The following is a 57,671-nucleotide window of genomic DNA, read 5'->3' on the forward strand; positions in this document are numbered from 1 at the left end:
GGTGCCGCCAACGTCGACACCCAAACGATAGGTCATGTGTTTCACCTTGTTCGAAGACTATGCGCCAGCGAATAGGCCGCAAGTCGGGGGAATATGAAAACGACTGGCGCACAAACATCCGCCAGGCGGAGGCTGGTCCCGCCTATCGGATAAGTTGGCGCCGCCGCCACGCTCAGGCCTCGGCGGTTTCGACCGGCTTGGGAAAGGCGGGTGCGCGGGCGACCATGGACGGCAGGGTGCGCTCCATGACCGTGGCAAGCCACTGGTTTGCGTCGACAAGCTTGCCAAGATCCATGCCGGTCGCAACGCCTGCGCGGTGGAGCATGTAGACCACGTCCTCGCTGGCGACGTTACCGGCCGCGCCGGGGGCGAAGGGGCAGCCGCCAAGGCCGCCGAGGGCGGCATCGACGACGCGTGCGCCCGCTTCCACCGCCGCCCAGACATTGGCGATGCCGGTGCCGCGGGTGTTGTGGAAATGGACGCGCACAGGGGTAGGGCCGATCGCTTCGCTGACGGCGCGCACGAGGCGGGAGACGTGGGCCGGATCGGCGACGCCGATGGTGTCGGCCAGCGCGATCTCGACCGGGTTGGCCTCTGCCAGCTTGCGGGCCATTTCGACGACGTGCTCCTCGGCGATCTCGCCCTCGAAGGGGCAGCCGAAGGCCGCGCCGATGGTGGCCTGGCCGCGCAGGCCCGCATCCTGGGCCATGGCGATGAGGCCTTTGGCGGCGTCGACCGATTCGAGGCTGGTCTGGCCCTGGTTGGCGATGGCGAAGCGGTCCGAGGCGACGCAGACGGCACCGAGTTCGTGGATGCGTCCCGTGGCGATGGCGCGCTCGCCGCCCTTCGCGTTCATGACGAGGCCTGTGTAGAGAACGCCTTCGACCTCGGGCAATCCCGCGCAGACCTCGGCCGCATCGGCCATCTGGGGCACGCGGCGCGGGTTCACGAAGCTGGTCACCTCGATGCGGCGGGCACCGGCGTCGATGGCGCGGCGCACCAGTTCGAGCTTGTCCTGGGTCGAGATCAATGTCTTTTCGTTCTGCAGGCCGTCGCGCGGGCCTACTTCCATGAATTCGATCGACTTTACCGTCACGCGGTTCGGGCCTTTCCTTGGCTCAGGACCGGGGAGGGCCTGGAGCGCATTGCATGTGCGGAGCGGTGGGTGGGGCGGGCGAAGGCTGGTGGCTGCCTTTCGTGCCTTCCGCTGGAGGTGTTTTCAAAACTGTACACGAAATGGATTTCGCGGTCCAGATGCCAGTGCCTGTCGCGCGCATTACCTTGCTGTAAATTGCGTCATTAGGGCTAGGTGCGATGTTTTGCGAATGATGCTTGAATATTTTTGTGTACAAACATGTAAATCGCAGTCACCTTGATGCCGCCAAGAGCCGAAACCGGCCGGGCGCTCGATGAAATGTTTGCAAAGTAAGACAATTCGAGGTTCAGGGGAAATCATCAGATGCAGCACAAGAAGGTAATTCTTCTCGCAGGTGTCGCGCTTGGCGTTGTGGGCGCCAACCCGGTCGCGGCGCAGTCCACCTCTTCGGGAGCGGAACTGGTCGGCAATCAGATCACCGTTACCGCGCGACGCCAGAACGAGAGCCTGAGCGACGTGCCCGCCTCGGTCACGGTGCTGACCGGCGCGGACCTGGAAGCCAAGGGAATCGTGACGACCGAGCAGGCGATTGCGGCAACGCCGGGCGTTACGATCGTCTCCAACGCCGCGCAGGTCGGCGATGCGCAGATCAATATCCGCGGCGTCAACGGCGCGCGTGATGCGGAGAACAACGTCGCGCTGGTCGTTGACGGCATTCTCAAGACCAACACGGCGGCGGTCAACCAGTACCAGGGCGCGCTCCAGCAGTTCGAGATCCTCAAGGGACCGCAGGGCGCCTACTACGGACGCGGCGCAACCGCGGGCGTGATCGTGATGACAACGAAGAAGCCCTCGGACCGTCTCGAGGCCGAAGGGCGTGCCTATTGGGCGACGCAGGACAGCAAGCTTCTGGAAGGATCGATCTCGGGGCCGCTTGGGAACAACACCGGTTTTGTCCTCTTCGGCCAGTACCGCGCGACCGACGGCTTCTACACCAACACCGGACCCGATCCGCGCACGCGCGGCAAGACCATCGACCAGTACGAAGGCTGGGGGCTGGGCGGACGTCTCGTTTCCGAGCCGACGGACCGGCTGAGCCTTGATGCCAAGTTTCGCTACAACAAGATCGAGGCCGCGGCGCTCAACTACAACGCGGCTTTCGAGATGCCCGACTTTGCCAGCGCGCTGGGCATCCCGGAATACTACCAGAACGTGAACACCGCGCGTTTCGAGTGGCAGCGCAACGTCCCCTCGATAGACACCCTGCGCACGATCGAGGCCTCGCTCAAGGCGGACTACGCCTTCGATGGAGCGAAGCTGACGACCTGGGTGTCCTTCTCGGACATCGACGAGACATTTTATGCGGACACGACCGCTGCCTCGTTCGGGCGCTTCAACGGCCAGGCCGCGTGCATCGCCTCGACTGCGGCGCTTTACGATGCGGGTGTGGTGTTGGCACCTCCGCTCTATCTGGCGCCGACGCCCGGCGGCTCGACGCTTGGCGCCTATAGCCCGACCGCCTGCGACGGTATTCAGGTGACCTTGCGCGACCAGCGCGACATCAGCGCGGAGATCCGGCTTGCTTCGGACACCGGTGGGCCGCTGCAATGGTCGGTCGGGGCCTATTACCTCCACATCAACCGCCACTATGCGACCGCGCTCAACGAGGATGACGGTGGGCCGGTCAATTCCAACCTCTACAATGCGCCCGGCACACCCAACCAGACCTCGCAGCTCTTCAACGACCGCTTCAAGACCAATGTCTACGCCGGTTTTGGGTCGCTGGAGTGGAGCCCGACGCAGGCACTCACCTTGTCGGGTGCGCTGCGTTTCGACCGCGAGGAGCGCACCGTCACTCCGCTCGTGCCCGATGTCCTCGATCCCATCACCGGGACCTCGATCAATCCGGGCTATGAGGTGGGCACGCTGGAATTCCAGAAACGGGCCTACGAGCAGCTCCAGCCCAAGGTCACCTTGCGCTACGAGTTCACGCCCGACATCAATGTCTATCTGGACTATGGTGTGGGCTTCAAGGCGGGCGGCTTCAACAGCCAGGGCAGCGCCGCGCTGATCGACACCTATTACAATGATCTTCTCGGCTCGAACCTCGCCATTGACGATGATTACAAGAAGGAGGTGAGCCACGCGCTGGAGGCGGGCTTCAAGATCGGCCTGGCCAATGGCGATGTGCAGATCAACGGTGCAGTCTACCGCAACATCGTCGAGGACATGCAGTTCTTCGAGTTCTACACCGGCACCTTCGGGATCTTGCGCGTCGTCTCCAACATCGACAAGGTGCGCCTGATGGGGGCGGAACTGGGCGTGGTGTGGAAAGTCGCTCCGGGCTTCACGCTCGATGCAGGCGGCAACGTCCTCGACAGCAAGATCATCACCAATTCGGTGCGGCCCGATACCGAAGGGAACAAGTCGCCCTACTCGGCCGACTATACGCTGAACGTCGGGGCCTCGGTGATCCAGCCGGTCAGCGACCGCGTCGACTTCACCTTCCGTGCAGACTACCGCCTGACCGGGCCGACCTGGTTCCATGTCGTGCAGGATCAGCAGCGCCGCACGATCTTCGACGTGTTCTACCCCGGGCTAGGCACGGCGGACTATTCGCAGACCCGGCGCGATGCCTATGGCATCGTGAACCTGCGCGCCGGGCTGAAGGGCGAAGGCTGGCACCTGACAGGCTTCGTCAACAACTTCTTCAAGAAGCGCTACCTGGAAGAGGTGATCCCTGCGCCCGAGTTCGGCGGTGCGTTCCTGACGCCCGGCGCGCTGCGCCAGATCGGCGTGGAAGCGGGCTTCAGCTTCTGACAGGGCGCGGTTGGGCGGGCGGCGCGCGCACTTTACGCGTTGCGCTGCCCACCCACCCGGCGCTAGGGAGCCTGACTGTTTACCCAGAGGAATGCCGGGCGCACGCTCCGGGAGTTGAACATGGCCAAGACATCAGAGCAGGTATATCGCCAGATCCGTGCAGGTATTCTGGCGGGCGATTTCGAGCCGGGCATGTTCGTGCCCGAGGACGAGTTCGCGAGCTACTGTGGCACCTCGCGCACGCCTGTGCGCGAGGCGATTGCGCGGCTTGTCTCCGAAACGCTGCTGCAGCGCTCCGGCACGCGGCGGGTGTTCGTGCCGCTGTGGTCCGATGGCGAGGTGGAGGAACTCTTCACTCTGCGCGCCAAGCTCGAGGCGCACTGCGCCGAGCGCGCGGCCGAACTGATCACGCCTGAGGAGATCGCGGAACTGCGCACCCACGCCGACTTCATCGATGCGGCGCTGGGCGGCGAGGCCGACATCCCGGGCTTCGTCGAAGGCAACCGGCGTTTCCACGCGACCTTGCTGGCGGCGGCGCGCTCCGAGCCGCTGAACCAGATGATGCGGATCATCGTCAACCAGGTGATCATCCACCGCACGGCCGAGCGCTACACTGTCTCGGACCTTGAACAGAGCCAGCGTGACCACCGCGACCTGATTGCGGCCTTCACCGCGCACGATGTCGCCTGGGCGGGCGCCATCGCGCGCAACCATATCCGCCGCGCCGCCCATGCCTATCGCTTGCGCGCGAACGAGGCCGCGACACGCGGCGCGCCGTGCGCCGAGGACATGGACTAGGGCGCCGCGCGGGCCTGGTCGGGATCGACGCGAAGCGCAAGCAGCGCGGCGAGAGCCAGCGTTCCCGCAGCAAAGGCCATCGTCCAGATCGGCGCCTGGGGGAAGAAGGCCTTCATCACCGTCCCCATGACCGTCGCGACGAGCAGTTGGGGCAGGACAACGAAGACGTTGAAGAGACCCATGTAGACGCCGAGCTTGGCTTGCGGCAGGTGGCTGGCGAGGATGGCGTAAGGCATCGCCAGGATCGAGGCCCAGGCGATACCGATGCCGATCTCGCAGGCGATCAGCCAGGTGGGATCGCGCACCACGAGGAAGCCTGCAAAGCCCAGCGCGCCTGCGAGCAGGCACAGCGCGTGGGTGCGCACCTTGCCCAGCCGGGCGGAGAGGAGCGGGAGCAGCAGCAGCGCGGCAAAGGCCGCCACGCCGTTGTAGACCGCGAAGAGCACGCCGACCCAGTTGCCCGCCTCCTGGTAGGCCGGATCGAGCGGCGAGGCGGCGCCGAAATGGGTGCTCGCCACGACCGGTGTCGTGTGGATCCACATGATGAAGAGCGCCGACCAGCTGAAGAACTGGACAAGGGCCAGGCGCTTCATCAGGGGCGGCATTCCGGCAAAGTCACCCACGATCCCTGTGAGCATCGAGCTTTCCTTGCCCTGCCGTGCGCGCCGGGCCGCGAGGTTTACCGCGAGGCCATAGGCGGCAAGCAGCGCGGCGAGGAGGTAGACTTCCTTTTCGAGGCTCCAGTGCCAGACGGCGAGAGCCAGCGCGGCGCCAAGGCCGATCCAGGCCAGCCCCGTTGTGGGCTTGCGTGCCGCAAGCGCGCCCAGGGTTGCGGACTGCGTGACAACGTCTTCGCTACCCGCAAAGGCGCGCATGTCCTCGGGTGCATATTCGCGGGTGGACAGGACGGTCCACAGCACGGCGATGACGAGCAGGGCCGCGCCGGCCTGGAAGCTGATCCGCACCGTCTCGGGGATCGCGCCGTCTGCGGCGACATTCGCAACGCCCAGGTGATCGAGGAGGTAGGGGAAGAGCGAGCCCACAACCGCGCCTGCACCGATGAAGGCGGTCTGCACGCCATAGCCCGCTGTGTGCTGGTCGCGGCGCAGCATATCGCCGACGAAGGCCCGGAACGGCTCCATCGAGACATTGAGACTGGCATCCAGTGTCCAGAGCAGGAGGGCCGCCATCAGGAGGCTCGTGCTGCCGGGCATGGCCAGCAGCGAGGCGGCTGCCAGAAGTGCGCCTGCCAGGAAATAGGGCCGCCGCCGCCCGAGCCTGCCGAGCCAGGTGCGGTCCGAAAGGTGGCCGATGACGGGCTGGACGAGGAGGCCCGTCAGCGGCGCGGCCACCCAGAGTGCGGGCAGGTCATCGATGGACGAACCCAGCGATTGGAAGACCCGACTCATGTTCGCGTTCTGCAGCGCGAAACCGACCTGAATGCCGAAGAAACCGACGCTGATGTTGCACAGGCCCAGCCAGCCCTGCCGGGGCTTTTCCGAGAGTGTGGTGGCCTCTCCGGGCAATTCGGCCTCGCCGCCTGTAGCCATCCGGCCGTCCTTTCCCATCTTGTCTGCCGATGGTCTGCCACCGTGCGCTTCAGGCCCATGGCCTTTGCACGAGCCGGGGCCTGCGGCAATCACGCATACGAATACGCGGCCCACTTCTGGGTCCGTTTCGAAGCTAACCGGGCATCGTGCTTTCACGAACGATAAGCCGTGTGCCGATCAGCGGGGAGGGCGGCGCGCGCTCCTCGATCCGGGCGAGCAGGGCATCGATCAGCCGCTCGCCTGCCGCGCGCATGTCCTGGGCGATGGTGGTGAGGCCGGGCGAGGCCATGGCGGCGGCGGGCAGATCGTCGAAGCCGATCACGGCCACGTCCTCGGGGATGCGCTTTCCCGCAGCGCGCAAGGCCGCCATGGCGCCCAGCGCAATAAGGTCGCTGGCCGCAAAGACCGCGTCGAACTGGGTGCCCGCATCAAGGATGTCCTGCATGGCCGCGCGGCCAAGGTCTTCGTGGCTGATCGTGTCGCGCCGGAGGGCTTCGTCGGGGGCGATACCGGCCGCATCGAGCGCTCGCACAGTCCGCCATAGCGGTCTGCGAACTCGGGGTAGTGCTCATCCGCCTGGCCGAGGAAGGCAATGCGGCGATGCCCCTGGTCCAGCAGGTGCTCGCCTGCCATTCGGCCCGCCTGCACGTTGTCCGAACCGATCGCGGCGCCAAAGGCCGGATCGTCGACCGCCCCCCACCGCACGAAATGCGTGCCATGCTCGACTAGGTCGCGCAGGCGGCTGCGGTAGAGTGTGTAGTCGCCATAACCCAGCAGGATCAGCCCGTCGGCGCGGTGGCTGTCGAGATAGCGCACGTGCCAGTCGTCCTCCATGCGCTGGAAGGAGATGAGCAGGTCGAGCCCGCGCTTGGCGCTGTGCCGCGTGATCGCGCCGAGCATGGCGAGAAAGAAGGGGTTGATCTTGGAATCGCCCGGGGTGTCTTCCTCGAAGAAGAGCAGCGCGATGGTGTTGGTCCGTTTCGAGCGCAGCGAGGAAGCATTCTTGTCGACCGAGTAGTTGAGTTCGCGTGCGATGGTTTCGATGCGCTTTCGGGTCGCTTCGCTGATCGATGGGCTGCCGCGGAGCGCCCGGCTGACGGTCGGCTGCGAGACGCCCGCCCTATAGGCGATGTCAAAGCTCGTCGGCCGGTTGGAAGGCTTGCGCCCCATGTAGTTCTCCCTCTCCCCTGGCGCTCTCATGCTGCGCACAATCGCGGCGTTCGGTCGGGCCTTGTGGCGCGGATTTCCGGGCGATCACGCAGTCTTGCGTATGTTGCCCGGGTGCCACGGCGCGAGGCCCCGTTCGCTCTACGTATACGTATGCCATATTATGCGTAACCAATCCCGCGTCTATGCCGAAGGCAGGAAATGAGTCGCGCCGTCTTCGAAGCGCACTCGCCCTTGGGAGCGGACGCCGCAATCGGTCTTCAGAACCGTCACGCGGTAGTGGGAGGTAACAGGGAATGCATTTTCGTACGTATACTGCGAGCAAGGTCGCGATTTCACGGGGCGCACTGGTCGCCGCGATGCTGGCCGTCATGCCCGGCACGGCGCTGGCGCAGGAGGCCGCCGAGCCGCTCACCGAGGAAGGCGCGATCATCGTCACCGGCTACCGCGCCAGCCTGGCCAGCGCGGTGGGCGAGAAGCGCGAGGCCGAGCAGATCGTGGAATCGATCTCGGCCGAGGACATCGGCAAGCTGCCCGACGCTTCCATCGCGGAATCGATCGCGCGCCTGCCGGGCCTGACTTCGCAGCGCGTCAACGGGCGCTCGAACGCAATCTCCATTCGCGGCTTTGCGCCGGACTTCTCGACCACGCTTCTCAACGGGCGCGAACAGACCTCGACCGGCGACAACCGCGCGGTCGAGTATGACCAGTACCCGTCCGAGATCGTCAACGCGGTCAATGTCTACAAGACACCGATGGCCAGCCTCATCGGCCAGGGTCTCTCCGGCACGGTCGACATGCGCACGGTCCGCCCGCTCGATGGCACCAAGCGCATCGTCAGCGTCGGCGCGCGCGGGACCTACACCGATCAGGGCAAGCTTAATGCAGGGTCCTCGGACACCGGGTTTCGCATGAACGCGCTCTATGTCGACCAGTTTGCGAACGACACCCTGGGCATCGCGCTTGGCGCCAGCTATCTGGATGAGCCCTATCAGGTCGAGGAATTCAACGCCTGGGGCTACGCCGATGGGCCGGACGGCAACCGCGTGATCGGGGGCTCGAAGTCCTATGTCACCTCGACCAAGCTCAAGCGCCTCGGGCTCAACGGCACGCTGCAATGGCGCCCGTCTCCCAACTTCACCTCGACACTCGATGCGTTCTATTCCGACTTCAAGGACGACCAGTTCAAGCGCGGGATCGAGCTGCCGCTGTTCTGGTCGGGGGCCTCGCTTCAGGACGACTACAGCGCCTCGGACGGTCTCATCACGCAAGGGGCCTTCGACGATGTGAAGGGTGTGCTGCGTAACGACGCGTTCCAGCGCCACGCCAAGCTCTACTCGTTCGGGTGGAACAACACCTGGAAGGGCGACGATGGCTGGAACGCCGTTGCCGACGTCAGCTACTCGCGCACCGACCGCAACGAACTCGTGGTCGAAACCTACTCGGGCACGGGCCGCGCGGGTGAGGGCGCGACCGACACCATCGGCTTTTCCAGTTCCTCGGGCGGGACGGTGTTTACCCACCTGCTCGACTATGCCGACTACGATCTGATCCAGCTGACCAGCCCGCAAGGCTGGGGCGGCACGCAGATCGGGCCGGACGGGACGACCATCACCGGCGGGCAGGACGGCTACTACAACGACCGCAAGATCCGGGACGAGCTGTGGCAGCTGCGCCTCGAAGTCGCCAAGGAGATTGATCGCGGGCCGCTGCGTTCGGTCCAGGCCGGGCTCAACTACACCACCCGCTCCAAGCGGCTGGTGCCCGAGGAGTATTTCCTGGGCCTTGCCGCCAACACCGATGGCACGGTCTCGGTCCCGATCCCCGAGGACGCGCGCCTGGGCGCAACCGACCTCGACTATCTGGGGCTGGGCTCGATGGTCAGCTACGATCCGGTCGCGCTGGTCGATGCCGGGCTCTACAACCTTGTGGCCAACCCCTACGGCGATGTCGTGGTCAAGGCCTACGCGATCCGCGAGAAGATCATGACCGCCTATACCCAGGCGAACATCGATGCGGAGATCGGCTCGGCGCATCTGACCGGCAACGTGGGTGTGCAGGCCAACTGGGTCGACCAGAACTCGAAGGGGGCGACGGCGGTGTACCTGGGAACCAACGCCAATGGTTCGCCCGACATTGGCGCTTCGGAGCGCAACGAGAGCACCGACTACCTTGATGTGCTCCCCAGCCTCAACCTCTCGCTGCGTTTCCCGAGCGATTTCGTGATCCGCTTTGCCGCCGCGCGCGAGATCATCCGCCCGCGCCTTGACGATATGCGCGCCTCGCTCAGCTGGGGCTACACCGTCACGGGTGACGTGGCGCAGGTGACCGGCTCTTCGGGCAACCCCGATCTTCGCCCCTGGCGCGCCAACGCCATCGACCTCACCTTCGAGAAGTACTTCGCGAGCAAGGGCTACATCGCCGCGCAGTTCTACTGGAAGGATCTCAAGAGCTACGTCTACAATCTGGACGTGACGGTGCCCACCTCGGCGCTGGCGTTGCCGAGCCCGGGCGATGGCATCACGATTGCGCCCTATGCCCAGCTCAATGTTCCGGTGAACGGGGAGGGCGGCAAGCTCTACGGCGTGGAAGTGGCGACGACACTTCCCTTCGAAACTTTCGTCGAGGCGCTGGAAGGCTTCGGTGTGACGGGTTCTGTTGCCTATACCAAAACGAAGATCTCGCCGGTGCCGGGCGGCGCTTCGGAGGACCTGCCGGGCTATTCCAAGTGGGTGGCCAACGGCACGGCCTACTTCGAGAAGGCAGGCTTCAGCGCACGCGGTTCGGTGCGCTATCGTTCGACCTTCGTGGGCGAGGTTTCCGGCTTCGGTGCGGCGCGCGTGCGGCGCCGTGCGGCCTCGGAGTTCATCGTCGACGGGCAGCTGGGCTACGAATTCCAGCCGGGCAGCGCACTGGAGGGGCTCTCGCTCTACCTCCAGGGGCAGAACCTGACCGACGAGCCCTTCATCACCGCCAATCCCGGCGATGCGCGCCAGGTGATTGATTACCAGAGCTATGGACGCCGGTTCCTCGCCGGGTTCACCTACAAGTTCTGACCGCTTCGGCAGCAAGGCCCGGACTGGCTCCTCCCGGACCGGACCTTGCGGCCACACCTCGGGGGTGGGACTGTCCGATTGAACGTCCCGGCCGGGCCCACCCCTGACCCGCTTTTACCCCCGCGATCTCTTTCGAGGAGGCCACGATGATCCGAGCCACGACGCTGGCCCTTGCGGCTTCAAGCCTGGCACTGCTGTCCAGCGCTGGGCATTCACGGGACGCGGAGCCGTCCGACGCGCTGGCCGCCCTGCGCGCGCGTGCGCCCGAACAGGAGGTGATCTACTTTCTCCTGCCTGACCGCTTCGAGAACGGCGATCCCGCTAATGATCGGGGAGGGTACGCAGGGGACAGGCTCGCGACGGGCTTCGATCCGGCTGACAAGGGCTTCTATCATGGCGGCGACCTGGCGGGACTGACTTCGCGGCTGGACTATATCCAGGGCCTGGGCGCCACCGCGATCTGGGTCGGCCCGGTCTTTCGCAACAAGCCGGTGCAAGGCGCGTCGGGCCAGGAGAGCGCCGGCTACCACGGCTACTGGATCACCGATTTCACGACACTCGACCCGCACCTTGGCACCGAGGCCGAGTTCGCCGCCTTCGTAAAAGCGGCCCATGCGCGCGGCCTCAAGGTCTACATGGACATCATCGTCAACCACACAGCCGACGTGATCACCTATACCGATGGCGAAGAGAACGGCTATGCCTACCGCAGCAAGGCCCAATATCCCTTCTCGACCCGAGGCGGGGTTCAGGGGGCGCCGATCAACCCGGGCTTTGCGGGCGACCACGATCGCGCACCTGCCAACTGGGCGAAGCTGACCGATCCCGGTTTTGCCTATGCCCCGCGCGTGCCGGAGGGCGAACGCGCGGCGAAGACCCCGAAGTGGCTTAACGACCCGATCTACTACCACAACCGGGGCGACACCGACTGGACCGGGGAGAGCGCGCAGTACGGCGATTTCATCGGCCTTGATGACCTGGCGACCGAACATCCGCGCGTTGTCGAGGGGATGATCGAGATCTACGGCGCCTGGATAGATCGCTATGGCATAGACGGCTTCCGGATCGATACCGCGCGTCATGTAAATCCCGAGTTCTGGCAGGCTTTCGTACCTGCAATGGAAAAGCGGGCGCGAAAGGCGGGCATTGCCAACTTCCACATCTTCGGCGAAGTCGCGACCGAGCGTTACGACCCGGCGTTGCTCGCGTCCTGGACCCATGCGGCCGATTTTCCCGCCGTGCTCGATTTCGGCCTGATGTACGCGGTGATCCATGCTCTTTCGGCAGGTGGCGGCCAGGCTGACCTCGCCCGGATGCCGATGGACGATACGCTCTATGCGGGTGGAGTCGAAGCGGCCAAGCGGCTGCCTACGTTCCTGGGCAACCACGATGCGGGCCGGATCGCCATGCTTCTGGAGAAGGCCAACCCCGGCATCTCGCGCGAAGAGCTTCTTGCGCGGGTGACGCTCGCCCACGCGCTGCTGCTGAGCTTGCGCGGCGTCCCCACGATCTATGCAGGCGACGAGCAGGGCTTTGTCGGCACCGGCGGTGACAAGGAGGCGCGCCAGGACATGTTCGCCTCGCAGGTCGCCGCCTTCAACACGCAGGACCTGCTGGGCACCGACGCGACAAGCGCTGAGGCCAATTTCGATACCACGCATCCGCTCTATCGCTTCATATCGCAGATGGCGCAGCTGCGTGCGCACACGCCAGCTCTGCAGAGCGGCGCGACACGGCTGCGCGCGGCGTCCGAAACCGCCCCCGGGCTCTTTGCGGTCTCGCGCTTCGATCCGCGCGATGGCCATGAAATTGTTATGGTTTTCAATACTTCGGGGCAGGCGTTAGAGGCTGTGGTGGCAGTCGATCCAAACTCAGTGCAGTTCCGCGAGATTGCGGGCCACGGCTGCGTTACAAAATCGATTGCAGCGGGAAGTCTCGCCATCACGCTGGCCCCCTTCGGCTTCGCCCTGTGCGAGGCTCGGCGTTAGTTTCTGGCGGACTTCGGCGCACAGTGACATGCGAAAAGGGATACTGCGCAGCATGACGAGCCCTGTGGCAAATCAAACCGACCGCGAAGCTGGTGCCTGGTGGCACGGTGCGACGATCTACCAGATCTATCCGCGCAGCTTCCTGGACAGCAACGGCGATGGCGTGGGAGACCTCGCGGGCATCACGCAGCGCCTCGACCACGTGGCGCGCCTGGGTGTCGAGGGGATCTGGATCTCCCCGTTCTACACCTCGCCCATGGCGGACTTCGGCTATGACATCGCCGACTATTGCGACGTCGATCCGATCTTCGGGACGCTCGCGGATTTCGATGCCCTGGTCGCGCGCGCCACAGAACTGGGCCTCAAGGTCATCGTCGACCAGGTCTACGCGCATACCTCCGATGCGCATCCCTGGTTTGTCGAGAGCCGGGCCTCGCGCCGCAATTCGCATGCCGATTGGTACGTCTGGGCAGACCCCAAGCCCGACGGCTCCCCGCCCAACAACTGGCAGTCCGTGTTCGGCGGTCCGGCCTGGTGCTGGGACGCGCGTCGCGGGCAGTACTACCTTCACAATTTCCTGAAGGAGCAGCCCCAGCTCAACGTCCATAATCCCAAGGTGCAGGAAGCGCTGCTGGATGTGGCGCGCTTCTGGCTGGAGCGGGGCGTCGCGGGCTTTCGCATCGATGCGCTCAACTTCACGATGCACGACCCGCTGCTGCGCGACAATCCGCCTGCGCCCGATACCGGCGAGGTGCGCACACGGCCCTTCGATTTCCAGCTTCAGGCCTACAACCAGTCGCACCCCGATATCCCGCAGTTCATCGAGCGGTTGCAGGCGCTGATTGCCAGCTATCCGGGCACTTTCTCGCTCGCCGAAGTGGGCGGGCGCAACGCACTGGCCGAGATGCACGAATTCACGCGCGGACCCGACCGGCTCGACAGCGCCTATGGCTTCGACTTCCTCTACGCACCGGCGCTTACCCCGGCGCTTGTCCAGCAGGCGCTTGAGGCCTGGGACGGGCCCGAGGTCGGCGGCTGGCCGAGCTGGGCCTTTGAGAACCACGATGCGCCGCGCGCCCTCTCGCGCTGGTGTGCCGATGAAGACGCGCGCCCCGCGTTCGCCCGCCTGAAGGCGATGCTGTTCTTCGCGCTGCGCGGCAATCTCATCCTCTACCAGGGCGAGGAACTCGGGCTGCTCCAGGATGAGGTCCCCTTCGACTTGCTGCAGGACCCGGAGGCCATCGCCAACTGGCCGCTGACCCTGTCGCGCGATGGGGTGCGCACGCCGCTGCCCTGGCTCGGGGACGATGTGCATGGGGGCTTCACACAAGGGGGATACCCGTGGTTGCCCCTGAGCGGCCAGAACCTCGCGCGGGCCGTTGATGGGCAAGAGGCCGATCCGGCCTCGCAGCTCAACCTGACCGTGCACGTGCAGCAGATCCGCAAGGCCTCGCCCGCATTGCGCGAAGGGGGCTGCGCCGTGCTGCTCGCCGATGCGCACCGGCTGGTCCTTCGCCGCAGCCACATGAGCCAGAGCGTGCTCGCGGTGTTCAACTTCAGCGAAGCCGCGCAGCCTTGGCCGGAGGATCTGACCGCTGCCGGCAATCTGCTTGCACATACCAATTTCGACGCCGCCCTATGGACAGGCGAGGGGCGCCTTGACGAACTGCCCCCGCACGCGGCGATCTGGATCGAAGAGGGAGAGAGATAACGATGAAACCGCTGCGCCTTCTGGCCGCCGCCGGACTGGTTCTTGCCACCTGCCATGGGATACGCGCAGGAGCGGCTGAGCCCAAGGAAGTTTCGGCCAGTTCGCCCGATGGAAGCCTGGTCCTTCGGGTGACGACCGACAACGATGCCCGGCCGGAATGGTCGCTCTCGCGCAAGGGTAAGCTCCTTGTCGCGCCCAGTCGGCTGGGCTTCGTCCTGGCCGACGGTCTTCCCATGGTGCGGGGTTTCTCGATCACGGGCAGCGAGCGGGCACAGGGCGAAGAGACCTGGGAGCAGCCCTGGGGCGAGCGCCGCTTCGTGCATGACCGTCACAACGAGGTGCTGGTGCGCTTCGTGCAGTCCGAAGAGGACGGCGCGCGGCGGATGAACGTCCGTTTCCGCCTCTTCGATGACGGCATCGGTTTTCGCTATGAACTGCCCGAGCAGCCCGCGCTCAAGACCATGCGCATCGCCGAGGAAGCGACCGGCTTCACCATCGCGCCCAAGGGCGAGGCCTGGTGGATCGCGGGTGGGGAATGGAACCGCTACGAGCAGGTCTACCAGCACACCGCCATCGACGCGGTGTCCACGGCGCACACGCCGATCACGATGAAGCTGGAGGACGGCACGCACCTCTCGTTTCACGAGGCGGCCCTCGTCGATTACGCGGGCTATCGCCTACGCCGGGCCGATGGCCAGAGCTACCGGACCGAACTTGCCCCGTCCGCCAATGGCCCCGCCGTCGTGCGCGATCTTCCCTTCGCAACGCCCTGGCGTACGATCCGCATTGCCGAGGATGCGGCGGGCCTTGTCGAGAACGACCTGGAACTCAACCTCAATGAGCCCAACAGGCTGGGCGATGTCAGCTGGTTCGAGCCGGGACGGTACATCGGCATCTGGTGGGGCATGATCCGGGGCGACTGGACCTGGGGCGAAGGCCCGCGCCATGGCGCCACCACCGCCCGCACCCGGGCCTATATCGATTTTGCCGCCGAGAATGGATTCCGGGGCGTCCTTGTCGAGGGATGGGACAAGGGCTGGAACGGCAATTGGTTGGGGCATGGACAGGACTTCAGCTTCACCAGGGCCGTGCCGGACTTCGATATCGACGCGGTGACATCCTATGCCCGCAGCAAGGGCGTGCGTCTCATCGGGCACCATGAGACAGGCGGGAACATCGCCAACTACGAAGCCCAGCTCGACGATGCGATGGCGCTTTACGAGCGGCTGGGCGTCGATGTCGTGAAGACCGGATACGTGACCGACGCAGGCGGGATCATCGCCGACACCGACCGTTATGGCGAAGCGTCCGGCGCGGTGCGCACCGCCTGGCACGACGGCCAACGCATGGCGAACCACTACCTCGACGTGGTGAAGGTCGCGGCACAGCACCACGTGGCCGTCAACACGCACGAGCCGATCAAGGACACCGGCCTTCGCCGCACCTGGCCCAACTGGGTCTCGCGCGAGGGCGCACGCGGCATGGAATACAACGCCTGGGGTGCCTATGCGAACGGGCCGGATCACGAGCCGACGCTGGTCTACACCCGTATGCTGTCCGGTCCGATGGACTTCACCCCCGGCATTCTAAGCCTCACCGGCGCCGAGGGTGTGCCGCTCGCTTCCACGCTGGCCAAGCAACTTGGGCTCTACGTCACGCTCTATTCGCCTATCCAGATGGCGGCGGACTTCATCGAGGAACTGGAGAAGCACCCGCGCGAGATGGACTTCATCTCGAGCGTGCCGACCGACTGGTCGGAAAGCCATCTCCTCGCAGGCGAAGTGGGCGATTATGCGGTCCTTGCCCGCAAGGATCGCAAGAGCCCGCGCTGGTTCGTGGGCGGGGTCAACGATGCAACGCCGCGCACGGTGCGCGTGGATTTTGATTTTCTCGATCCGGGGCGGACGTATACGGCAACGATCTGGAAGGATGGCGAGGGCGCGTCCTATCTCGATGAAACGCGCCATTCCATTGCCTATGATACGAAGACCGTGAAGCAAGGGGACAGCCTCGACATGTGGATGGCTCCCGGCGGCGGTATGGCCGTGCGGCTGGAGCCAAGTTCCTGAAATCTGGTGCCGGGAAGGGGAAAGGGGGGCTCCTTTCTCCTTCGAGTGGGCGGGGCGTGCGGTTCATTTCCGGCACTCGGCCCGGCGCGGAACGGGACAGCCTCGATAAAAAATCGCCCGAAAACGAAATTGGGGCGCGCATTGTGGCGCGCTTTCGTCTATGGGGGCGCCGACTGTTTGCCCGATGTGCGGGCCAGCTTCCCGAATCCCCCTGACCGAGAGGCCGCTTTTTGGCGGCATGAACCGTTGATGCCTTCCAATTTTGAACACCTCCCCGAACCTCTTGCAGCCGCGCTGACCGGCCAGGGCTATGAAAAGCTGACCGCCGTGCAGGAGGCTGTCTGCGAAGGGGAAGCGGAAGGCCGCGACCTTCTCGTCTCGGCGCAGACGGGCTCGGGCAAGACGGTGGCGTTCGGCCTCGCCATGGCCGAGCAGATGCTTGCGGTCGAGGACCTGCCCTATGCGCGCACGCCGCTCGCACTGGTCATCGCCCCGACCCGCGAACTCGCCCTGCAGGTCAGCCGCGAACTGAGCTGGCTCTACGCCCCCACCAACGCGCGTATCGTGACGTGCGTGGGCGGCATGGACCCCGTGGCCGAGCGCAAGAAGCTGGAGAAGGGCGCCGCGATTGTCGTGGGCACCCCCGGCCGTCTGCGCGACCACCTTGAGCGTGGCAAGCTCGACCTCTCCGAGCTGCGCGTGGCTGTCCTCGACGAGGCCGACGAGATGCTCGACATGGGCTTTCGCGAAGACCTTGAGGAACTCCTCGACGCGACCCCGGCCGAGCGCCGCACGCTGCTCTTCTCGGCGACCATGCCGCGCGGCATCGAGCAGCTGGCACGCCAGTACCAGAACAACGCGCTGCGCATTTCGACCGTGGGCGAAAGCCGCGGCCACGGCGACATCGCCTACCAGGCGGTGACGGTGTCTCCCTCGGACGTCGAGAACGCGGCGATCAACATCCTGCGCTTCCACGAAGCCGAGACCGCGATCCTGTTCTGCGCGACGCGCGACAAGGTGAAGCACCTGCACGCGCAGTTGGTCGAGCGCGGCTTTTCCGCCGTGGCGCTTTCGGGCGAGCACTCGCAGAACGAGCGTAACAACGCGCTCCAGGCGCTGCGTGACAAGCGTGCTCGTGTGTGCGTTGCGACCGACGTCGCCGCGCGCGGTATCGACCTTCCCACGCTGACCCTCGTCGTCCACGTCGAGATCCCGCGTGATGCCGAGACGCTCCAGCACCGTTCGGGCCGTACCGGCCGTGCGGGCAAGAAGGGCACCGCCGTCCTGCTCGTGCCGCATTCACGCCGTCGCCGCGTTGAATACATGCTGCGCGATGCGAAGATCCCGGCCGAGTGGACCGAAGTTCCCGGCCCCGAGGTCATTCGTGCCAAGGACCGTGAGCGCATCATCGAGGCGCTGACCGCGCCGCGCGAGATCACCGAGGACGACCGCGAGATCGCCCGTGCGCTGATGGAGAAGGTTCCGGCCGAAGACCTCGCCGCGGCTCTCGTCGCTGCGCAGCGCGAAACGATGCCGCAGCCCGAGGAACTCCTCGGCAAGGTCGAGAAGCCGGGCCGTGGCAAGCGGGGCGAAGGCTTCGAGGACGCTGTGTGGTTCCGCATGAACATCGGCCGCAAGGACCAGGCCGAGCCGCGCTGGGTGCTCCCGGTCGTGTGCCGTCGTGGCCATGTGTCGAGCGATGTCATCGGCCAGATCCGCATTCTCGTGCATGAGACCTTCGTCGAAATCCCGGCCGCCATGGCCGACCGCTTCGCCCAGACCGTCGAGAAGACCGCCGGTTCGGAAGACGATGACTTCGAGAAGGCCATCCGCTTCGAGCGTTCGGCCGCGCCGCCGCCGGGACGCCCCGGTGGTTTCCGCGGTGGTCCGCGTGGCGGCAACGACGGTCCGCCGCGCAAGGCCCGTCCGTTCAACGGTGGCGGCAAGCCGCCGCGCCGCGACGGTCCGCGCCGCGAAGGCCCGCACCGCGGCGCCTCGAGCCACGGTGGCCACGGTGGCGGCCCGAAGGGCAAGAGCCGCCGGGGCTGATCGCCGCCGCGCGCACTTGAGGAAAAGAAGAGGGCTGGACCACGCGTCCGGCCCTTTTTCGTTGTCAAGCGTCGGACAGGTCTTTGTCCAGCGCTGGTAAACGTGCGTTCTCAGCGCCTTGATCCAGAACACTTTAGGCAAGCGGTGATGGTCAGCGAGTAGACACGTGCAGGAACAGGAAGGGTATTTCTTCAAGGGGTTATTACCCCTTGACCCCAAAATCGGCGACCTCACCTTTCGAAGCCACGGCAGCGTGCGAAAGGTGAGGTAGACAGTTTGGGGAGCCCGAGGGCGATGGCCCTCGGAATTTCTTCTTTTAATTATATATGCTTATTAGTGCCTGCGGCTGTGTACACCCGCATTGGGCCTATAGGCCTCACCCGTTCCCCATGACCTCGTCGAGCGCCTCGCTGGCTTCGAGCCAGGTCATCTCGGCTTCGTCCAGCGCTTCGGTCACTTCGGTGTGCTTCTGTCCGATGGCGCCGAGGCCCAGGCCCTTGAGGTCGCCCTTGGCGCTTGCGGGATCGACCAGCGCTGCGTCGAGGGCGGCGAGCCGGGTCTGGAGGCGCTTCATGGCGGTCTCGGCCTCGGTCACCTTGCGGCGCAGGGCCTTCAGCTCCTCGCGCGCGACTGCGCCTGACTTGCGGGCGGGCTTGGCTTCGTTTGCGCGCTGCGGTTCCTCGGCCTTGGGTTGGTTCCGTCCCAGGACGAAGTCGATATAGTCGTCCATCGAACCGTCGTAGGCCCGGGCCTCGCCCTTATCGACAAGCACGAGGCGGTCGGCGGCGAGTTCCACCATGTGGCGGTCGTGGCTGACGAGGATGACGGCGCCTTCATAGGCGTTGAGCGCCTGGACCAGCGCTTCGCGCGCGTCGACGTCGAGGTGGTTGGTCGGCTCGTCGAGGATGAGCATGTGCGGCGCATCGCGGGTAACCAGGGCGAGCGCCAGGCGCGCGCGTTCGCCGCCCGACATGGTGTGCGTGTCCGAGGTCGCCCGGTCGCCCGAGAAGCCGAAGCGGCCGAGCTGGTTGCGCACGGCCTGCGGTGGTTTGTTGGGCATGGCGCGGGTCATCAGCTCGAGCGGCGTTGACCCCTCGGGCAGTTCCTCGACCTGGTACTGGGTGAAGTAGCCGATGCGGATGCGCGGCGAGAAGTTGGTTTCGCCTTCCATCGGCTCGAGCTGGCGCGCGATCAGGCGCGCGAGCGTGGTCTTGCCGTTGCCGTTGCGGCCGAGCAGGGCAATGCGGTCATCGGGATCGATGCGCAGGTTGAGCCGGCGCAGGATCGGCTTGTCTTCTTCGTATCCGACGGCCGCCATGTCGAGCGTGACCAACGGCGGGCGCAGTTCGTCGGGACTCGGAAACTCGAAGCGCATCGAGGGATCTTCGGCGAGCGTCGCGATCGGCTGCATGCGGGCCAGCATCTTCGCGCGCGACTGGGCCTGCTTGGCGGTCGAGGCGCGCGCAGAGTTGCGCGCGACGTAATCCGCCAGCTTCTTGCGCTGGGCTTCCTGGCTCGCCTTGGCGGCTTCGGCCTGCGCCGCGCGTTCGGCGCGCAGGTGCTCGAAGCTGTCGTAGGTGCCGGGATAGAGCGTGAGCTTGCCGTTCTGCAAGTGGCAGATGTGGTCGACCACGCGGTTGAGGAGGCTGCGTTCGTGGCTGATGACGATCAGCGTGCCAGGGTAGCTGGAGAGGAAGCTTTCCAGCCAGAGCGTCGCTTCGATATCGAGGTGGTTCGAAGGCTCGTCGAGCAGCAGCACGTCGGGCTGGGAGAAGAGCAGCGCGGCCAGCGCGACGCGCATCTTCCACCCGCCCGAGAAGCTGTCCAGCGGTTGGCCCTGCATCTCCTCGTCGAAGCCGAGGCCGACGAGGATGCGCGCGGCGCGGGCGGGGGCCGAGTAGGCGTCGATCGCGATCAGGCGCTCGTGCACATCGCCCAGGCGATTGGGGTCGGTGCAGGTCTCGGCTTCCGCGAGCAGCTGTGTGCGTTCGGTGTCGCCGTCCAGCACCGCCTCGAACGGGGTCTTGGTGCCGCTGGGTGCTTCCTGCGCAATGTAGCCAAGGCGCGCGCGGCGCGGCAGGTCGACCGAACCGCCATCGGGTTCCAGCTCGCCGATCACGGTCTTGACGAGTGTCGACTTGCCCGCGCCGTTGCGGCCGATGAGGCCGACCTTGCCTCCGTTGGGGATGGTCGCACTGGCCTGGTCGAGGATGGTGCGGCCCCCAAGGCGCACGGTGATGTCGCGGATCGTCAGCATGGCGGGCCGCGTAGCAGGACCGGGCCGATTTCCCAAGCGGCAGATGGCCTGTCCCCGATGGAGTCGGGCGTGTTGCAGTGCAATCGGGCTGCAAAGACATTCGTCCAATTTGATCTGGCGCGGTTTTCTTGGGCGCGCGGTGGTGGCAGTCTTCCTGTCGGATTGCGGTGCGGAAACGACTCGGGGGTTCGTAAGGGGCATGAAGAAATCGGTCGGAGCCGCGCTGCTGGCGCTTGTCCTCGTGGCGCTCACTCTCTTTTGGTTCCTGGGGCGGGGTGATGACCGGGACGGCGTCCTCGAACTGCATGGGAATGTCGATGTGCGTCAGGTCTCGCTCGCGTTCGAGGAAGCTGGGCGCCTTACCGAGCTGACCGTCGAGGAGGGGGATACGGTGGCCGCCGGAGATGTCGTGGCACGGCTCGATACCGAGACTCTCGCCCTGCAGGCCCGCCAGGCCGAGGCGGAACTGGCGGCTCGCCGCGCGCAACTGGACCAACTGCGCAACGGCTCGCGCCCCGAGGAAATTGCCCAGGCACGTGAGGCGAGGCGCGCGGCGCAGGCCGACGCCGCCCGCACCCGTCAGGACCTTGCCCGTATGGAGCAGGCGCGTGCCGCGACCGACGGCCGGGCGGTCAGCACCCAGGATCTCGACGCGGCAAGGAGCGCGGCCGAAGCGGCGGCGGCGCGCGCCGGGGAAGCCGGACAGGCGCTGACACTTGCGCGCAAGGGGCCGCGCGCCGAGCAGGTGGCCACCGCCGCCGCGCAAGTCCAGGCCGCCGAAGTGCAGGCCGCGTTGCTGCGCCACCGCGTCGAGATGGGTGTGCTGCGTGCGCCCCATCGCGGGGTCGTCCGGGCGCGGTTGCTTGAGGAGGGGGACATGGCATCGCCCCAGCGGCCGGTGCTGGATCTGGCGCTCCTTTCGCCCAAGTGGGTGCGTGTCTACGTCGGTGAGGCGGACCTGGGGCGAGTTCATCCCGGCATGGCGGCGCAAGTGACCAGCGACAGTGCGCCCGACGCGCCGGTGAAGGGGCAGGTCGGCTATATTTCCTCGGTCGCCGAGTTCACGCCCAAGTCGGTCGAGACCGAAGAGCTGCGCACGGCGCTGGTCTACGAGGTGCGCGTGATTGTCTCGGACACCCGTGAGGCCTTGCGTCTTGGCCAGCCGGTCACGGTGCGTCTGGACATCGGTGGACAGAAGTGAGTCCAGCGCTGGACATCCGTGAGGTCGGAGAGGTGGAGCACGCGCCGCCGATCATCGTCGCGCGCGATCTGGTCAAGCGTTTCGAGGGGCCTGACGGCGCGCCCTTCGACGCCCTGAAAGGTGTGTCCTTCGAGGTCGCAGCGGGCCGGTTGACCGCGCTCGTCGGTCCCGATGGGGCTGGCAAGACAACGCTGATGCGCATGATCGCGGGGTTGCTGCGAGCCGATGGAGGCGCACTGCATGTGCTGGGGCATGACGCCGCGCAGGACGCACAGGAAATTCAGAGCCGCATCAGCTACATGCCCCAGCGCTTCGGGCTCTATGAAGATCTTAGCATTCAGGAAAACCTTGATCTCTACGCCGATCTTCACGGCGTGCCCGCGCACCTGCGACGCGAGCGGTTCGCCCGGCTCCTGGAGATGACCGACCTCGCGCGCTTTACTGCGCGCCCGGCAGGCAATCTTTCAGGTGGCATGAAGCAGAAGCTGGGCCTCGCCTGCACGCTGGTGCGTGTGCCCGATCTCTTGCTGCTCGACGAGCCGAGCGTGGGGGTCGATCCTCTCTCGCGCCGTGACTTGTGGGAGATCATCGAGCAGATGATTGCCGAAGAGGGCCTCAGCGTCCTCGTCAGCACGGCCTACATGGACGAGGCGGCGCGCTGCGAGCGGGTCCATGTCTTCAACAAGGGCGAACAGCTGGCCGAAGGCACGCCCGGTGCACTGCGCGCGCGGGTTGCCGGGCTCACGTACGTTGCCGCGCCGCGCGAGGGTGAGCCCGCCCGCGATCTTCAGGCGCGCCTGATCGATGCGCCGGGCCGGATTGTCGATGCCGTGCCGAGTGGTGGCGAAGTCCATTTCATCCGCCGAGCCGAATGCGCAGCGGACAGTCTCGGCGATCTGCTGGCCGGCTGCGAAGTGCGGGCCCGCGAGGAGGAACTGGAAGACGCCTTCATGCTCCTGTTGCGGGCGCACGAAGAGGGAGACGAGCCGACCGCGCCCGACCAGGGTGGGCCGGATCAGGGCGGGGAATCGGCGCTATCCAGCGCCGGACCGGAGCGGGAGCAGGACAGCGCGCCGATCATCGTTGTGCGCGACCTGGTGCGCCGTTTCGGCGACTTCACCGCGGTTGCCAGCACCAGTTTCGATGTTCGGCCAGGCGAGATATTCGGTCTCCTGGGTCCCAATGGCGCGGGCAAGACAACCACCTTCCGCATGCTCTGCGGGCTGCTTCCGGCGACCAGCGGGCATCTGGAGGTGGCGGGGGTGAACCTGCGCCAGGCGCGCGCGACGGCGCGGCGGCGCATCGGGTACGTGGCGCAGAAGTTCTCGCTCTATGCGAACCTCTCGGTGCGCGAGAACCTGGAGTTCTTCGGCGGCGCTTACGGCCTGCGTGGCCGGTCCCTGCGCGCGCGGGTACGCGCCATCGAGACCCGCTTCGATCTCGACCCCCAGGCGCAGAGCGGCACTCTTCCACACGGCTACAAGCAGCGCCTGGCGATGGCGGCAGGGCTCTTGCACGGTCCACGGATCCTGTTCCTCGACGAGCCGACCAGCGGCATCGACCCCCTGGCCCGGCGGGCGTTCTGGCGCACGATCACCCAGCTTTCGCAGGAGGGCGTGACGATCATCGTGACCACGCACTTCATGGAAGAAGCCGAGTACTGTGACCGCATTGCGATCCAGGACGCGGGCCGTCTGCTTGCGCTGGGGACTCCGCGCGAAGTGCGCGAGGAGGCGGGCCCGCGGGGGCAGGACATGAACAGCGCCTTCATCGCCATTGTCGAGACCGCGCGGGCGCAGGAGCGGAGCAGAGCCGCCGCGCCGGAGAGCGTGGCATGAGCGCGCCAGGATCGGGCTTTGTCCAGCGCCTGACTGCGCTGGTGCGCAAGGAAATGCGCCAGATGGTGCGGGACCGCTCGAACCTCCTCGTGGGGTTCCTGCTCCCGCTCGCGCTAATCCTGCTGTTCGGCTACGGCCTCTCCTTCGACGTGCGCAACGCGCCTGTCGCCGTCGTCATCGACACGCCGTCTGTGGCTGCACGCGAGGTGGTCTCGGGGCTGGAGGGCTCGCGGTACCTCGCGCCGCGACGGGTCACGAGCATGGCCGAGGCCGAGCACCTGCTGGGCGATGGCCGCGTGGATGCCATCGTCCATCTCCCGGTCGACTTCGCGCGCCGGTCTGCGGCGGGCAGCGGTCGCGTGCAGGTCGTCCTCAACGGTATCGATTCGGTGACGGCCAGCACGCTGGAAGCCTATCTTTCAGGATCCATCTCCAAGACACTGGAGCACCGTGGTGATCGCGGGGAGGTCGCGCTGTCCGGCGCCAGACAGGTGGAGATCGTGCAGCGCGTCTGGTTCAACGAGACCTCGAACAGCACCTGGTACCTGGTGCCCGGGCTCGTCGTTCTCATCATGACGCTGGTGGGGGCGTTCCTGACCTCGCTCCTGGTAGCGCGCGAGTGGGAGCGCGGCACGCTGGAATCGCTGTTCGTGACCCCGGTGCGACCCCTCGAGATCGTGCTCGCCAAGCTCGCGCCCTACATTCTTGTCGGACTTGTCGACCTCGCCATGTGCCTGGTGGCCGCGCGCGTCCTTTTCGATGTGCCGATCCGCGGCTCGCTGCTGGCGGTCCTCGTCTCCTCGACGATGTACCTCATCGTCTCGCTGCTCCTGGGGCTCTGGATTTCGGGGGCGACCCGCAACCAGTTCGCGGCGAGCCAGGTGGCGCTTCTCACCAGCTTCATGCCCGCGATGATGCTCTCAGGCTTCGTGTTCGACTTGCGCAATGTGCCGATCGGTGTCGAGATCGCCGCGCAGATCGTGCCCGCCACCCACTTCATGACGCTCATCAAGACGCTGTTTCTGGCCGGAACCGACTGGGCAATGGTCGCGCGCAGCTGCGCGATCCTGGGGGGCTATGCGCTTCTTCTCACTTTCCTGACGCGGCGCACCGTGCGCAAGCGGCTCGACTGAGGGCGCGGCCGATGGAAGCCCTGAGCGCCCTGATCTTCCCGATCCTCACGCTGATCCGCAAGGAGCTGCTGGCGATCTTCAAGGACCCGGCCAACCGCATCGTCCTGTTCGCACCGGCTTTCGTGCAGACCTTGCTGTTCGGCTATGCGGCCTCGTTCGATCTTACCAACGTGCCATATGCCGTGCTCGACCAGAGCCATAGCGCGGCTTCCAGCGAATTGCTGGCCCGGCTCGATGGGACGGGTGTGTTCCGGCGCGAGGCGACGCTCGCCAACGCCCACCAGATCGCGCCGGTGATCGACGAGCAGCGCGCGCTCATGGTCATCGCGATACCGGCGAACTTCGCCGAGAGCCTCGCCGCCGGGCGCCGGGCCCCGGTGCAACTGATCCTCGATGGGCGCAATTCGACGACGGCGGGGTCGGCCTCGGGCTATGTCGCCTCGGTGGTGGCCGCCTTCAACGCGGCGCGTGGGGGCGGACAGGGACTGGAACTGGTGCGCCGGGCCTGGTTCAACCCCAACCTGGAATCGCGCTGGCAGATCGTGCCCGCCATGGTCGCGACGCTGAGCATGCTCCAGACACTGCTCCTTGCCGCGCTCTCGGTCGCGCGTGAGCGCGAGCAGGGGACTTTCGATCAGCTCCTCGTCACCCCGCTTACCCCCTTGCAGATACTGGTCGGCAAGGCGGTGCCCTCGATTGTCGTCGGCATGCTGCAATCGACGATCGTGCTGCTGATCTCGCTGTTCTGGTTCGACATCCCGATGAGCGGATCGGTCTGGTTGCTCTACCTTGGTCTGCTGGGCTTTACCGGGGCTTCGGTCGGGATCGGCATGTCGCTGTCCTCGGTGGCGCTCAACATGCAGCAGGCGATGCTTTATACCTTTCTCATCATCATGCCGCTGACGCTGCTTTCGGGCCTCATCACGCCCGTGCGCAACATGCCCGAGGTGCTTCAGGTCGCGACCTACGCCAACCCCTTGCGCTTTGGCGTCGACCTTGTGCGGCGGGTCTATCTGGAGGGCGCAGGGATCACCGACATCTACCACGACTTCATCCCCATGTTCGTGATCGCGGCGCTGACACTGCCGCTTGCGGCATGGCTCTTTCGCCACCGTCTGGCCTGAACCTCGAACCTGCGAGTCGCTGCATGACCCACCATTCTTCGCGTGCACGAACGACGGCTCCGCCCCTGCTCCTCGCTCTCGCCCTCGCGCTGGGGGCCTGCACGGTGGGGCCGGACTATGCGGCGCCGTCGCTGGAGGCCCCGGCTGATTGGCACAGTTGGCGCTCGGGCGATGGTGCGCTGCACACCACTTCGACGGACGGTGCGGCGCTGCCCGCCGACTGGTGGACGCTCTGGGGCGATCCGGTGCTGAACGATCTGGAGGCGCGCGCCCTGGTGGCGAACCCGGATATTGCGAGCGCTGCGCTCCATTTTGCCGCGGCGCGGGTGCAGCGCGGCGGAGCGAAGGCGGCGGGTCTGCCCCAGGTCAACCTGTCGGGTTCGCTCACGCGCCAGCGGTTGAGTGAGAACGGTGCCTCGACCCGCCTGTTCGACGTGATCGGCAGTGAGGCCGAGCGCGACCAGATGGCGCGCTTCCTCGCCAATCCCTTCACGCTCTTCCAGGGCGGTTTCGACGCCGGGTGGGAGCCGGACCTGTGGGGCAAGGTGCGCCGTTCGCTGGAGATCGCCGATGCCCGCGTGGAAGGCCAGGCCGCCACGCTCGAGCAGACGCGCCTGGCAGTGGCGAGCGAGGTCGCGCGCAGCTATGTCGAACTGCGCAGCGTGCAGCGTCAACTGGCCTTGGCGCAAGAGGATCGGGACATCCTGACAGAGCGTGAGGAGATCGTCGGCGCGCGGGTTCGAGCCGGGCTCGACGGGCACGCGGCGCTCGAAAGCGAAACGATGGCGCGAGCCGGTACGCAGGCCACTCTTGCCCCGCTGCGCGCGCAGGAGGCTGCGCTCATCAACGCGCTGGCGGTCTTGACCGGAGAGCGCCCGGGGGGATTGCAGGACCTTCTCGATCCGCCTGCCGGTACGGGGGCGTCGATTGATCCGGATCTGGGGCTGGGGCTCCCGTCCGAGGTGGCGCTGGGGCGGCCCGATGTGCGCGCGGCGGGCGCGCAGCTCCATGCGGCCACGGCCGAGATCGGGGTTGCCGTGGCCGACCTCTATCCCAGCATTCGCCTGGGGGGAGGCTTCAGCCTGGAGTCCTATCGCAGCGAAAACCTGTTCGACTGGGGCAGTCGCACCTGGTCGGTGGGGCCGAGCCTCAACCTGCCGCTCTTCGATGGCGGGCGCCGCCGCCGAGTTGTCGCGCTGCGCCGGATCGAGCAGCGCGAGGCCGCAGTACGTTTCCAGCAGACGGTGCTGAGTGCCTGGCAGGAAATCGATGACGCGCTCAATGGCTATGCCGCCGAGCGCAGCCGCCGCGATGAACTGGCCGCGCGCCTTGCCGGCGCCGAGCGGCGGCGTGATCTGGTGCAGGCGAACTATGCGGCGGGCAACGTCAGCTACCTGCCGCTGCTTGATGCGCGCCGCGGTGTGCTGGGCGCACAGCGCGAGCTTGCCCAAAGCGAGGGCGATCTGCGCACCCGCTTCATTGCGGTCAACAAGGCGGTGGGCAACGTGCCGCCGGGCGATCCAGCAGGGGGAGAGGGCGCCCCTTAGAAGCCCTTCTTGCGGTAGATCTCGGTGCCACGACGATAGACAACGAGCTTCTCCAGCGTCACCGGGTGGTAGAACGCTTCGAGCACCTGGCCTGCGTTGTTGCGGGCATATACCTCGTAGCAGTCGCCCTCGACCTGCATCTTGAGAAGCGTCCAGCCTTCCTGCCAGATCTTCTTCTTGAGCTTTTCGATGGGCTTCCAATTGGCCTCGGGACCGGCCTTGCAGGCGACATCACCATCGGCGAGGGCCGGGGCGGAAAGGCCAAGGGCCGAGAGGGCGAGGCCCGCGCAGGCGAGCGAGGTGAACAGGCGGGTCATGCGATGAAGGCTCCCTTGCGGATGCGATGGCGTTTCCACGCGCGGGCGGCCCAGACGAGGACGAGCGGCGCGACATGGACGAGGGCGGGGGTGGAATTCCAGCCCAGCAGCAACCAGTGTGCAAGGGCCAGGAGAAGGGCAGGGTAGACGAGGCGCTGCAGCGTCTTCCAGCGGCGGCCGAGCCAGCGAACAGCCGTGTTGAAACTGATCGAGGCGGGGACCATCAGGAGAGCTAGCGCAAGCCAGCCTGTCCAGATGCCGGGGAGGCCAAGTTCGGAGACAATGCCCTCGGGCGTCATGTCGATGACGTAGAAGGCAAGGTGCAGCAGGCCGTAACTGAAAGCCGCTACGCCCAGGTTGCGGCGGATCAGCAGCCAGCCCTTGAGGAAGCGGTTTGTCCCGACCAGTTCGACAAGCGGGCCGGGCAGCATCGCCAGGACCATCAGGCGCACGGCAAGCTCCCCGCTGGGTGCCAGCAGGTCCGTCGGCCAGGCCGCGTTCGCGAGCAGGTCCCAGACCATGAGCAGGCCGGGAACGGCCAGCGCCAGGCTGACCAGGAGCGAGAGGCGCGCGCGCTTCATCGCTCTCAGACCTGCGCCCAGCGGCGCACGAGGTTGTGGTAGACGTGGATCAGCCGGTCGACGTCGGGATCATCGACGGCCCGGTCGCTCGACAGCGCCTGGATCGACTGGTCGAGATCGTAGAGCAGCGCTCGCTCGGCGGCGTCGGCTACCGCGCTTTGCAACCACAGGATCGCGCAGAGGCGCTGGCCCGAGGTGACGGGCGTGACCTGGTGCAGGCTGCTGGAAGGGTAGAGGACCATGTCACCGGCCGCGAGCTTCACGCCTTGCGCGCCGTACTCCTGCTCGATGACCAGTTCGCCGCCTTCGTAGCTGTCGGGATCGGAGAGGAAGATCGTGGCGGAGAGATCACTGCGCAGCGTCAGGCCGCGCGCGTTGTCGCGCATCAGAGCGGAATCGACATGGGTGCCGTAGTGCCCGCCGTCCTGGTAGGCGTTGAATACCGGGGGCCAGATCTTCTCGGCCAGCGAGGCCGAGACGAAGCGCGGGGTTTCGCCGAGACGCCGCAAGAGGATGTTGGAAAGCTCGTGGCCCACCGGGCACTCGCGGTCGACCTGGAGGTTCTGCTTGACCGCGATGGAGCGGGTGCCCGCGGTCTGGTTTCCGTCGATCCAGCGCGCCTCGTTGAGGCGCGCGCGCAGATCCGCGACCTCGTCGGGACCGAGCAGGTTCTCGATGACAATCAGCATGCGTCGTGGTGTCCGGGCAAGAAAGGATATGCAGCGCGGCGGAGGTGCTCGAGCACGCCCGCCGCGCCATGGCCTATCAGAAGCGGCCGGTCAGGGTAATCGTCCCGCGGCGTTCGTCCCCCTTGTAGAGGAAGGCACCCGAACGGTACGCGGCGGTATAGTAGTCCTCGTCGCCGATGTTCTGGACGTTGATGCGCGCGGAGAAGTTCGTGTTGAACTTGTACTCGGCGAAGGCGTCGAACACGGTCGAGGAGGGCACGCGGAAGGTGTAGCGGCCGATCTGCGCGTTGTAGCTTGCCGCCGCGTCGGGCTGGCCTGCGTACATCGCGCTCTTGTAGGTGCCGGTCACACCGAAGGCGAAGGCATCGGTCGCCTGGTAGCGTACCTGGCCCGTCACCTGGTTGTCCGCGAAGTTCGCCAGCGTCAGGCCGATGTTGGCATCGCTGTAGCTGTCGAGCACCTTGGCATCCATGATCGAGCCGCCGATCTGCGCCGAGAGGCGGTTGGTGATGTTGCCGACAAGGCCGATCTCGATGCCCTTCACGCGGGTCTTGCCAGTGTTGAGCGAGCCGCTCGGGGTGTAGTCGCTACCCCGGCCGGCGGTTTCGTAGACATCGTCCTTGGTGGTCTGGAAGGCCGCCACGGTGAGCAGCAGGCGGTCGTCGAACAGGTCCCACTTGGCACCGACTTCAAAGGACTCCGAGCTCTCCGGCTTGCCGGCCGAAAGGGGGATGTTCTGATCGACGCACAGGCCGCCATAGCCACAGTTGGCGCCAAGATCGGATTCGCCGCCGTTGACGTTCGAGCCGGTCGACCAGGTGAAGTAGAGCATGAGCTCTTCCATCGGCTTCAGGCTCACCCCGGCATGGCCGTTCCACAAGGTGTCGTTGATGTAGTAGTCCGTGCGCGCGTCGCTGCTCGCGCTGTAGGTGGAGAGCGCGAAGTCGATGGCATCGGCGCGCACGCCGCCGTTGAGCGAAAGCCAGGGGGTCACATCCACGGTGTCCATCGCGTAGAAGGACAAGGTGCGCATGTGCCACAAGGAGTCCCAGCTGGACTTGGTGATGTCGCGCTGCAGGAGGTTGCGGATCGCGCTGTCCTCGACGATCTGCTCGCCGTTTTCATCGGTGATGCAATAGCCGGGGCGGGTGGTGCCGCAATTGGGCGTGCCCATGGCCGTCGTGCTATAGGTACCGTTGCGGACCTTGTGATCCGAATATTCGCTGCCCACGATCAGGTTGTGGGCTAGGCCCGCCGTCTCGAAGCGGCCGATCACGTTGAGCTGGTTCACGAAGTAGCTCACGTCCTGCCAGCCCTGGTGGGTGCTGAGCGAGATCGAGCCGCCGGTGCTGTTCCCGCGCGCGCCAGTCGCGACGTAGCCGTTGTGGCTTTCGCCATAGCGGGTCGAGTTGACGATCTCGAGGCCGTCCATCGGGGTGATGAAGATGCGGCCCGTGACGGTGTCCACGTCGGACTTCAGGAAGTCCTCGTCCTGCGCATAGCTGGGCAGGTCATCGAAGGTCTCACCGTAGCCATCGGCATCGCTGGCCGCGACGTAGACGCCCAGGTCCGGGCGGTCCTTGGCGGTGAGGTGGTAGTAATCGAGCTGGACGCGCACGTCCTCGCTCACCCGCACGAGGCCCGAGACAGCGGCGCCCCAGCGCTCGCGATAGGCAGGATCGCGGTCGGGCACGTCCTGGTTGGCATAGAGGAGGTTGGCGCGGACCGCGACGTTCTCGCCCAGCGCCCAGTTGGTGTCGAGCGTGCCGCGCCAGAAGCTGTCGGTGCCCACGCCCAGGTCCACCTTGTGGAACGAGTAGTCGGTGCTCGCCGACTTGGTGATCGCATTGACCGCGCCGCCCGAGGCGCCGCGCCCGGCGAAGGTCGCGCTGGGCCCCTTGGTGATCTCGACCTGGTCGACCGCGAAGCTCTCGCGCGTGGTCATGCCCGGATCGCGCAGGCCATCGACGAAGACGTCGCTGCGCGCTTCCTCGCCGCGGATGATGTAGCGGTCGCCGAAGGCGTTGCCGTTTTCACCCGTGCCGATGGTAACGCCCGGCTGCAGGCGCAGCACTTCCTTGAGGTCGGTCGTGCCCGCTTCCTCCATCTGCGTCTCGGTGACGACGGTTATGGTGGCGGGGGTTTCGGCGAGCGGCTTCACGCGGCGCGGGTCGGCCGAGACGCGCGCCTTGTAGGGCGCGCCCTGCGAGGTGTAGGGATTGACGTCGGCCGCACGGTCCTCGATCTGCAGCGTTTCGAGCTGGATCTCTTCCTCGTCCTCGACGTCCTGCGCGATGGCCGGCACGGCGAACGTGGCGGCGGTCACGCCCAGCAGGGCGGCCGTGCCCGAGCGGCGCAGTCCCGAGGCACGCAGGCCAGTTGCGCGCAGGCTGGTTGGACGCAGGATTCCCCCGGAGTTCTTTTTCACGAAACTTCCCTCATTACGAATGTGATCGGTTCTGGATTGTGGCGGCGCGCCGGTCAGTCGGTGCGCAGCGAGTAATCAATCGGAAGCGCCAGCGTGACGCTGTCGCGCTCCATGGAAGACGGCATGCGCGGCAGCGGGGCCACGCGGCGCAAGAGGTCGAGCGTCGCCCCATCAAGCAGGTCGTGCCCGCTCGAGGTCTTGATCGAGACGGCGCTGACCGATCCGTCGCGCGCCACGGTGAAGCGCACCGTCACGGTGCCCTGCTGGCGCGCCTTCTTGGCTTCCGTGGGATAGCTCTTCTTGCGCTGCAGATGTGCGGCGATCATCGCGAAGTAGTCGGCCTGGGCCTTGCGTGCCTTGGCGCTGGTGCCCGGGCCATCGCCCCTCTTGCCACTGCCCGTGCTGCGGCTCGCCGGCGCGGGAGCCGGAGGGGCAGGCACGGAGACGGCTCGCTCGGGCGCCGCGAGTGGCGCACTTTGCGCAAGGGCGACTGGCATGGGACGCGGCATCGGGCGCGGTTCGCTCGGCACCGGATCGGTCGTCTGCAGAGGCGGGATCGGCTCGGCGCGCGCGGGCTGGGCCTGCGTCGGCTGCGGCGGTTGCGGCGTGGTTTCGGGCGTGGTTTCGGGCGTGGCGGCTGCTTCAGCGTCAGCCTGCGAGGCCGCCGGGGCCGAGGCGCCTTCGGGCAATTCGACAAGGACCACGGGCTCGGGCGGGGCGGCGCTGCGTCGCGGCTCCACAGGAGCACTGCGCCAAGCGCCAGGGCATGTCCCCCAAGGGCAATGCCGGTGGCCCCGGCCCAGCGCTGGCGCGCGTCCGGATCGAAGAGGTCGGGGCTGCGCATGGTCAGGCTCCCGCGCCCATTTCCGCGCCAACAAGGGCAACATGGCGATAGCCCGCGGCGCGCAGGACATTCATCGCGTCCATGATCGCTTCGTAGGTAACGTTCTTGTCCGCGCGCAGGAACACGCGCTGTTCCCGGTCCCCCGAAGTGGCGCGGGTGATCGCCTCGCCAAGTGCTGCGGGAGAGACCACCGTCTCGCCCACGCGCATCTCGCCGCTCTGGCGCAACGTCAGGTAGACGGGAGCCTCGGGCTTGGGCGCGGGCGCTGCGGTCGAAGACGGCAGGTCGACCTTGACGTCGACGGTCGCGAGCGGCGCGGCCACCATGAAGATGATGAGCAGGACCAGCATGACGTCGATGAAGGGCGTCACGTTGATGTCGTGGTTGACCGGCAGGTCCTCGCCGCCGTCGGAGAGTTGGATCGCCATCGCGCGTCAGCCTTCCTTGGCGAGCGGGATCGGCTGCCCGCGGCTGAGGTCGCGCGAGACGAGGCGCAGGATGGCCGCCGCGCTGTCCGAGACGAGCGCCTTGTGGGCGGCGATCTGGCGCGCGAAGTGGTTGTAGATGACGACCGCCGGGATCGCGGCGACCAGGCCGATGGCCGTCGCGAGGAGCGCTTCAGCGATGCCCGGTGCGACGACGGCGAGGTTCGTGGTCTGCTTCTCGGCAATGCCGATGAAGCTGTTCATGATGCCCCAGACCGTTCCGAACAAGCCGACGAAGGGGGCAGTTGCGCCGATCGTGGCAAGCACGTTGACGCCGCGTGTCATGCGCCGGGTGACCAGGGCTTCGTGGCGCTGGAAGCGGGATACGACACGCTCCTTGATGCCTTCGGGATCGGAAAGCGCATCACTGGAGAGGCGCAGTTCGGCGAGCGCCTCGCGCACCAGCGGGGTGAAGGCAAGGTTGCCGTCGAGGGCGGCGTCGCGCAGCGAGCGCAGCGAGACGAGCTGGTCGTGGACCTGCTTCTCGGCCGCGTTGGCCTTGCGCAGCTCCATGAGCTTGGCGACGAAGATCGTCCAGGTCGCGAGCGAGGCGAGACCCAGGCCGATCATGACGATTTTGACGAGCCAGTCGGCCTGCCAGAACATGGCCCCGACCGAGAGATTTTCGGGAAGGGCGATGGCCGCGGCATGGGCCGGGCTGGTCGCGAGCAGTGCAGCAATCATGGCAGGCACCCCAAGCCTCTTGCCAGTGATCATCGTATGTCCCCCTGATGTTCCGAGCGTTGCCCGGAGATGTCTGCTGTATGTTGTTGCGAACCATTCGCATGGGTTGCGAAGGTTTGCAAGAGTTTTGCAAGAGATTCGCATTAGCGGACATTAGGGTGTGCCGCGCCCTCGCTGGGAAGTGGCGGAAAGTCTTGGGAAAAGGCTGACGCGAAGGGCCGGTCTCGACGTGGAACCAATCGCGTTTGCCTGCGTTATAGGAGGCTCGTCGCAGGGGCTTGCAACTTATCGACACAATTCGTTCCGGGTATCGGACGGACTGATGTGCGCGCCTCTGTATCGAAAAGGGCGAATCGCCTAGAATTAGCGCTTGTCAGGGCGAATCAGTTGTGATTCTATCGAAGTCATGAGGACCATGCGGGGCGATACCACCATCGTGCGAAAGCGACTTGTGCAGGGGCTGCCCGTGGCGGCGCTTCTGCTCATGGGTGCCTTTGCCGTGGCCGGGCCGAGCGGTCTGCTCGCCTGGGGGGAAAACCAGCGCGTGCTCGAACAGCGCCGGACGAGCCTTGTCGACTTGCAGGACAAGCGCGACCGCTTGCGCAACCGGGTGAACCTGCTCGCACCGGACCACGTCGATCCCGATCTTGCCGGCGAATTGCTGCGCAGCAATCTCAATGTCGCCCGTCCCGATGAAAAGGTTCTCCTGCTTCCCTGATTTGCGCCCTCCCGCGCGTCCCGGAAAACGGCGTCTATGCACTTTTTTGCAAGGCTAGTTGCGTCGAATGGTACAAAAAGTGCTTTGAATCGCCCTCGATTCAGGGTTGGAACGCTTCCCGTATCGACGCGATCTCCCTATATCGCGTGGACGAAGCCATCCTTACCCCAGGGGGAGCAGCATTGCCCAAAACAAAGACTGACGCCGCGTCCGGCACGACCGATACGCTGGTAACGCCAGCCACCCAAGACGACTTCGATCTCGGCAGCCTCCAGCAGGCGCTCGAAGGCGACAAGCGCTACAAGGCGGACAAGGAAGAGCTGCTCAAGCTCTATGAGCAGATGCTGCTCATCCGGCGTTTCGAAGAGAAGGCGGGCCAGCTCTACGGTCTTGGCCTGATCGGTGGTTTCTGCCACCTCTACATCGGCCAGGAAGCCGTTGCGGTGGGCCTGCAGTCCGCGCTCGACGGCGACAAGGACTCGGTCATCACCGGCTACCGTGACCACGGCCACATGCTGGCCTATGGCATCGACCCCAAGGTCATCATGGCCGAGCTCACCGGACGTGCCGCGGGCATCTCCAAGGGCAAGGGCGGCTCGATGCACATGTTCAGTGTCGAGCACAAGTTCTACGGCGGCCACGGCATCGTCGGCGCGCAGGTGCCGCTGGGTGCGGGCCTGGCCTTCGCGCACAAGTACAACGAGGACGGCGGCGTCGCCATGTCCTACTTCGGCGATGGCGCCGCGAACCAGGGCCAGGTCTACGAGGCCTTCAACATGGCCGCGCTGTGGAAGCTCCCGATCATCTTCGTGATCGAGAACAACCAGTACGCCATGGGCACCGCGGTCAAGCGTTCCTCGGCCGAAACCCACTTCTACCGCCGCGGCAGCGCGTTCCGCATTCCGGGCATGCAGGTCGATGGCATGGATGTCCTCGAAGTGCGCAAGGCCGCCGAGATCGCGCTCGAATACGTGCGCGCCGGCAATGGTCCCGTGCTCATGGAGCTGAACACCTACCGCTACCGTGGTCACTCGATGTCCGACCCGGCCAAGTATCGCAGCCGCGAGGAAGTTCAGGGTGTGCGCGACAAGCGTGACCCGATCGAACACGCCAAGGCCGAACTGGTCGAACTGGGCGTGAGCGAAGAATCGCTCAAGGATCTCGACAAGACCGTGCGCAAGGCCATCACCGAGGCCGCCGACTTTGCGGAAAGCTCGCCCGAACCCGAAATGTCCGAACTCTATACTGACGTGCTGGTGGAGCGCTACTGATGGCGATTGAACTGAAGATGCCCGCGCTCTCCCCGACGATGGAAGAGGGCAAACTTGCCAAGTGGCTGGTCAAGGAAGGCGACGAAGTGTCCTCGGGCACGATCCTCGCCGAAATCGAGACCGACAAGGCGACGATGGAATTCGAATCCATCGATGAAGGTACCGTCGGCAAGATCCTTGTCGAGGAAGGCACCGAAGGCGTGAAGGTCGGCACGGTCATCGCCATGCTGGCCGGCGAAGGCGAAGACGCTTCCTCGATCGAAGCGCCCGCCGAGCCCAAGGTCGAAGCGCAGCAGGTCAAGTCGGACGTCATTCAGGACGTTTCGGCCACCAGCGGCACCGCCAAGCTCGCGACCGAGGAAAAGCCCAAGAAGCGCGATCCCGAAGTGCCCCATGGCACCAACATGAAGACCTCGACCGTGCGCGACGCGCTGCGCGACGCGATGGCCGAGGAAATGCGCCGCGACGAGCGCGTCTTCGTGATGGGCGAGGAAGTCGCCGAGTACCAGGGTGCCTACAAGGTGACCCAGGGCCTGCTCGACGAATTCGGCCCCAAGCGCGTGATCGACACCCCGATCACCGAGTACGGCTTTGCCGGTATCGGCACGGGCGCCGCGATGGGCGGCCTGCGTCCCGTCGTCGAGTTCATGACGTTCAACTTCGCCATGCAGGCGATTGACCACATCATCAACTCGGCCGCCAAGACCAACTACATGTCCGGTGGCCAGATGCGCTGCCCGATCGTGTTCCGTGGTCCCAACGGCGCGGCCTCGCGCGTGGGTGCGCAGCACTCGCAGAACTACGGCCCGTGGTACGCCAGCGTTCCCGGCCTCGTGGTCATCGCGCCCTACGATGCCTCGGACGCCAAGGGTCTCCTGAAGGCCGCGATCCGCAGCGAGGACCCGGTGGTCTTCCTCGAGAACGAGCTTGTCTACGGTCGCAACTTCGAGCTGCCCGAGCTTGATGATCACGTCCTGCCGATCGGCAAGGCCCGCATCATGCGCGAAGGTTCGGACGTGACCATCGTCTCGTACTCGATCGGCGTGGGCGTGGCTCTGGAAGCCGCCGAGAAGCTCGCCGAGGAAGGCATTGATGCCGAAGTCCTCGACCTGCGCACGCTGCGTCCGCTCGACAAGGAAGCGGTGCTGGAGAGCCTCGCCAAGACCAACCGCATCGTGGTTGCCGAAGAAGGCTTCCCGGTCTGCTCGATTGCCTCGGAGATCGCCTCGATCTGCATGGAAGAGGGCTTCGACGATCTCGACGCGCCGGTCACCCGCGTGTGCAACGAAGACGTTCCGCTGCCTTACGCCGCGAACCTCGAGCATGCCGCGCTGATCGACACCGACCGCGTGATCGAAGCGGTCAAGAAGGTCTGCTACCGCTGATCGTGACCGCCGTGGCCTGACCGCGGCGCAAGGAATGACGAAGGGGCCCGTGACCATCCGGTTGCGGGCCCTTTTCTCATGGCGCTCAGGCGGCGGTGTCGGTGAACTTGTCGCAGGAGGAGACCGGCGCGTGGGCCTGCCCCTCGACCTGGTAGATCTGCGAGAGATCCCGGCTCGATCGCACCGTGTAGGAGGCGGTGCTCTCGATCCGGCGTGCGCCCATCAGGGCTTCGGAAATGAGCGGCCGATAGGTGTAGGCGATCTCCACGAAGACGACCGCATCGCCGCTTTGGGCGAGCACTTTGCGATCATCCGGCCCGATGCCGTCGGGCAGCTCATCGCCTTCTTCTCCGTAGCTGGACACGATCTTGAGCGTGCCCATGCAGCGCTGCCAGTGGATGTACTGATCCCCGTCCGCATTGACCTCCAGACTGCTGACGATCACCCGCCCGTTTTCGTAGAGATCCATGCCCGATCCGGCCTGGACCTTGGCGCCCAGCAGCAGGTCGTTGATGTCGGCCTCGTAGATCTTGCGGTTCTCCAGGGTCGAGATGTCGCCGATGCGCGAGGGTTGTCCGCGACCTGGACAGCCAGCTGGCCCACGCGCAGCGTCGTCAGCGAGTAGTTGGCCAGCTCGATGCCGGCGAGGCCCGCCCCCAGAAAGAACGGGAGCACCAGGGCTGTCTCGGTTACCGCGACCCCGGCACGCGCCGGGCAGGGCCTTGAGGCGGCGCGCGACAGTGGCGATCGCGGGGCAGAGCTGGCGGATCATGGGCAGTTCCCGATGCTGGGCGGAGCGTCGTTGGTCTCGTAGGGCTGGTTGCGCAGCACCGTGCGCGCGCGCATCGTGAAGGTGTCGCTCATGCCCAGGAACGCGGCGACGGGGAAGGGGCGCGGATAAGTGACCTCCACCTCGTAGAGCACCGCATCGCGGGCGCTGCCCTGGCCGCGCGTGCCCTGGCTTGCGTCCCATGTGCCGTTGCCGTTGGCGTCCTCGAACGGTTCGCCCGCGTTGCAGGTCCCATCGCCGTTGACGTCGGTGAAGTCCTCCGGCGCGCCGATGTCCGAGAACGAGGCGTAGGCCGTGCGCTCGAAGGTCAGTTCGGCGGCCGGTGCAATCGCATGGACGGCCTCGCGCACGCGCTCGTCGAGTTGGCTTGCGCGGCCTGCCGCGCCCTCGATGGTCGAATCGCGCGCGGCCTTCTGGATCGAGCCTTCGAGCTGTTCGGCGGTGTAGACGTTGTAGCCCAGGTCAAAGAGCCCGAAGATCGTGAGCAGCATGACGGGAGCTACTAGCGCGAACTCCACCGCCGCAACGCCGCGCCGGTCCCGCGCCCAGACCTGGAAGAGATCGCGCCGGCTCATTGCACGATCCTGAGGTCGCCCATGGCCTTGGCGATGGCATCGAAGGCGTCGTTGAGCTGGTCCGCATTGTCGGCCTGGAACCAGTGGCCCGGCCCCGCACAGGACTTGAGCATGTCGGTCATTTCGGTGCCGAAGCCGATCACCCAGACGGTGATGTTCTTCTTCTTCACCTCGCTGCAGGCATAGGAGAAGCGCTTCTCCACGGTCTGCGTCAGCGAATAGGGCGAGGAGGGCGACCAGCGGCGCTCGCTCAGCGGCTCGATCCCGTAACTGCCATAGCTGAAGTCATTAGGCGCCGTCTCGCCATCGGTCAGGAAGATCATGTGGCGCGTCGTCGGGCGCTGGTTCACGTCCGCATTCTCGCTGGCGAAGATCCCGGTGGGGGACAGCAGGCGTCCGCCCCAGATCATGCCGATGTCGTGGTAGGTGCTGCCTTCAGGCCTGAGTGCGTCCACATAGCTCGCGACTTCGCTCGCCGTCATCTCGGCCAGCTTGTGCGCGCGCGAAGGGCAGGCGGTGACGCCGTAGTTGCTGGCCTGCAGGTAGTTCTCGTCGGTCATGACCGGCTGCTTGGAGAAGCTGCCACCGGTCGCCTTCCAGGCGCGCTCGAAGGAAATCTCGTGAAGGATCGGGCGCCACTGGGTGCCGGGCTGGGTGGCCTGGGGGACGCGGTCGATATCGAGATCGAGCGCCTTGGTCAGATCGACATTGTCATAATCGGTGATCTGGTAGGTGTCGCGCTCTTCAATGCAGCCGCGAAAGCTCGCCGACATGTTCTCGGGGGTCGGCGAGGGATTGCCATACATGCGCACGCGAAGAGCGCCGCCCTTGTAGAGTGCGCTGCCGGACGAACCCTTCAGCGAACGCACGTCGAGCGCGACACTGGTGTACTGCCACTTGTAGACTTCCTTGGTCTCGACACCATCTTCCTGCTTCAATGTGCGGTAGACGTAATCGGTGTAGCGGGTCGGCGTCACGGTGAAGCCGCCGTCGGCGGGCGCGCAGGCGAACGTGTCGCCTTTCACGCGGGTGTCCCACACCTCGTATCCGGTTCCCGAACCATAGGCGATCATCTGCCAGGTTGCAGTGTCGCCGGGACACTCGGTGTCGAACCAGCTTGCCAGCGAGGCGCGCGTTCCGCTGAGCGTCTGGTAAGTGTACTTGTACTTCGGCACCGTTTCGGTCTTGCCGGTGCTCTTGGCGATGCGGCCTTCGTAGCTGGCCGTATTCACCATCCAGTCCGAGCGCAGCAGGTACCCCACGTTGACGTTGGTGGAATAGGGCACGAAGCCGTAGCGGATACGTACGCCCGGCGTCTTGCTGCCTTCCAGCTGGGCGTGGAAGTCCTTCACCACGCGGCGCAGGATCGTGATCTTGGTTTCGCTGTCCCCGGCATTGGTGAGGTCCATCGAGCCGGTCGTATCGAGCACCATCATCACGTCGGTGTTCGAGTAATTGAGCTTTGCCTCGCAGCGTACGCGGACGGGAATATGCGTTCTTCCAAAGATGCGCATGATCGTGGTGGGCACCGAGGCACTGGCCAGGCCCGAGATCGAGAAGTCGCTCTCCAGCGCCATCTGGAAGGTCCGATCGCGCGAGCCGTAGGCGCCTTCGCCGAAGTTGCCATTGAAGAAGCGGTTGCCGATCACCGAGACTTCGGTCGGAACCGTGCCGGTGGTCACGACCTGCGAGCCTAGCGCCTTGCGCGCGGCGAGCACGCCCGAATCGCAGGCCTGCTGGAGGCGGGTCTCGGACAGGTAGCTGCGACCCATGTCGATCCCTCCGCCGACGAGCGCGAGCAAGGGCGTCACCGCAGCTGCAAAGATCAGGAAGGTGTTGCCGCTGCGCTCACGCGCAAGCCTTCGAAGGCAGGACAGAACCTGCCGCATGCGATCACCTTGTCCCGGGGGACGCGTCCTATGGTTCATCGGTTGGTAAATGCCTGCTGGGGTAGCTCTGTCCCGAATACCGCTAAATTCCTTATGAATTGAGGAGTAATCGTAGTTAATAGCGGTCTGGTCAGGTTCCCTGATGGTGCAATGCTATCGTTTGCAGTCTGCAAAGGGGAAGAATGGCGGAATTGCGCGGTGCAGCCGCTGGCCCGGACCGGCCTGGCGCGCGCGCAACGCTTGCAAGTGTGGCGGCGGAAGTTAAGAGACGCAGCTGTGTCTGAACAAGAATCCGCCGCCGGACCCGCTCCGCTGAGCTCCGCGCAGATCGAGGAAAGCCTGCTTGCCTCGCTTTCCCCGCTTGCCCGTCTTGCGCTGTCCTATGCGCCGCAACGCACCCGCCTGCAGACGCTCGCGCTCTTCGCACTCGACGCGCGACTTGCCAACCTGCTGCGTCACTCCTCCGAGCCCATGCTTGCGCAATTGCGGCTCTCGTGGTGGCGTGAGACGCTGGGGCAGGATGCATCGGCCTGGCCGCAGGGCGAGCCCTTGTTGGCGGCCTTTCGCACCTGGACGGGCGGACATCACGGCGCGGTGGCGCTCGTCGATGGCTGGGAAGCGCTGACCGCGCCCGCGCCGCTGACGCACGGGGCTCTGCAATCCATGGCGGACGGGCGCGCGCGGGCTTTCGGTGCCTTCGCCCAGGAGGTCGGCTGCGCGGCAGCCGCCGGGCAGGCCGAAGCCATCGGCCGCGCCTGGGGGCTGACCGATCTTGCGGTCCGCCTGAGCAAGGAAGAAGAGCGCGCCGCGGTCGAGCGGCTCCTGGCCAACAACGGGGCGACGACACGTGGACATGTGCCGCGCGCGCTGCGCCCACTCAAGGTTCTCGAGGTCCTTTCGGCCCGGCGTCATGCCAAGGGCAGCGAAGAGGCGGCCCGTTCGCCTGGCGCCTTGATGCGCGCCATCGGGGTCGGGCTGCTCGGGCGCTAGCTGCGATGAACGATCTGTAATTTTACGTAGAGAACGATCTCCGCCACTCTTGGGCTCAGGCGAAGGGGGGTGGAGATGAGCCGCGTCGTGCTGGGAGCTTTCGGGGCCTTGTGCCTCGTTGCGCTTGGCCTGTTCTGGTTGCAGGGGCGCGCTCTTGTCGAGAGTGCCGCGCCGCCGCCTGATGTCATTCCGACGCTGGGGAGCGGGGATGACGATGCGCTTCCGTCCTATGCGGCGGACGATCTGGAACTTCTGGTGGGGCCTGCGCCGCCCGAGGCCGACGAGCTCTCGCGCGAGCAGCGCCGCTTCGCGCGCTATGACCGCGACAGCGATGGGCGTATATCGCGCAACGAGATGCTCTCGACCCGGACCGCGGCGTTTCGTGCGCTGGACAAGGACGGCAACAACCTGCTGACCTTCGAGGAGTGGGCCGTCACCACGGTCGACAAGTTCGAGTACGCCGATGTCGATGGCAACGACTGGCTGACGCCCAAAGAGTTCGCGCGGACGGCACCGCCACCGCGCAAGCCCAAGCCTAAACCCAAGTGCGCTTGCGATTGAGCTCCCGCGCCTGTCCAACGCTGGACGAATGGTGTCGGGCGATGGACAGGCGGGCTATGAGTGTCAGTTCGCCGGGGTCAGTCCGGCGATCCAGGGACCGAACTCTTCCTTGGCGCGCGCGGTGTAGGCCTCCTTGCGCTGCTTCTTGGAGACCTCGTGGAGCGGTGGGAAGAGCCCGAAGTTGACGTTCATGGGCTGGAAGCTCTCGGCCTCCGCGTCGCCGGTGATGTGTGAAAGGAGAGCGCCCATCGCGGTCGTCGCGGGCGGGGCCTGCCAGGTGCGCCCGGTCAGTTCGGCCGCCGTCATCAGGCCGGCCATGAGGCCAACCGCAGAACTCTCTACATATCCCTCACAGCCCGTGATCTGCCCCGCAAAGCGCACGTGCGGCGCGGTCTTGAGGCGCAGCTGGCGGTCGAGCAGGACAGGGGAATTGAGGAAGGTGTTGCGGTGCAGGCCGCCCAGGCGCGCGAACTCGGCGTTCTCCAGGCCCGGGATGGTCCGGAACAGGCGCACCTGCTCGGCATGCTTGAGCTTGGTCTGGAAGCCGACCATGTTCCACAGCGTGCCCAGCTTGTTGTCCTGGCGCAGCTGGACAACGGCATAGGGCCAGCGGCCGTTGGGATGCTCGGGGGTCGCCCAGTGCGGGTTGTCGAGGCCAACCGGCTTCATCGGCCCGAAGCGCAGCGTTTCCACCCCGCGTTCGGCCATGACCTCGATCGGCATGCAGCCGTCGAAGTAGGGGGTGTTGGCCTCCCAGTCCTTGAACACGGTCTTCTCGCCATCGACCAGGCCCTGATGGAAGGCGATGTACTGCTCCTTGGTCATCGGGCAGTTGATGTAGTCCTTGGTGCCGCCACCGACCTTGGAGGGCTTGTCCCAGCGCGAGGCCATCCAGCAGATGTCCATGTCGATGCTGTCGCGGTAGACGATGGGCGCAATGGCATCGAAGAAGGCCAGGCTGTCCGCACCAGTCGCCGCGCCGATGCTGCCGGCCAGCGCCTCGGCGGTGAGCGGGCCGGTCGCGACAATGGTGGTGCCCTCGGTCGGAAGCTGATCGACGCGTTCGCGCACGATCTCGACGTTGTCCAGCGCGGACAGGCGCTTCTCGACTTCGGCGGAGAAGGCGTCGCGGTCGACTGCGAGCGCAGAGCCGGCCGGGACCGCAGCGACCTTGGCTGCGCCCATGATCAGCGAATCGCAGGCGCGCATTTCATGGTGGAGAAGGCCGACCGCGTTCTTCTCATCGTCGTCCGAGCGGAACGAGTTCGAGCACACCAGCTCGGCCAGGCCATCGGTCTGATGCGCGGGCGTGCCTTCGCCGGTGCCGCGCATTTCCGAGATGCGGACCTGAAAACCGCGACGGGCCAGCTGCCAGGCGGCCTCGCTGCCGGCCAGGCCGCCGCCGATGATGTGAACCTTCTGTGTCATGGCTGAGGCGCCTAGCCGTTCTGCTCGCTGGCGGGAAGAGGGGGATTGCGGGGCACGAACCGATTTGGGGGGATGACTTGCCGGGCTGGAACGGACAAACAGGGATATTCAGGCGCTTGCACCCATACACCGATGCGGCGGGGCGCGGATGATGGAGGTTGCAAGACAGATATGCCCCGGCGCGCACTCGTGGAACGACGACCCTGGCTCCTCACCAGCCTTGCGCTGGCACTCGGTCATGCCTGGTTCCTTGTGTCGCACACCCCGGTTCCGGGTGTCTACTGGATGGCTCTGGAGGCGCTGCCATTCGCCTTGCTCGCGGTCTATGCGCTGCTGCGCCACAAGGGGCGCGATACCCAGCTTCTCGCCGCCATGCTCGGGTTCGAGGCGCTGGCAGGCGCGCTGACAGGCTTCTATCCAGGCTTTGCGCGGATCGTGCTGATGCTGGGCTGGTTCGCCGGACTTTCGCTCTTCCTCAGCCACCGAAGCCACGATCCTGACATCAACAGGCGGATCGGAACCGCCGGGCTTTTCCTGCTGACGCCGCTCCTGTGCTATTTTGCCGCGAGCCGTGTCGGCGTTCCCGTGCCGCTGTTCTACGGTCTGGCTCTGGGTGGTCTTGCGGCGTCGGCCTGGATGAGCACCTTCGTGCAGAGCCGCGTCGGTGTGGGCGGCGTCCTCATCGTGGTGGGCGGTGTGCTCCAGATCACGGTGCCCGAATACCTGGCGGGAGAGGCACCACAGGCGGTGATTGCCTGGCTCGCTCTCTACTTCGGCAATCTGGTCCTGGCGACTGGTGTCACAGGAGAGCTGCGCCAGCGCGAGGAAATCGCGCGGATCGATTGGGACGATTTTTAAGGAAGAAGAGGAAAATCCGAGGGCCATTGCCCTCGGGCTCCCCATAATGTCGAGCGCATCTCTCGCGGCCAGGTTGGTGCGCGAGGTGAGGGCGCTGGTCAGGCCGGAAGAATCAGCTCGCCGTCCGGGTCACGTGAAACCGGGGCGTACGCCATCACGGCCGACATCGGCAGTTCGCCGTAGAGGTGGGGAAACAGCGCGCCGCCGCGCGAGACTTCCCAGCGGATGGCGCCCTCAAGCGTATCGAGATTGACCGCGACGAGGTGCAGATCGTCCTGCCCGGCGAAGTGCTTGACCAGCGTTTCGTTCACCTGTCCGGCGTCGGAAAGGTGAATATAGCCATCGGCCACGTCGATCGGTGCGCCGGTGAAAGCCTGGTCGCGCAGCAGTGTTTCCATCTGCGGCGCGGTCAGGATCTTGTAGGCGACGCCCGTGGTCGCAGGGCCGCTGTTCATGCTTCGCTGTCGCCTTCCGGCGCTTCACTGTCCGGAGCCGGGGTGTCGGTCGCCGGAGCGTCCGTGCCCGCTTCGACGGCGATGTCCTCGATTTCCTCTTCGGCCGGTTCATCGAGGCGCACCGCGCCCACGACCTGCTCGCCCTTCGAGACGTTGAAGAGGCGCACGCCCGCGGAGCCGCGTCCGATGACGCGCATGGTTTCAAGCGGGAGGCGGATCATCTTGGCCTGGTCGGTGATGAGCATGAGCTGCTGCTCGCGCGTCGCCGGGAAGCTGGCCACCACATCGCCGTTGCGGGCGATGTTGTCGATGTTGGTGATGCCCTGGCCGCCACGACCGATGCGGCGGTACTCGTAGGCCGAGGACATCTTACCATAGCCGTTGGCGCAGACCGTGAGGATGAATTCCTCGCGCTCGGCCAGTTCGGCCTGGCGCTCCTCAGAGAGCGAGCAGGTGCCTTCGCGCTCACCCTTCCAGGGGGCGAACTTGAGGTACTCGTCGCGTTCGTCCGATTCGGTGCCCACGCGGTGCAGGATCGAGAGCGAGATGACCCGGTCGTCGTCCTTGAGGTTCATGCCGCGCACACCCGTCGAGGTGCGGCTCGAGAACGCGCGGACCTGGTCGCCGGCAAAGCGGATCGCCTTGCCCTTGCATGTGGCGAGGAGCACGTCGTCGGTATCCGGGTCGAGCAGCGCCACGCCGATCAGGTAATCGTCGCTCGGCGTGCCATCGGCGTTGAGATCGAACTTGATCGCGTACTTGCCGTTGGAGGGAATGTTCGCGAACAGGTCCATCAGGTTGCGGCGCACGTTGCCCTTCGACGTGGCGAACACGACCGAGAGCTTGCCCCATTCCGCCTCGTCCTCCGGGAGGGCGAGCACGGTCTGGATCGTCTCGTCCTTGTCGAGGGCAGGCAACATGTTGATGATGGGACGACCGCGGGTCGTCGGGCCACCTTCGGGCAGCTTGTAGACCTTGAGGCGGTAGACCTTGCCTGCGGTCGAGAAGAACAGCACCGGATTGTGGGTGGAGGTGACGAACATCGTCGCGACGGCATCCTCCTCCTTCGTCGCCATGCCGGCGCGGCCCTTGCCGCCACGCGCCTGGGCACGGAACGTCGAGAGCGGGGTGCGCTTGATGTAGCCGTCCATCGTGACGGTCACGACCATGTCCTCGCGCTCGATCAGGTCCTCGTCGTCGATCCCGTCGAAGGCGGCGGTGATCTCGGACATGCGCGGCGTCGCGTAGGCGTCGCGCACGGCCTTCAGTTCGTCGCGCATGACGCCGTAGAGCTTCACGCGGTCGGCGAGGATCGAGAGGTATTCCTCGATCGCGGTGGCCAGTTCCTTGAGCTCGTCCCCGATCTCGTCGCGGCCGAGCGCGGTGAGACGGTGCAGGCGCAGGTCGAGGATCGCGCGGACCTGGACTTCGGACAGGCGGTAGACACCGTCCGTTTCCTCGGCGTTGGGCTCGATCGCCTCGACGAGGCGGATGTAGGGCGCGATGTCGCCGATCGGCCACTCACGGGTAAGCAGCTTGGCGCGCGCATCGGCCGGGTTCGACGAGCCGCGGATGATCTTCACCACTTCGTCGAGGTTCGAGACCGCAACGACCAGGCCGAGCAAGATATGCGCGCGGTCGCGCGCCTTGTTCAGCTCGTACTTGGTGCGGCGGGTGATGACCTCTTCGCGGAAGTGGATGAAGGCCTGCAGGATGTCGCGCAGGCTCATGATCTCGGGGCGGCCGCCCCGGATCGCGAGCATGTTGGCCGCGAAGTTCGACTGCGCGGGCGTGTTGCGCCAGACCTGATTGAGGACGACCTCGGGCGAGGCGTCGCGCTTGAGGTCGATGACCACGCGCACGCCTTCGCGGTTCGATTCGTCACGGATGTCCGAGACGCCTTCGATGCGCTTGTCCTTGGCGGCCTCGGCGATCTTCTCGACCAGGTTGTTCTTGCCGACCTGGTAGGGGATCGAGGTGAGGACGATCGAGCGGCGGTCGCCGCGGCCTTCCTCGATCTCGTGGCGGCAGCGCATCATGATCGAGCCGCGGCCCGTCGTGTAGGCGTTGCGCGCGCCGCTCTTGCCCAGAATCAGCGGAGCGGTCGGGAAGTCGGGCCCCGGAATGATCTCGCACAGCTGTTCGTTGCTGGTGGTCGGATCGTCCATCAGCGCGAAACAGCCGTCGATCACCTCGCCCAGGTTGTGCGGGGGGATGTTGGTCGCCATGCCGACCGCGATGCCGCCTGCGCCATTGACGAGCAGGTTGGGGAAGCGGGCGGGAAGGACCGTGGGCTCGCTTTCCGAGCCGTCGTAGTTGTCGGCAAAATCGACGGTGTTCTTGTCGATGTCCGAGAGAAGTTCGTTGGCGCTCTTGTCGAGGCGGGCCTCGGTGTAACGCATGGCGGCCGGCGGATCGGGGTCCATCGAGCCGAAGTTGCCCTGACCATCGACCAGCGGCAGGCGCATCGACCAGGGCTGGGTCAGGCGCGCAAGGGCGTCGTAGATCGCGCTGTCGCCATGGGGGTGATATTTACCCATGACGTCACCGACGATGCGGCTCGACTTGCGATAGGGCTTGCCAGCGACGTAGCCGGCTTCCTGACACGCATAGAGAATGCGGCGGTGCACGGGCTTGAGGCCATCGCGTACGTCGGGAAGCGCGCGGCTCACGATCACGCTCATCGCGTAATCGAGATAGCTCGACTTCATCTCATCGACGATGTCGATACGAGCGTATTCGCCGTCAGGGGCGGTCGGGTCGAGGTTTTCGGTCTGGTCGCTCACGCGCTAGTATCGTCTTCTGCCAAGCTTTCAGGAACGGATAGTCGGCTCTAGGGCATGGATCGGGCGATTGCCACCACAAGCATGCACATGGCGCCAATTCCAACGTTCTTTTCCACAAATTCAAGGTGTGACGTGCTCGTCGGGCGGCATTGTGCGACGCCTTGGATGAGACACCTGGGGAACATGCTGCGGCCAAGTGCATTCAATCCGCGTTAAGCCGTAAGCCTTTAGGTCGGCTGCAAGGTTGCCAACGGTGGAATTCATCGCCATCACGCGGCGGACTGTCGAATTTACCCGGGAGAGGCGCACGAAGCGCATCCCCGCAGTGCAAGAGGAGTAAGCCTGGATCATGGCTCGCAAATTCCTGATTTCCCGTGTGGCCCTTGCGGTCGCGCTCTCGAGCGGCCTTGCGGTTTCGGTGGCCCCGACGGCCGCTGTCGCGGCCAAGAAGGACAAGGGTGGCTCGGCCGACTACTCGAAGGAGTTCGTCGCCGAATTCATGCCTATCCAGGAAGCCGACAAGAAGGCGCGCGCCGCGCTGAACGGCACCCCTAATGACGAGACGATGGCCGCGGCCGTTGCGGTCATGAACGCGGAGCTGGGCGGCAACGCCAAGGCGGCCTACGAGAAGGCGGCCACCGTGGCCACAACCCCGGACGACAAGAACGTCCTGGGTGACTTCATGCGCTTCTTCGCGATCATCTCGAAGGACAATGACCTCAAGATCAAGGCGCTCAAGATGCGTCTCGACAGCGGCAAGGTTGCGGCCGACCAGATCGGTCCGGTCAACTATGACCTTGGCGTCACCTACTATCAGCAGAAGGACTTTGCGTCCGCCGCGCCGTACCTGAAGGCCGCCAAGGATGCCGGCTACCAGGATCCCAACAACCAGCTCGACCTGCTGCTGGCCGACACCTACAAGCGCTCGGGCAACTCCGAAGCCGCGCTTGCGATGGTCAAGGAAGACATCGCGGCAGCCCAGGCAGCCGGTCGCGCGCCGTCCGAAAGTTCGCTGCGCTCGGCGCTCCAGTCGGCCTATGACGCCAAGGACCTGGCCGCCTCGACCGAATACGCTGCGATGCTGGCGCAGAACTATCCCTCGCCTGACACCTGGTACATCTCGTCCTCGATCGTGCGCCAGCTCGCCAGCCTGCCCAAGCAGCAGAACCTCGATCTCATGCGCCTGATGTACGAAACGCAGGCCATGAAGGACAAGCGCGACTACCTCGAGTACCTCGAGAACGCCGACCCGCGCGGTTATCCCGGTGAAGCGCTCAAGATCATGAACCAGGGTCTTGCCAAGGGCGCGCTCGCCAGCGCGGACCTCGGCACCGAGAAGGCGGACACCGAAGCGCGCGTGAAGTCGGACAAGGCCTCGCTGCCCTCGCAGGAAGCCGACGCGGCCAAGCCTGGCGCGACCCTCGCCACGCTGACCAACGCGGGCGACGTGTTCCTGAGCTACGACGAGAACGCCAAGGCCGAGACCTTCTACGCGCGCGCTCTGGAAAAGCCGGGCGTCGATGCGAACACCGTCGCGCTGCGCCTGGGCATCGCGCAGGCCCGCCAAGGCAAGTTCGCCGAGGCCGAGGCCACCCTCGCCAAGGTTGGCGGTGCCTCGAAGCCGGTCGCGGAGCTGTGGTCGGCCTACGCCGCCAGCAAGTCCTGATCGACGGATAAGGGCAGGGCGGCCGGATCTTCCGGTCGCCGCCCCAGCCTGCGGGCAATGAAAAAAAGGAGGCGATGGACCTAGTGTCCATCGCCTCCTTTTTTGTGGCCATGCAAATGGCCGGTTGTCGAGCGTGGGACAGGGTGCTGTCCCGCGCTCGACAGAATTACGGCTGCCGATCAGGCGGCGGGTTCGAATTCCTTCGTTTCCGGGTTCATCAGGTGCAGGATGCCGTCGGAGATGGCGAAGAACGAACCGCGCAGGGTGAGCTCTCCGCTGGCGACCTTTTCCTTGACCCAGGGGAAGGTCATCAGGTTCTCGAGGCTGACGCGCACGCCGGCGTGCTCCATCTCGATCTCTGCGGCACGGCCGCTGTCGCCATGGTCGGCAACGACCTTCTCGCGCGCCTCGTCGAGGAGCGAAATCCAGTCGTCGACGAAGCCGCCCGCGCCCGGCGCATTGCCGCGCAGGCTCTGGCTGAGCGCAGCCTTGCAGCCGCCGCACATGCCGTGGCCCATGACCAGCACTTCCTTGACCTTGAGCACCTGCACCGCGAACTCAAGCGCGGCCGAGACGCCGTGGTGGCCAGGCGTGGTCTCGTAGGGCGGGACGAGCGCGGCGACGTTGCGGACGACGAAGATCTCGCCGGGGTCGACGTCAAAGATCTGGCTGGGATCGACGCGGCTGTCGGAGCAGGAGATCACCATGACCTGCGGCTCCTGCCCGTCCTTGAGCTGCGCCCAGCGGTCACGGTTCTGGCTCCATCCGGAGGACCGGAAGCGGCGGTATCCCTCCACGAGATCTTCGAGCACGGGGGACTTGGCTTCGCTCATTGAAAACTCCTTGGGATTATCTGGCAAACCATTGCGGCAGGTATAACGCAGTTTCTTCCGTTGCGTTTCGCGTGCGCGACAAAGCACGATTGCGCGATCAATAGCGTGCATATTGGGGGTGGCAAGCGGCGCCGGGAGGGACTATCTGGGCCCCATGAACGATCTTTCCTCCGCTCCCAAGCCCGAACGCAAGCGCAAGCCCGACTGGATCCGCGTGAAGGCGCCGACCAGTCGCGGTTATGGTGAAACCCGCCAGCTGATGCGGGATCTCAGCCTCAACACGGTGTGCGAGGAGGCTGCGTGCCCCAACATCGGGGAATGCTGGGAAAAGAAGCACGCGACGGTGATGATCCTGGGCGACACGTGCACGCGTGCCTGTGCGTTCTGCAACGTGAAGACCGGCATGCCGGGACGCGTCGATCCCGCCGAACCCGAGCATGTTGCCGAACTCGCGCTGAAGACGGGCCTTGAGCATATCGTCATCACCTCGGTCGACCGTGACGACCTTCCCGATGGCGGCGCAAACCAGTTCATCAAGGTGATCGAGGCGCTGCGCGCGGCGACCCCCAAGACCACCATCGAGATCCTGACCCCCGATTTCCGGGGCAAGATGCGTCCCGCCATCGAGGCCATCGCCGCCGCGCGTCCCGACGTGTTCAACCACAACCTCGAGACGGTCCCACGGCTCTACCCGACGATCCGCCCCGGCGCGCGCTACTACGCCTCGCTGCGCCTGCTCGAAGAGGTCAAGGCGCATGATCCCTCGATCTTCACCAAGTCGGGCATCATGCTGGGCCTGGGCGAAGGCCGTCTTGAAGTGCACCAGGTCATGGACGACATGCGCTGCGCGGACATCGACTTCCTGACCATGGGCCAGTACCTCCAGCCTACGCCCAAGCATGCCGAAGTCGCCGAGTTCGTCACCCCGCAGGCGTTCAAGTCCTACGGCGCGATCGCCCGTGCCAAGGGCTTCCTGCAGGTTGCCTCGTCGCCTCTGACGCGCTCGAGCTATCACGCCGGCGATGATTTTGCGCAGATGCGGGCCGCGCGCGAAGCGCGTCTCGCCAAGGAACAGAAGAAGCGCTGAGCTCCGACGGCCCGCGGTCGCTGTCCAGAGCTGGACCGGCGCGGGCACGGAACTGGCCCACGGAAAGCCCGTTACACCCAAATGCCCGGAATTCATGAAACCTACCGGCTCCCGTACAGCGCGGAGCAGATGTTCGATCTCGTGGCCGATGTCGGCCGCTACCAGGAGTTCCTGCCCTGGGTCGTGGCGACCCGTGTCCGTTCGGACAGCGAGACCGAGATGGTTGCCGACATGCTCGTCGGCTTCAAGGCGCTGCGCGAGAAGTTCACGTCGCGCGTCGAGAAGACCCGTCCGCGCGAAATCCGCGTTCACTATGTCGATGGTCCGATGAAGGACCTCGACAACGTCTGGACCTTCCATCCGGTCGACGAGACCAGCTGCGATGTGGAGTTCGACGTGCGCTTCTCATTCCGCAACGCGCTGTTCGAGAAGCTGGCGGGCCAGTATTTCGACAAGGCCTTCCGCAAGATGGTGGCCGCGTTCGAGACGCGCGCCAGCGAGCTTTACGGCGCCCCTGCCGGAGGCTGACCGGTACGGTGGCTTGCCGTGGTTGCAATTTGTAACCACAGCGTCCGAGCTACACTTAAAGTGGTTTCTAAAGAAAACCCCGCAGGCGTCCTGCGGGGTTTTCTTTTGTTACCTTTGCCTTTCAAGGCTATGAAATAACGTCTTTTTAAGGAAGGAGGAGCTTGAGCGCCGTCAGCGCCGCCTGGTGGCGTATCGCGGCGCGGTCCTCGCCTTCGATGTGCTGCTGTTCGGCGTTGACCTCTTCGTCACCGCGAAAGGCGCGGGCGAAAACGACCGTGCCGACCGGCTTCAACTCGGTGCCGCCGCCCGGACCTGCAATGCCGCTGATCGCCACGGCGACGTCCGCGCGGCTCTGGCGCAGTGCCCCTTGCGCCATGGCCCAGGCGGTGGCGGGCGAAACGGCACCGAAGGCCTCGATCAGGTCAGGCTGGACGCCGAGCATTTCCTGCTTCGATTCGTTGGAATAGGTCACGAACCCGCGCTCGAGCACGGCCGAGGAGCCGGGCACTTCGGTCAGCGCCGCGCAGACGAGGCCGCCGGTGCAGCTTTCGGCCACGGCAATGGTGCGGCCCAGCGCCTTGTTCTCGGTGATCACGCGCTCGGCGAGGTCGAACAGGTCGGTCGGGAAGAGAAGCTGTTTACCCATGTCAGTCCTTGCAGATGGTCAGGCCGCCCAGCGCCTTCGAGTTGGCGGCACCTTGCCGGGCGATCGTCTCCGAGCGGGCCGCGACTTCGATGAAGAGCGCGATGAGCCCAGCGGTGTTCTGGGGTGGGAGCGGCGAGAGCAGGTCGATGGCAAAATCGATCTCCTCGCACGATTCCAGGTGAATGGCCTGCGCAACGAGGCCCGAAACGGTGGCATCGACGAGCGGCTTGAGCGTTTCGTCGGGAAGCTGTGCGGCGATCGCCCCCATGGCCTCGTCACGTCCGCGGCTGAGCTTGAGGAAGGCTGAACGCGCCTGCGGCCAGTATTGCTCGCGCGGGCCGGAGTAGCGCTGGACAATTTCCTGTCCATGGGTGGACAGGAAGGCGTCGGCGGGCAGCGCCTGGCGGCAGCGCCGCGCCGTTCCATCGATTACCTGGGGGAGCGAATAGGTCAGGACCGAACGGGCTTCGCTGCGGGTCAGGCAGGCCTGCGTGGCGGCGCTGGCGAGCGTTGGACACAAAGCGATGCTGGCGGCAAGTCCTGCGGCCAGCCCGCGGTGCGCATGTCGTCGAAGGCGAGAAGCAAATCGGGTCACCAGACGTCTCCTTGAAAAGCCTTGGGTCAGATCCGCACGAGGCTGACGGCGGCCTGGGCGGCAATGCCTTCGCGGCGCCCGGTAAAGCCCAGCTTCTCGCTGGTGGTTGCCTTGACGCTGACAAGCTGCGGGTCGACGCCCAGAATTTCGGCCAGACGCGCGCGCATCGCGTCGCGGTGCGGGCCGATCTTGGGCGCCTCGCAGATGATTGTCACGTCCGCATTGCCCAGCGCGTAGCCCGCTTGCGCCACGAGCGAGGCGGCGTGGGCGAGAAAGCGGTCCGAGGATGCCCCCTTCCAGCGCGCGTCGCTGGGCGGAAAGTGCTGCCCGATATCGCCGGCCGCAATCGCGCCGAGCAGTGCATCGACGAGCGCATGGATGGCCACGTCGGCGTCGCTGTGGCCGGCCAGGCCGTGGGTATGCTCGATCTTGACGCCGCACAGCCACAGGTCTTCGCCTTCTTCCAGCTGGTGGACGTCGAACCCGGTACCCACGCGCATGGGCGGCGCGGCGGGGGTGAAGTCGTGGCTGTAGGTCAACTTGTGCAGGGCTTCGTCTCCTTCGACGAGGGCAATGTCGCAGCCCCAGGCCTGGGCGACCTGGGCGTCGTCTCCGGCGCTGGCGGGACCTTCCCAGGCGCGGTGGGCGTTGAGGATTTCGGTGAATCGGAAGGCTTGCGGGGTCTGGATCCGCCGCAGGTCCTCGCGCCGCGCGCTTGCGCCCATCCGCGGCCCATGCGCGCCCGGCTCACTGTGGGCAAGGCTGTCGACCACCGGGAGGGCCGGGATTGCGCCCTTGTGGTGCTCCAGTGCGGTGAGCAGCCGTGCGATCACCGCCTGGGGCAGGATCGGCCGCGCGGCATCGTGGATCAGGACATGCTCGGGCTGCGAACCGGCCAGGACTTCAAGGCCAAGACGCACCGATTCCTGCCGGGTTTCGCCGCCCGCTGTAAATATCACCCCGGCGATGCCGGAAAGCGCCTCGCGCGCCACGGGCCCCGCGTTTTCGGGGATCACGACGCAAATCGGAGCGATTCCAGCGGCGGCGAGGGCCTCCACCGAATGGCGCAGGACCGGCTTGCCGCGCCAGTTCGCAAACTGTTTGGGGAGGGGCTGTCCAGCGCGCAAACCCTTGCCCGCAGCCACCACCACGGCGGCGGCTCTGGGTGTGTCGGATATGGCGCGGGGGGGAGTCGAAGTGCTCTGCGTCATCGCGATTGCGGGTAATCGCTTGCTGCGGCGAGGGCAATCCACTATGCGCCTGCCTGTTTTTAGGCAGTACTGCACAAGATATGACTCGAGACGACACTCACCTGCCGGCCGCGCCCGCGCTCAAGCCCATCGACATCGGTCCCGTGCGGATCGACTGTCCCGTCGTGCTCGCGCCAATGACGGGGGTTTCCGACCTTCCGTTCCGCAAGATGGTGCGCAGCTTCGGCTCCGGTCTCAACGTGACCGAGATGATCGCCAGCCCGGCTGCGATTCGCGAGACGCGCGTCTCGGTGCAGAAGGCAATGTGGGATCCGTGCGAGGATCCGGTTGCGATGCAGCTCGTCGGCTGCGAGCCCGCCCAGATGGGCGAGGCCGCCAGGCTGGTCGAGGATCGCGGCGCGGCGATCATCGACATCAACATGGGCTGCCCGGTGCGCAAAGTCGTCAACGGCGATGCCGGTTCGGCGCTGATGCGCGACGTGCCGCTCGCGACCCGCCTGATCGAGGCAACGGTCAAGGCGGTCAAGGTCCCGGTGACGGTCAAGATGCGCATGGGCTGGTGCCACGACAGCCTCAACGCGCCCGAACTTGCGCGCATTGCCGAGGATCTGGGCGCGCGCATGATCACTGTCCACGGCCGCACCCGCAACCAGATGTACAAGGGCAGCGCGGACTGGAGCTTCGTGCGCAAGGTCAAGGATGCGGTCTCGATCCCCGTCATCGTCAATGGCGACATCTGCGGTATCGAGGATGCGGCGAACGCTCTGGAGCAGTCGGGCGCGGACGGCCTGATGGTCGGGCGCGGCGCTTACGGCAAGCCCTGGATCCTCTCGCAGATCATGCAGTGGTGGCGCGGCCAGGAGGTCGCTGCCGAGCCCGATTTCGGCGCGCAGTACGCGATCATTCGCGAACACTACGAAGCGATGCTGGAGCACTACGGGCGCGACACCGGCGTCAAGATGGCCCGCAAGCACCTGGGTTGGTACGTCAAGGGCATCAAGGGCTCGGCCGAGTTCCGCAACCGCGCGAACTTCATCGACGATCCCGACGAAGTGCTGCGCGCGCTGGCCGAATTCTACGCCCCGTATCGTGAGGCGCAGGCCGCATGAGCGAGGCGGCGGGCATCACCTTGCCCGAAGCCGACCGCGTTCTGGCCAGCCTTCCGCAGGCGGTCGTGCTGCTCGAGCCGGGCCTGCGCATCGCCTCGGTCAATCCGGCCGCGGAGCAGTTCTTCGGCCAGTCGCTGCGGCGCCTGGTGGGGGTTGGCCTGCGCGAGCTTGTCGATGTGACAAGCCCGCGAGTGCTCGATCGCCTGGACGACTATGAGACACCGGTCTCGGCGCGCGAACTGGCGGTGCAGGTCAAGGGCATGGGCATGCGCCGGATCGACCTCAACGTCGCGCCGGTTGCCGATCATCCCCGCTGGCAGGTGCTGACGATCCACGATCACACGACCGCCGAGGCTCTGGGCGACGATTCGGGCGGTTTTGATGCCGCTGCGCTGCGCGGGCCCGAGATCATGGCGCACGAGATCAAGAACCCGCTTGCCGGGATCCGCGGGGCGGCGCAGCTCCTGGCGCGCCAGGTCGACGAGAAAGGGCACGCGCTGACCCATCTCATCACCAGCGAAGTGGACCGCATCGCCGATCTTATCGGGCGCATGCAGGACCTCAGTCGCCAGACGGCTCCCGCCATGGCTCCCTGCAATCTGCACGAGGCGGCGCGCCGCGCGATTGACGTGATCCACGCCGGACGTGCCGAGCACCCGGAATACTGCACGATTCAGGAGGAGTTCGACCCCTCTCTGCCCCCGGTCCTGGGGAGCGCGGATGCGCTGGTGCAGGTGATTATCAACCTGCTGTCGAACGCGATGGAAGCCAGCCTCTCGCAAGCCGTGCCCCGCGTCATGGTGCGCACCCGCTTTGCCAGCGGGTTGCAGCTGCACACCACCGAGGATGGCAAGCCGCTGCGCCTGCCGGTCGAACTGCGCGTGACCGACAACGGGGCAGGCGTGGCGCCGAACCTGCGCGAGCACATCTTCGAGCCCTTCGTTACCAGCAAGAAATCGGGACAGGGGCTGGGCCTGCCGCTCGTGCGCAAGCTGGTGCGCGAGATGAACGGGCGTATCACGCATGAGCGCGACGACGTGAAGGGGCTTACCCACTTTCGCGTCCACTTGCCGCTTGCGAAGGAAACACGAAAGACACTCTTGGGAGGGAGGCCATCGTGATCGAAGTCCTGTTGGTCGAGGACGATCCCTCGATCGCGCTTGTCATCGATGCGGCGCTCGTCGCCGAAGGCGCGAACGTGACTCATGTCGAGACGCTGGCCGAGCGCGACCGGCTTTTGCAGCGGCAGCGCTTCAATGCGCTGGTGACCGACGTCATGCTGCCCGATGGGGATGGGATCGAGACCCTGGGGGTGGTGCGCACGCTGTGCCCCGAGATGCCGATCGTCATTCTCTCGGCCCAGAACACGCTCGACACCGCCGTACGCGCGACCGACACCGGGGCCTTCGAGTACTTCCCCAAGCCCTTCGACATCGACGAACTGGCGCGCACGGTGTGCCAGGCGGCGGGCAGCGCGGGCGGTGGAGATGCTCTCGAGGATGAGGATATCGTCGAGGATGGCCTGCCGCTGGTGGGCCGCAGTCCTGCGATGCAGTCGGTCTTCCGCATGATCACGCGGGTTCTGCGCAATGATCTGACCGTGCTAATCCTGGGCGAATCGGGGACGGGCAAGGAACTGGTCGCCGAGGCCATCCACCAGCTCGGCAATCGCCGGGCGGGGCCGTTCATCGCGGTCAACACCGCCGCGATCCCGGCCGAGCTGATCGAAAGCGAACTGTTCGGGCACGAGAAGGGCGCCTTTACCGGGGCGGTCGCGCGCCATGTTGGCAAGTTCGAGCAGGCGGCGGGCGGCACGCTCTTTCTCGACGAGATCGGGGACATGCCGATGCAGGCGCAGACGCGTCTCCTGCGCGCGCTCCAGTCGGGCACGATCCGCCGCGTGGGCGGGCAGGAAGACATCCGCCTCGACGTGCGCATCGTGGCGGCCACCAACAAGTCGCTCGAACCCGAGATCGCGGCCGGGCGCTTTCGCGAGGACCTGTTCTACCGCCTCAACGTGGTGCCCATTCACATGCCGCCCCTGCGCGAGCGGCGCGATGATATCGAGGTCCTGGCCCGCCATTTCCTCCAGCAGGCCGCAAGCGAGGGGCTGCCGCGCCGTCAGCTGACCCCGGCGGCTTCGCGCCTGCTGGGCGAGCAGGCCTGGCCGGGCAACGTGCGCGAGCTCAAGAACTTCATCTACCGGCTCACCCTGCTGGCGCGTGAAGACATGATCGACGTGGAAGTCGTTGTCCCGCTGCTGCGCCAGGCGGCAAGTGCAGAGCCTGCGCCCGAGGGCGATCCGGAAAGGTCCGATATCGAGACGGCTATCGTCCAGTGGCTGGAAAGCGCGCAGCCCGCCTCGGGAACGATCTACGCCTCGGCGCTCGCGGCGCTGGAGCGCCCGCTCTTCGCCTCGATCCTGCGCCAGACCGCTGGAAACCAGCTGCGCGCGGCGCAGGCCCTGGGGATCAACCGGAATACCTTGCGCAAGCGGCTGAGCGAACTGGCTCTCGACCCTGAGGAATTCGCCCGGCGTTAGTCTTCGTGGCGGCAGAAGGCGACGCGGATACCGCGTCGTCTCGCCGATATGTGCCTGCAACCGAACGCAGGACGCAGATTTGGAACTTGCGCTGGCGCAACAGGGGTGTTGTATAGGTGCAACGATGAGTGCAGTACCCGCGACACGACGAAACTGGCCCCGGTGGTGGAGGCGCTTCCAGATTGCCGCGCGCCGGGCCAACATCTTCGCGGTGATCGCCGCGCTGTGCGTGGTCGCCTTCGTGGTCATGAGTTCGATCACCTGGATCAGCCTCAATTCAGGGTGGGACGCGGCGCGGCCCATTCCCTCCAATCTC

Annotated in this window: 45 protein-coding genes and 1 pseudogene (1 of these 46 running past the window's edge); 25 read left to right on the forward strand and 21 right to left on the reverse strand. The window is 65.8% G+C overall.

Annotation, left to right across the window (positions count from 1 at the left end; genetic code table 11):
* Nucleotides 1–172: 172 nt before the first annotated feature.
* Complete coding sequence (locus tag MBENS4_RS18055) at nt 173–1,096, reverse strand: hydroxymethylglutaryl-CoA lyase (protein WP_039393402.1); 924 nt, start codon at nt 1,094–1,096, stop codon at nt 173–175.
* A 363-nt stretch (nt 1,097–1,459) separates the two neighbouring features.
* On the opposite strand from MBENS4_RS18055, the gene MBENS4_RS18060 reads away from it, so the two are divergent.
* Both MBENS4_RS18060 and MBENS4_RS18065 read left to right on the forward strand, forming a co-directional pair.
* Complete coding sequence (locus tag MBENS4_RS18060; protein WP_039393404.1) at nt 1,460–3,916, forward strand: TonB-dependent receptor; 2,457 nt, start codon at nt 1,460–1,462, stop codon at nt 3,914–3,916.
* 120 nt (nt 3,917–4,036) lie between these two features.
* Nucleotides 4,037–4,714 (forward strand): GntR family transcriptional regulator, encoded by a 678-nt coding sequence (locus MBENS4_RS18065; RefSeq protein ID WP_039393405.1) that lies wholly within the window; start codon nt 4,037–4,039, stop codon nt 4,712–4,714.
* Here the strand turns inward: MBENS4_RS18065 and MBENS4_RS18070 are convergent.
* On the reverse strand, nt 4,711–6,264 hold the full coding sequence (locus MBENS4_RS18070) for an MFS transporter (RefSeq protein ID WP_052322513.1): 1,554 nt from the start codon (nt 6,262–6,264) through the stop codon (nt 4,711–4,713). The genes MBENS4_RS18065 and MBENS4_RS18070 overlap by 4 nt on opposite strands.
* Before the next feature lie 133 nt (nt 6,265–6,397).
* Nucleotides 6,398–7,434: pseudogene (locus MBENS4_RS18075) on the reverse strand (LacI family DNA-binding transcriptional regulator).
* A gap of 356 nt (nt 7,435–7,790) precedes the next feature.
* Between MBENS4_RS18075 and MBENS4_RS18080 the strand changes: the two are divergent.
* The 5 genes from MBENS4_RS18080 to MBENS4_RS18100 all read left to right on the forward strand — a co-directional run bounded on the left by MBENS4_RS18080 (nt 7,791) and on the right by MBENS4_RS18100 (nt 18,304).
* On the forward strand, nt 7,791–10,487 hold the full coding sequence (locus MBENS4_RS18080) for a TonB-dependent receptor (RefSeq protein WP_039395405.1): 2,697 nt from the start codon (nt 7,791–7,793) through the stop codon (nt 10,485–10,487).
* 146 nt (nt 10,488–10,633) lie between these two features.
* Nucleotides 10,634–12,475 carry an alpha-amylase family glycosyl hydrolase gene (locus MBENS4_RS18085; protein WP_084592228.1) on the forward strand — a complete coding sequence of 614 codons (1,842 nt, stop codon included), beginning with the start codon at nt 10,634–10,636 and terminating at the stop codon, nt 12,473–12,475.
* A 52-nt stretch (nt 12,476–12,527) separates the two neighbouring features.
* Nucleotides 12,528–14,186, forward strand: a complete 1,659-nt coding sequence (locus MBENS4_RS18090) for an alpha-amylase family glycosyl hydrolase (protein WP_052322515.1) — start codon at nt 12,528–12,530, stop codon at nt 14,184–14,186.
* Nucleotides 14,187–14,188: 2 nt separating this feature from the next.
* Entirely contained in the window at nt 14,189–16,255 is a 2,067-nt protein-coding gene (locus MBENS4_RS18095) for a glycoside hydrolase family 97 protein (RefSeq protein ID WP_039393412.1), read from the forward strand.
* A 249-nt stretch (nt 16,256–16,504) separates the two neighbouring features.
* Nucleotides 16,505–18,304, forward strand: a complete 1,800-nt coding sequence (locus MBENS4_RS18100) for a DEAD/DEAH box helicase (protein WP_039393413.1) — start codon at nt 16,505–16,507, stop codon at nt 18,302–18,304.
* A gap of 376 nt (nt 18,305–18,680) precedes the next feature.
* Here MBENS4_RS18100 and MBENS4_RS18105 read toward each other — a convergent pair whose 3' ends face one another.
* Entirely contained in the window at nt 18,681–20,561 is a 1,881-nt protein-coding gene (locus MBENS4_RS18105; RefSeq protein WP_039393415.1) for an ABC-F family ATP-binding cassette domain-containing protein, read from the reverse strand.
* Nucleotides 20,562–20,760: 199 nt separating this feature from the next.
* On the opposite strand from MBENS4_RS18105, the gene MBENS4_RS18110 reads away from it, so the two are divergent.
* Genes MBENS4_RS18110 through MBENS4_RS18130 form a run of 5 tightly spaced genes read left to right on the forward strand, consistent with a single transcriptional unit; the run spans nt 20,761 to nt 27,404 of the window.
* Nucleotides 20,761–21,762 carry an HlyD family efflux transporter periplasmic adaptor subunit gene (locus MBENS4_RS18110; protein WP_039393418.1) on the forward strand — a complete coding sequence of 334 codons (1,002 nt, stop codon included), beginning with the start codon at nt 20,761–20,763 and terminating at the stop codon, nt 21,760–21,762.
* A complete protein-coding gene (locus MBENS4_RS18115; protein ID WP_242405005.1) occupies nt 21,759–23,600 on the forward strand; it encodes an ATP-binding cassette domain-containing protein in 1,842 nt (613 codons plus the stop codon). Before MBENS4_RS18110 ends, MBENS4_RS18115 begins: the two co-directional genes overlap by 4 nt.
* A complete protein-coding gene (locus MBENS4_RS18120; protein ID WP_039393420.1) occupies nt 23,597–24,733 on the forward strand; it encodes an ABC transporter permease in 1,137 nt (378 codons plus the stop codon). The genes MBENS4_RS18115 and MBENS4_RS18120 overlap by 4 nt, the downstream gene beginning before the upstream one ends.
* 11 nt (nt 24,734–24,744) lie before the next feature.
* A complete protein-coding gene (locus tag MBENS4_RS18125; protein ID WP_039393422.1) occupies nt 24,745–25,857 on the forward strand; it encodes an ABC transporter permease in 1,113 nt (370 codons plus the stop codon).
* A gap of 23 nt (nt 25,858–25,880) precedes the next feature.
* A complete protein-coding gene (locus tag MBENS4_RS18130; RefSeq protein ID WP_052322516.1) occupies nt 25,881–27,404 on the forward strand; it encodes an efflux transporter outer membrane subunit in 1,524 nt (507 codons plus the stop codon).
* Here the strand turns inward: MBENS4_RS18130 and MBENS4_RS18135 are convergent.
* The 7 genes from MBENS4_RS18135 to exbB form a co-directional block, all read right to left on the reverse strand.
* Nucleotides 27,401–27,721: a PepSY domain-containing protein gene (locus MBENS4_RS18135; RefSeq protein WP_052322517.1), complete on the reverse strand. Its 321-nt coding sequence runs from the start codon at nt 27,719–27,721 to the stop codon at nt 27,401–27,403. The two genes, MBENS4_RS18130 and MBENS4_RS18135, sit on opposite strands and share 4 nt — an antisense overlap.
* Nucleotides 27,718–28,302 carry a ferric reductase-like transmembrane domain-containing protein gene (locus MBENS4_RS18140; protein WP_052322518.1) on the reverse strand — a complete coding sequence of 195 codons (585 nt, stop codon included), beginning with the start codon at nt 28,300–28,302 and terminating at the stop codon, nt 27,718–27,720. Before MBENS4_RS18140 ends, MBENS4_RS18135 begins: the two co-directional genes overlap by 4 nt.
* 5 nt (nt 28,303–28,307) lie before the next feature.
* Nucleotides 28,308–28,991 (reverse strand): Fe2+-dependent dioxygenase, encoded by a 684-nt coding sequence (locus MBENS4_RS18145; RefSeq protein ID WP_039393424.1) that lies wholly within the window; start codon nt 28,989–28,991, stop codon nt 28,308–28,310.
* Between the two features lie 76 nt (nt 28,992–29,067).
* Nucleotides 29,068–31,419, reverse strand: a complete 2,352-nt coding sequence (locus tag MBENS4_RS18150) for a TonB-dependent receptor (RefSeq protein ID WP_039393426.1) — start codon at nt 31,417–31,419, stop codon at nt 29,068–29,070.
* 53 nt (nt 31,420–31,472) lie between these two features.
* Nucleotides 31,473–32,159 carry a TonB family protein gene (locus tag MBENS4_RS18155; protein WP_159108097.1) on the reverse strand — a complete coding sequence of 229 codons (687 nt, stop codon included), beginning with the start codon at nt 32,157–32,159 and terminating at the stop codon, nt 31,473–31,475.
* A gap of 106 nt (nt 32,160–32,265) precedes the next feature.
* Nucleotides 32,266–32,691 (reverse strand): TonB system transport protein ExbD, encoded by a 426-nt coding sequence (exbD, locus tag MBENS4_RS18160; RefSeq protein ID WP_039393430.1) that lies wholly within the window; start codon nt 32,689–32,691, stop codon nt 32,266–32,268.
* Nucleotides 32,692–32,697: 6 nt separating this feature from the next.
* On the reverse strand, nt 32,698–33,432 hold the full coding sequence (gene exbB, locus MBENS4_RS18165; protein WP_239026590.1) for a tonB-system energizer ExbB: 735 nt from the start codon (nt 33,430–33,432) through the stop codon (nt 32,698–32,700).
* Between the two features lie 466 nt (nt 33,433–33,898).
* Between exbB and MBENS4_RS18170 the strand changes: the two genes are divergently transcribed.
* From MBENS4_RS18170 to MBENS4_RS18180, 3 genes are all read left to right on the forward strand, one after another.
* Nucleotides 33,899–34,150 carry an FtsB family cell division protein gene (locus MBENS4_RS18170; RefSeq protein WP_338422159.1) on the forward strand — a complete coding sequence of 84 codons (252 nt, stop codon included), beginning with the start codon at nt 33,899–33,901 and terminating at the stop codon, nt 34,148–34,150.
* A gap of 182 nt (nt 34,151–34,332) precedes the next feature.
* The gene (gene pdhA / locus MBENS4_RS18175; protein ID WP_039393435.1) at nt 34,333–35,421 is read left to right on the forward strand and encodes a pyruvate dehydrogenase (acetyl-transferring) E1 component subunit alpha; all 1,089 of its coding nucleotides are present in this window, start codon (nt 34,333–34,335) and stop codon (nt 35,419–35,421) included.
* Entirely contained in the window at nt 35,421–36,806 is a 1,386-nt protein-coding gene (locus MBENS4_RS18180) for a pyruvate dehydrogenase complex E1 component subunit beta (protein ID WP_039393437.1), read from the forward strand. The genes pdhA and MBENS4_RS18180 overlap by 1 nt, the downstream gene beginning before the upstream one ends.
* Nucleotides 36,807–36,891: 85 nt before the next feature.
* Here the strand turns inward: MBENS4_RS18180 and MBENS4_RS18185 are convergent, their stop codons facing one another.
* Genes MBENS4_RS18185 through MBENS4_RS18195 form a run of 3 tightly spaced genes read right to left on the reverse strand, consistent with a single transcriptional unit; the run spans nt 36,892 to nt 40,060 of the window.
* Nucleotides 36,892–37,578 carry a hypothetical protein gene (locus MBENS4_RS18185; RefSeq protein WP_052322520.1) on the reverse strand — a complete coding sequence of 229 codons (687 nt, stop codon included), beginning with the start codon at nt 37,576–37,578 and terminating at the stop codon, nt 36,892–36,894.
* Complete coding sequence (locus MBENS4_RS18190) at nt 37,575–38,171, reverse strand: TadE/TadG family type IV pilus assembly protein (protein WP_039393439.1); 597 nt, start codon at nt 38,169–38,171, stop codon at nt 37,575–37,577. The genes MBENS4_RS18185 and MBENS4_RS18190 overlap by 4 nt, the downstream gene beginning before the upstream one ends.
* Nucleotides 38,168–40,060: a Tad domain-containing protein gene (locus MBENS4_RS18195; protein WP_039393441.1), complete on the reverse strand. Its 1,893-nt coding sequence runs from the start codon at nt 40,058–40,060 to the stop codon at nt 38,168–38,170. The genes MBENS4_RS18190 and MBENS4_RS18195 overlap by 4 nt, the downstream gene beginning before the upstream one ends.
* Nucleotides 40,061–40,336: 276 nt before the next feature.
* Here MBENS4_RS18195 and MBENS4_RS18200 point away from each other — a divergent pair, with 276 nt between their 5' ends.
* Both MBENS4_RS18200 and MBENS4_RS18205 read left to right on the forward strand, forming a co-directional pair.
* Entirely contained in the window at nt 40,337–41,050 is a 714-nt protein-coding gene (locus tag MBENS4_RS18200) for a hypothetical protein (RefSeq protein WP_242405006.1), read from the forward strand.
* A 75-nt stretch (nt 41,051–41,125) separates the two neighbouring features.
* Nucleotides 41,126–41,611, forward strand: a complete 486-nt coding sequence (locus MBENS4_RS18205; RefSeq protein WP_039393443.1) for a hypothetical protein — start codon at nt 41,126–41,128, stop codon at nt 41,609–41,611.
* Between the two features lie 63 nt (nt 41,612–41,674).
* On the opposite strand, the gene trmFO is transcribed toward MBENS4_RS18205, so the two are convergent.
* Entirely contained in the window at nt 41,675–43,039 is a 1,365-nt protein-coding gene (gene trmFO, locus MBENS4_RS18210; RefSeq protein ID WP_039393445.1) for a methylenetetrahydrofolate--tRNA-(uracil(54)-C(5))-methyltransferase (FADH(2)-oxidizing) TrmFO, read from the reverse strand.
* Between the two features lie 189 nt (nt 43,040–43,228).
* On the opposite strand from trmFO, the gene MBENS4_RS18215 reads away from it, so the two are divergent.
* Nucleotides 43,229–43,897: a hypothetical protein gene (locus tag MBENS4_RS18215; protein ID WP_242405007.1), complete on the forward strand. Its 669-nt coding sequence runs from the start codon at nt 43,229–43,231 to the stop codon at nt 43,895–43,897.
* A gap of 98 nt (nt 43,898–43,995) precedes the next feature.
* On the opposite strand, the gene MBENS4_RS18220 is transcribed toward MBENS4_RS18215, so the two are convergent.
* Together MBENS4_RS18220 and gyrA are read right to left on the reverse strand one after the other, a co-directional pair.
* On the reverse strand, nt 43,996–44,352 hold the full coding sequence (locus MBENS4_RS18220) for a DUF952 domain-containing protein (RefSeq protein WP_039393449.1): 357 nt from the start codon (nt 44,350–44,352) through the stop codon (nt 43,996–43,998).
* Nucleotides 44,349–47,063, reverse strand: coding sequence for a DNA gyrase subunit A (gene gyrA, locus MBENS4_RS18225; protein ID WP_445321529.1), 2,715 nt, complete (start codon nt 47,061–47,063; stop codon nt 44,349–44,351). Before gyrA ends, MBENS4_RS18220 begins: the two co-directional genes overlap by 4 nt.
* 424 nt (nt 47,064–47,487) lie before the next feature.
* Here gyrA and MBENS4_RS18230 point away from each other — a divergent pair, with 424 nt between their 5' ends.
* Nucleotides 47,488–48,804, forward strand: coding sequence for a hypothetical protein (locus MBENS4_RS18230; RefSeq protein ID WP_039393454.1), 1,317 nt, complete (start codon nt 47,488–47,490; stop codon nt 48,802–48,804).
* Between the two features lie 179 nt (nt 48,805–48,983).
* Here MBENS4_RS18230 and MBENS4_RS18235 read toward each other — a convergent pair whose 3' ends face one another.
* Nucleotides 48,984–49,637 (reverse strand): carbonic anhydrase, encoded by a 654-nt coding sequence (locus MBENS4_RS18235; RefSeq protein ID WP_039393456.1) that lies wholly within the window; start codon nt 49,635–49,637, stop codon nt 48,984–48,986.
* A gap of 154 nt (nt 49,638–49,791) precedes the next feature.
* Between MBENS4_RS18235 and lipA the strand changes: the two genes are divergently transcribed.
* Both lipA and MBENS4_RS18245 read left to right on the forward strand, forming a co-directional pair.
* Entirely contained in the window at nt 49,792–50,724 is a 933-nt protein-coding gene (gene lipA, locus MBENS4_RS18240; RefSeq protein WP_039393458.1) for a lipoyl synthase, read from the forward strand.
* An 81-nt stretch (nt 50,725–50,805) separates the two neighbouring features.
* Nucleotides 50,806–51,252 (forward strand): type II toxin-antitoxin system RatA family toxin, encoded by a 447-nt coding sequence (locus tag MBENS4_RS18245; RefSeq protein ID WP_039393459.1) that lies wholly within the window; start codon nt 50,806–50,808, stop codon nt 51,250–51,252.
* A gap of 145 nt (nt 51,253–51,397) precedes the next feature.
* Here MBENS4_RS18245 and MBENS4_RS18250 read toward each other — a convergent pair whose 3' ends face one another.
* Genes MBENS4_RS18250 through MBENS4_RS18260 form a run of 3 tightly spaced genes read right to left on the reverse strand, consistent with a single transcriptional unit; the run spans nt 51,398 to nt 53,704 of the window.
* A complete protein-coding gene (locus MBENS4_RS18250; RefSeq protein ID WP_039393461.1) occupies nt 51,398–51,898 on the reverse strand; it encodes a CinA family protein in 501 nt (166 codons plus the stop codon).
* 1 nt (nt 51,899) lies between these two features.
* A complete protein-coding gene (locus MBENS4_RS18255) occupies nt 51,900–52,493 on the reverse strand; it encodes a hypothetical protein (protein ID WP_242405008.1) in 594 nt (197 codons plus the stop codon).
* 26 nt (nt 52,494–52,519) lie between these two features.
* Complete coding sequence (locus MBENS4_RS18260; protein ID WP_039393463.1) at nt 52,520–53,704, reverse strand: bifunctional 2-C-methyl-D-erythritol 4-phosphate cytidylyltransferase/2-C-methyl-D-erythritol 2,4-cyclodiphosphate synthase; 1,185 nt, start codon at nt 53,702–53,704, stop codon at nt 52,520–52,522.
* A gap of 80 nt (nt 53,705–53,784) precedes the next feature.
* Here MBENS4_RS18260 and dusB point away from each other — a divergent pair, with 80 nt between their 5' ends.
* The 4 genes from dusB to MBENS4_RS18280 all read left to right on the forward strand — a co-directional run.
* Nucleotides 53,785–54,813, forward strand: coding sequence for a tRNA dihydrouridine synthase DusB (dusB, locus tag MBENS4_RS18265; RefSeq protein WP_039393465.1), 1,029 nt, complete (start codon nt 53,785–53,787; stop codon nt 54,811–54,813).
* Complete coding sequence (locus MBENS4_RS18270) at nt 54,810–55,934, forward strand: two-component system sensor histidine kinase NtrB (protein ID WP_039393467.1); 1,125 nt, start codon at nt 54,810–54,812, stop codon at nt 55,932–55,934. Before dusB ends, MBENS4_RS18270 begins: the two co-directional genes overlap by 4 nt.
* The gene (gene ntrC, locus MBENS4_RS18275; protein ID WP_039395432.1) at nt 55,934–57,355 is read left to right on the forward strand and encodes a nitrogen regulation protein NR(I); all 1,422 of its coding nucleotides are present in this window, start codon (nt 55,934–55,936) and stop codon (nt 57,353–57,355) included. Before MBENS4_RS18270 ends, ntrC begins: the two co-directional genes overlap by 1 nt.
* A gap of 124 nt (nt 57,356–57,479) precedes the next feature.
* Nucleotides 57,480–57,671: the beginning of a HAMP domain-containing histidine kinase gene (locus MBENS4_RS18280; RefSeq protein WP_039393470.1), read on the forward strand. It continues 2,025 nt past the right edge of the window; the window shows 192 of its 2,217 coding nt (coding positions 1–192); its start codon is at nt 57,480–57,482; the stop codon falls past the right edge of the window.

It is taken from the genome of Novosphingobium sp. MBES04 (assembly GCF_000813185.1).
Lineage (GTDB): Bacteria > Pseudomonadota > Alphaproteobacteria > Sphingomonadales > Sphingomonadaceae > Novosphingobium > Novosphingobium decolorationis.

Coding starts and splice junctions, on each gene's coding strand:
- MBENS4_RS18080 (WP_039395405.1), top strand. CDS start 7,791: ATGCTGGCCGTCATGCCCGGCACGGCGCTGGCGCAGGAGGCCGCCGAG.
- dusB (WP_039393465.1), top strand. CDS start 53,785: ATGACTCGAGACGACACTCACCTGCCGGCCGCGCCCGCGCTCAAGCCC.
- MBENS4_RS18090 (WP_052322515.1), top strand. CDS start 12,528: ATGACGAGCCCTGTGGCAAATCAAACCGACCGCGAAGCTGGTGCCTGG.
- MBENS4_RS18085 (WP_084592228.1), top strand. CDS start 10,634: ATGATCCGAGCCACGACGCTGGCCCTTGCGGCTTCAAGCCTGGCACTG.
- MBENS4_RS18125 (WP_039393422.1), top strand. CDS start 24,745: ATGGAAGCCCTGAGCGCCCTGATCTTCCCGATCCTCACGCTGATCCGC.
- MBENS4_RS18180 (WP_039393437.1), top strand. CDS start 35,421: ATGGCGATTGAACTGAAGATGCCCGCGCTCTCCCCGACGATGGAAGAG.
- MBENS4_RS18060 (WP_039393404.1), top strand. CDS start 1,460: ATGCAGCACAAGAAGGTAATTCTTCTCGCAGGTGTCGCGCTTGGCGTT.
- MBENS4_RS18250 (WP_039393461.1), bottom strand. CDS start 51,898: ATGGGTAAACAGCTTCTCTTCCCGACCGACCTGTTCGACCTCGCCGAG.
- MBENS4_RS18105 (WP_039393415.1), bottom strand. CDS start 20,561: ATGCTGACGATCCGCGACATCACCGTGCGCCTTGGGGGCCGCACCATC.
- exbB (WP_239026590.1), bottom strand. CDS start 33,432: ATGATTGCTGCACTGCTCGCGACCAGCCCGGCCCATGCCGCGGCCATC.
- MBENS4_RS18100 (WP_039393413.1), top strand. CDS start 16,505: ATGCCTTCCAATTTTGAACACCTCCCCGAACCTCTTGCAGCCGCGCTG.
- MBENS4_RS18245 (WP_039393459.1), top strand. CDS start 50,806: ATGCCCGGAATTCATGAAACCTACCGGCTCCCGTACAGCGCGGAGCAG.
- MBENS4_RS18065 (WP_039393405.1), top strand. CDS start 4,037: ATGGCCAAGACATCAGAGCAGGTATATCGCCAGATCCGTGCAGGTATT.
- MBENS4_RS18190 (WP_039393439.1), bottom strand. CDS start 38,171: ATGAGCCGGCGCGATCTCTTCCAGGTCTGGGCGCGGGACCGGCGCGGC.
- exbD (WP_039393430.1), bottom strand. CDS start 32,691: ATGGCGATCCAACTCTCCGACGGCGGCGAGGACCTGCCGGTCAACCAC.
- MBENS4_RS18220 (WP_039393449.1), bottom strand. CDS start 44,352: ATGAACAGCGGCCCTGCGACCACGGGCGTCGCCTACAAGATCCTGACC.
- MBENS4_RS18120 (WP_039393420.1), top strand. CDS start 23,597: ATGAGCGCGCCAGGATCGGGCTTTGTCCAGCGCCTGACTGCGCTGGTG.
- MBENS4_RS18135 (WP_052322517.1), bottom strand. CDS start 27,721: ATGACCCGCCTGTTCACCTCGCTCGCCTGCGCGGGCCTCGCCCTCTCG.
- MBENS4_RS18130 (WP_052322516.1), top strand. CDS start 25,881: ATGACCCACCATTCTTCGCGTGCACGAACGACGGCTCCGCCCCTGCTC.
- lipA (WP_039393458.1), top strand. CDS start 49,792: ATGAACGATCTTTCCTCCGCTCCCAAGCCCGAACGCAAGCGCAAGCCC.
- MBENS4_RS18270 (WP_039393467.1), top strand. CDS start 54,810: ATGAGCGAGGCGGCGGGCATCACCTTGCCCGAAGCCGACCGCGTTCTG.
- MBENS4_RS18260 (WP_039393463.1), bottom strand. CDS start 53,704: ATGACGCAGAGCACTTCGACTCCCCCCCGCGCCATATCCGACACACCC.
- MBENS4_RS18070 (WP_052322513.1), bottom strand. CDS start 6,264: ATGGCTACAGGCGGCGAGGCCGAATTGCCCGGAGAGGCCACCACACTC.
- trmFO (WP_039393445.1), bottom strand. CDS start 43,039: ATGACACAGAAGGTTCACATCATCGGCGGCGGCCTGGCCGGCAGCGAG.
- MBENS4_RS18095 (WP_039393412.1), top strand. CDS start 14,189: ATGAAACCGCTGCGCCTTCTGGCCGCCGCCGGACTGGTTCTTGCCACC.
- MBENS4_RS18235 (WP_039393456.1), bottom strand. CDS start 49,637: ATGAGCGAAGCCAAGTCCCCCGTGCTCGAAGATCTCGTGGAGGGATAC.
- MBENS4_RS18185 (WP_052322520.1), bottom strand. CDS start 37,578: ATGATCCGCCAGCTCTGCCCCGCGATCGCCACTGTCGCGCGCCGCCTC.
- MBENS4_RS18110 (WP_039393418.1), top strand. CDS start 20,761: ATGAAGAAATCGGTCGGAGCCGCGCTGCTGGCGCTTGTCCTCGTGGCG.
- MBENS4_RS18145 (WP_039393424.1), bottom strand. CDS start 28,991: ATGCTGATTGTCATCGAGAACCTGCTCGGTCCCGACGAGGTCGCGGAT.
- MBENS4_RS18230 (WP_039393454.1), top strand. CDS start 47,488: ATGGCTCGCAAATTCCTGATTTCCCGTGTGGCCCTTGCGGTCGCGCTC.
- MBENS4_RS18195 (WP_039393441.1), bottom strand. CDS start 40,060: ATGCGGCAGGTTCTGTCCTGCCTTCGAAGGCTTGCGCGTGAGCGCAGC.
- MBENS4_RS18140 (WP_052322518.1), bottom strand. CDS start 28,302: ATGAAGCGCGCGCGCCTCTCGCTCCTGGTCAGCCTGGCGCTGGCCGTT.
- gyrA (WP_445321529.1), bottom strand. CDS start 47,063: ATGAAGTCGAGCTATCTCGATTACGCGATGAGCGTGATCGTGAGCCGC.
- MBENS4_RS18205 (WP_039393443.1), top strand. CDS start 41,126: ATGAGCCGCGTCGTGCTGGGAGCTTTCGGGGCCTTGTGCCTCGTTGCG.